The sequence below is a fragment of the Spirosoma harenae genome (assembly GCF_054776975.1).
The window spans coordinates 115,343-173,013 of sequence record NZ_BAAHBD010000011.1; the positions used below are offsets into that span (position 1 = coordinate 115,343).

General features: G+C 45.6%; 45 protein-coding genes (2 of these 45 running past the window's edge). 13 read left to right on the forward strand and 32 right to left on the reverse strand.

The genetic code is table 11. From position 1 onward, the window contains the following. Positions 1-600, forward strand: the 3' portion of a protein-coding gene (locus ACYVE4_RS17245) for a DUF5916 domain-containing protein (protein WP_461041539.1). It extends 963 nt beyond the left edge of the window; 600 of the gene's 1,563 nt are visible here — the last part of the coding sequence; its start codon lies off the left edge, out of view; it ends in the stop codon at positions 598-600. A gap of 152 nt (positions 601-752) precedes the next feature. On the opposite strand, the gene lpcA is transcribed toward ACYVE4_RS17245, so the two are convergent. Both lpcA and ACYVE4_RS17255 read right to left on the reverse strand, forming a co-directional pair. Further along, the gene (gene lpcA / locus ACYVE4_RS17250; protein WP_461041417.1) at positions 753-1,325 is read right to left on the reverse strand and encodes a D-sedoheptulose 7-phosphate isomerase; all 573 of its coding nucleotides are present in this window, start codon (positions 1,323-1,325) and stop codon (positions 753-755) included. A 144-nt stretch (positions 1,326-1,469) separates the two neighbouring features. Then, the gene (locus ACYVE4_RS17255) at positions 1,470-3,278 is read right to left on the reverse strand and encodes a hypothetical protein (protein WP_461041418.1); all 1,809 of its coding nucleotides are present in this window, start codon (positions 3,276-3,278) and stop codon (positions 1,470-1,472) included. Between the two features lie 116 nt (positions 3,279-3,394). On the opposite strand from ACYVE4_RS17255, the gene upp reads away from it, so the two are divergent. After that, complete coding sequence (upp, locus tag ACYVE4_RS17260; RefSeq protein ID WP_461041420.1) at positions 3,395-4,042, forward strand: uracil phosphoribosyltransferase; 648 nt, start codon at positions 3,395-3,397, stop codon at positions 4,040-4,042. Between the two features lie 26 nt (positions 4,043-4,068). Here the strand turns inward: upp and ACYVE4_RS17265 are convergent, their stop codons facing one another. The 4 genes from ACYVE4_RS17265 to cysM all read right to left on the reverse strand — a co-directional run bounded on the left by ACYVE4_RS17265 (position 4,069) and on the right by cysM (position 9,589). After that, the gene (locus ACYVE4_RS17265; protein WP_461041421.1) at positions 4,069-4,710 is read right to left on the reverse strand and encodes a LolA family protein; all 642 of its coding nucleotides are present in this window, start codon (positions 4,708-4,710) and stop codon (positions 4,069-4,071) included. Positions 4,711-4,870: 160 nt separating this feature from the next. Then, a complete protein-coding gene (locus ACYVE4_RS17270; protein WP_461041422.1) occupies positions 4,871-7,468 on the reverse strand; it encodes an FtsK/SpoIIIE family DNA translocase in 2,598 nt (865 codons plus the stop codon). 142 nt (positions 7,469-7,610) lie between these two features. Continuing rightward, positions 7,611-8,666 (reverse strand): quinone-dependent dihydroorotate dehydrogenase, encoded by a 1,056-nt coding sequence (locus ACYVE4_RS17275; protein WP_461041423.1) that lies wholly within the window; start codon positions 8,664-8,666, stop codon positions 7,611-7,613. Positions 8,667-8,716: 50 nt separating this feature from the next. Continuing rightward, on the reverse strand, positions 8,717-9,589 hold the full coding sequence (cysM, locus tag ACYVE4_RS17280; protein ID WP_461041424.1) for a cysteine synthase CysM: 873 nt from the start codon (positions 9,587-9,589) through the stop codon (positions 8,717-8,719). A 289-nt stretch (positions 9,590-9,878) separates the two neighbouring features. Between cysM and ACYVE4_RS17285 the strand changes: the two genes are divergently transcribed. Beyond that, positions 9,879-10,334, forward strand: coding sequence for a LytR/AlgR family response regulator transcription factor (locus ACYVE4_RS17285; RefSeq protein ID WP_461041425.1), 456 nt, complete (start codon positions 9,879-9,881; stop codon positions 10,332-10,334). Between the two features lie 69 nt (positions 10,335-10,403). On the opposite strand, the gene ACYVE4_RS17290 is transcribed toward ACYVE4_RS17285, so the two are convergent. After that, a complete protein-coding gene (locus tag ACYVE4_RS17290; RefSeq protein WP_461041426.1) occupies positions 10,404-12,107 on the reverse strand; it encodes an AMP-binding protein in 1,704 nt (567 codons plus the stop codon). Positions 12,108-12,962: 855 nt separating this feature from the next. Between ACYVE4_RS17290 and ACYVE4_RS17295 the strand changes: the two genes are divergently transcribed. Beyond that, positions 12,963-15,188 carry a gliding motility-associated C-terminal domain-containing protein gene (locus ACYVE4_RS17295; RefSeq protein WP_461041427.1) on the forward strand — a complete coding sequence of 742 codons (2,226 nt, stop codon included), beginning with the start codon at positions 12,963-12,965 and terminating at the stop codon, positions 15,186-15,188. Positions 15,189-15,321: 133 nt separating this feature from the next. Here the strand turns inward: ACYVE4_RS17295 and ACYVE4_RS17300 are convergent, their stop codons facing one another. Next, a complete protein-coding gene (locus tag ACYVE4_RS17300; RefSeq protein ID WP_461041428.1) occupies positions 15,322-15,909 on the reverse strand; it encodes a YcxB family protein in 588 nt (195 codons plus the stop codon). Between the two features lie 122 nt (positions 15,910-16,031). Continuing rightward, positions 16,032-16,436 (reverse strand): DUF4783 domain-containing protein, encoded by a 405-nt coding sequence (locus ACYVE4_RS17305; protein WP_461041429.1) that lies wholly within the window; start codon positions 16,434-16,436, stop codon positions 16,032-16,034. A 135-nt stretch (positions 16,437-16,571) separates the two neighbouring features. Between ACYVE4_RS17305 and ACYVE4_RS17310 the strand changes: the two genes are divergently transcribed. Continuing rightward, the gene (locus ACYVE4_RS17310) at positions 16,572-17,084 is read left to right on the forward strand and encodes a phosphoribosyltransferase family protein (RefSeq protein WP_461041430.1); all 513 of its coding nucleotides are present in this window, start codon (positions 16,572-16,574) and stop codon (positions 17,082-17,084) included. Between the two features lie 58 nt (positions 17,085-17,142). Here the strand turns inward: ACYVE4_RS17310 and ACYVE4_RS17315 are convergent, their stop codons facing one another. From ACYVE4_RS17315 to ACYVE4_RS17340, 6 genes are all read right to left on the reverse strand, one after another. Then, entirely contained in the window at positions 17,143-17,319 is a 177-nt protein-coding gene (locus ACYVE4_RS17315; RefSeq protein ID WP_461041431.1) for a hypothetical protein, read from the reverse strand. A 93-nt stretch (positions 17,320-17,412) separates the two neighbouring features. Next, the gene (locus ACYVE4_RS17320; RefSeq protein ID WP_461041432.1) at positions 17,413-20,415 is read right to left on the reverse strand and encodes a DEAD/DEAH box helicase; all 3,003 of its coding nucleotides are present in this window, start codon (positions 20,413-20,415) and stop codon (positions 17,413-17,415) included. 411 nt (positions 20,416-20,826) lie between these two features. After that, entirely contained in the window at positions 20,827-24,117 is a 3,291-nt protein-coding gene (locus tag ACYVE4_RS17325) for a M4 family metallopeptidase (protein ID WP_461041434.1), read from the reverse strand. Between the two features lie 25 nt (positions 24,118-24,142). Then, positions 24,143-24,637: an FAD-binding oxidoreductase gene (locus tag ACYVE4_RS17330; protein ID WP_461041435.1), complete on the reverse strand. Its 495-nt coding sequence runs from the start codon at positions 24,635-24,637 to the stop codon at positions 24,143-24,145. 133 nt (positions 24,638-24,770) lie between these two features. Beyond that, positions 24,771-25,271 (reverse strand): SixA phosphatase family protein, encoded by a 501-nt coding sequence (locus tag ACYVE4_RS17335; protein ID WP_461041436.1) that lies wholly within the window; start codon positions 25,269-25,271, stop codon positions 24,771-24,773. A gap of 89 nt (positions 25,272-25,360) precedes the next feature. Continuing rightward, positions 25,361-26,167: a 3-keto-disaccharide hydrolase gene (locus ACYVE4_RS17340; protein ID WP_461041437.1), complete on the reverse strand. Its 807-nt coding sequence runs from the start codon at positions 26,165-26,167 to the stop codon at positions 25,361-25,363. Positions 26,168-26,290: 123 nt separating this feature from the next. Here ACYVE4_RS17340 and ACYVE4_RS17345 point away from each other — a divergent pair, with 123 nt between their 5' ends. The 5 genes from ACYVE4_RS17345 (at position 26,291) to ACYVE4_RS17365 (ending at position 33,943) form a co-directional block, all read left to right on the forward strand. Further along, positions 26,291-28,177, forward strand: coding sequence for a family 16 glycoside hydrolase (locus ACYVE4_RS17345; RefSeq protein ID WP_461041438.1), 1,887 nt, complete (start codon positions 26,291-26,293; stop codon positions 28,175-28,177). Positions 28,178-28,180: 3 nt separating this feature from the next. Further along, positions 28,181-30,193 carry a c-type cytochrome gene (locus tag ACYVE4_RS17350; protein WP_461041439.1) on the forward strand — a complete coding sequence of 671 codons (2,013 nt, stop codon included), beginning with the start codon at positions 28,181-28,183 and terminating at the stop codon, positions 30,191-30,193. A gap of 781 nt (positions 30,194-30,974) precedes the next feature. Next, positions 30,975-31,517: a DUF6252 domain-containing protein gene (locus ACYVE4_RS17355; RefSeq protein WP_461041440.1), complete on the forward strand. Its 543-nt coding sequence runs from the start codon at positions 30,975-30,977 to the stop codon at positions 31,515-31,517. Between the two features lie 148 nt (positions 31,518-31,665). Beyond that, positions 31,666-32,802: a redoxin domain-containing protein gene (locus ACYVE4_RS17360; RefSeq protein WP_461041441.1), complete on the forward strand. Its 1,137-nt coding sequence runs from the start codon at positions 31,666-31,668 to the stop codon at positions 32,800-32,802. A gap of 73 nt (positions 32,803-32,875) precedes the next feature. Continuing rightward, complete coding sequence (locus tag ACYVE4_RS17365) at positions 32,876-33,943, forward strand: PLP-dependent cysteine synthase family protein (protein WP_461041442.1); 1,068 nt, start codon at positions 32,876-32,878, stop codon at positions 33,941-33,943. An 84-nt stretch (positions 33,944-34,027) separates the two neighbouring features. On the opposite strand, the gene ACYVE4_RS17370 is transcribed toward ACYVE4_RS17365, so the two are convergent. The 15 genes from ACYVE4_RS17370 to ACYVE4_RS17440 all read right to left on the reverse strand — a co-directional run bounded on the left by ACYVE4_RS17370 (position 34,028) and on the right by ACYVE4_RS17440 (position 49,386). After that, the gene (locus ACYVE4_RS17370; RefSeq protein WP_461041443.1) at positions 34,028-34,426 is read right to left on the reverse strand and encodes a T9SS type A sorting domain-containing protein; all 399 of its coding nucleotides are present in this window, start codon (positions 34,424-34,426) and stop codon (positions 34,028-34,030) included. 152 nt (positions 34,427-34,578) lie between these two features. Continuing rightward, on the reverse strand, positions 34,579-34,974 hold the full coding sequence (locus tag ACYVE4_RS17375) for a ribosomal maturation YjgA family protein (RefSeq protein WP_461041444.1): 396 nt from the start codon (positions 34,972-34,974) through the stop codon (positions 34,579-34,581). Positions 34,975-34,985: 11 nt separating this feature from the next. Beyond that, on the reverse strand, positions 34,986-36,563 hold the full coding sequence (locus tag ACYVE4_RS17380; protein ID WP_461041445.1) for a serine hydrolase: 1,578 nt from the start codon (positions 36,561-36,563) through the stop codon (positions 34,986-34,988). 30 nt (positions 36,564-36,593) lie between these two features. Then, a complete protein-coding gene (locus ACYVE4_RS17385) occupies positions 36,594-37,064 on the reverse strand; it encodes a hypothetical protein (protein WP_461041446.1) in 471 nt (156 codons plus the stop codon). A 214-nt stretch (positions 37,065-37,278) separates the two neighbouring features. After that, complete coding sequence (locus tag ACYVE4_RS17390) at positions 37,279-38,775, reverse strand: SusD/RagB family nutrient-binding outer membrane lipoprotein (RefSeq protein ID WP_461041447.1); 1,497 nt, start codon at positions 38,773-38,775, stop codon at positions 37,279-37,281. 19 nt (positions 38,776-38,794) lie between these two features. Then, on the reverse strand, positions 38,795-42,061 hold the full coding sequence (locus tag ACYVE4_RS17395) for a SusC/RagA family TonB-linked outer membrane protein (protein ID WP_461041448.1): 3,267 nt from the start codon (positions 42,059-42,061) through the stop codon (positions 38,795-38,797). A gap of 185 nt (positions 42,062-42,246) precedes the next feature. After that, positions 42,247-43,050, reverse strand: coding sequence for a mycofactocin-coupled SDR family oxidoreductase (locus ACYVE4_RS17400; RefSeq protein WP_461041449.1), 804 nt, complete (start codon positions 43,048-43,050; stop codon positions 42,247-42,249). After that, positions 43,050-43,607 (reverse strand): carboxymuconolactone decarboxylase family protein, encoded by a 558-nt coding sequence (locus tag ACYVE4_RS17405; RefSeq protein ID WP_461041450.1) that lies wholly within the window; start codon positions 43,605-43,607, stop codon positions 43,050-43,052. The genes ACYVE4_RS17400 and ACYVE4_RS17405 overlap by 1 nt, the downstream gene beginning before the upstream one ends. A gap of 94 nt (positions 43,608-43,701) precedes the next feature. Further along, the gene (locus ACYVE4_RS17410; RefSeq protein WP_461041451.1) at positions 43,702-44,187 is read right to left on the reverse strand and encodes a DUF4395 domain-containing protein; all 486 of its coding nucleotides are present in this window, start codon (positions 44,185-44,187) and stop codon (positions 43,702-43,704) included. Between the two features lie 72 nt (positions 44,188-44,259). Continuing rightward, a complete protein-coding gene (locus ACYVE4_RS17415) occupies positions 44,260-45,420 on the reverse strand; it encodes a methionine aminotransferase (protein ID WP_461041452.1) in 1,161 nt (386 codons plus the stop codon). A 45-nt stretch (positions 45,421-45,465) separates the two neighbouring features. Further along, on the reverse strand, positions 45,466-45,741 hold the full coding sequence (locus ACYVE4_RS17420) for a hypothetical protein (RefSeq protein ID WP_461041453.1): 276 nt from the start codon (positions 45,739-45,741) through the stop codon (positions 45,466-45,468). Then, positions 45,742-46,677, reverse strand: coding sequence for a DUF1684 domain-containing protein (locus tag ACYVE4_RS17425; protein WP_461041454.1), 936 nt, complete (start codon positions 46,675-46,677; stop codon positions 45,742-45,744). Continuing rightward, positions 46,664-47,296 carry a peroxiredoxin family protein gene (locus ACYVE4_RS17430; RefSeq protein WP_461041455.1) on the reverse strand — a complete coding sequence of 211 codons (633 nt, stop codon included), beginning with the start codon at positions 47,294-47,296 and terminating at the stop codon, positions 46,664-46,666. Before ACYVE4_RS17430 ends, ACYVE4_RS17425 begins: the two co-directional genes overlap by 14 nt. 45 nt (positions 47,297-47,341) lie before the next feature. Further along, positions 47,342-48,556 (reverse strand): sterol desaturase family protein, encoded by a 1,215-nt coding sequence (locus ACYVE4_RS17435; protein WP_461041456.1) that lies wholly within the window; start codon positions 48,554-48,556, stop codon positions 47,342-47,344. A 5-nt stretch (positions 48,557-48,561) separates the two neighbouring features. Continuing rightward, positions 48,562-49,386, reverse strand: coding sequence for a phytanoyl-CoA dioxygenase family protein (locus ACYVE4_RS17440; protein ID WP_461041457.1), 825 nt, complete (start codon positions 49,384-49,386; stop codon positions 48,562-48,564). A gap of 421 nt (positions 49,387-49,807) precedes the next feature. Between ACYVE4_RS17440 and ACYVE4_RS17445 the strand changes: the two genes are divergently transcribed. Both ACYVE4_RS17445 and ACYVE4_RS17450 read left to right on the forward strand, forming a co-directional pair. Next, positions 49,808-52,978, forward strand: a complete 3,171-nt coding sequence (locus ACYVE4_RS17445) for a SusC/RagA family TonB-linked outer membrane protein (RefSeq protein WP_461041458.1) — start codon at positions 49,808-49,810, stop codon at positions 52,976-52,978. Positions 52,979-53,029: 51 nt separating this feature from the next. After that, complete coding sequence (locus ACYVE4_RS17450; protein WP_461041459.1) at positions 53,030-54,562, forward strand: SusD/RagB family nutrient-binding outer membrane lipoprotein; 1,533 nt, start codon at positions 53,030-53,032, stop codon at positions 54,560-54,562. 132 nt (positions 54,563-54,694) lie between these two features. Here ACYVE4_RS17450 and ACYVE4_RS17455 read toward each other — a convergent pair whose 3' ends face one another. Beyond that, a complete protein-coding gene (locus tag ACYVE4_RS17455) occupies positions 54,695-55,390 on the reverse strand; it encodes a LuxR C-terminal-related transcriptional regulator (RefSeq protein ID WP_461041461.1) in 696 nt (231 codons plus the stop codon). Positions 55,391-55,683: 293 nt separating this feature from the next. Between ACYVE4_RS17455 and ACYVE4_RS17460 the strand changes: the two genes are divergently transcribed. Further along, positions 55,684-56,076: a hypothetical protein gene (locus ACYVE4_RS17460; protein WP_461041462.1), complete on the forward strand. Its 393-nt coding sequence runs from the start codon at positions 55,684-55,686 to the stop codon at positions 56,074-56,076. A 71-nt stretch (positions 56,077-56,147) separates the two neighbouring features. On the opposite strand, the gene dnaG is transcribed toward ACYVE4_RS17460, so the two are convergent. Continuing rightward, a protein-coding gene (gene dnaG, locus ACYVE4_RS17465; RefSeq protein ID WP_461041463.1) for a DNA primase crosses the window boundary here: on the reverse strand, positions 56,148-57,671 show its 3' portion. The gene runs 561 nt beyond the window's last position; the window shows 1,524 of its 2,085 coding nt (coding positions 562-2,085); its start codon lies off the right edge, out of view; the stop codon is at positions 56,148-56,150.

Sequence of the window (57,671 nt, forward strand, 5' to 3'; positions counted from 1 at the left end):
TATTTACAGGAAGCACAATATAACGCGAATCCAATTTGGCTCTCCTTTCAGAACGGTGGCTATCTGGGTCTATTTGCGAATACATCCTTTCAACGCCTGGATGAGGGCGATTATCGGCCATTAGGATTGCGCATTGCTTCGGGAAAATACACCTACACTCGTTTCCAAATGATGTTCAGTACCGACCCATCAAAAAAAGTATCCCTACAACTCTCAGGCGAAACAGGCCGCTATTACGATGGACGGTTGACGTATGGACGGAGTTCAATGATTCTGGCACCTATTCCTCATATGTCCTTTACGGTGAGCGGAGAATTGAATGACTTCAAAAACGTTGGGAATTACTCCGGTACGATTGGATTATATAGTGTTGAAAGTCGTATGGCTGCTAACCCTCGTTTGCAACTCATTAGCTTCTTCCAACGAAATACCTACACCGATAGAAACGTCTGGAATATCCGGCTATCCTGGGAATTCCAGCCGTTGTCATTCTTATATATAATTTATAACAACGGTACCTACGCAGGCTCTGTCCGTGCTACAGACCGCCAGCAAGAACAACACATTATTGGGAAGCTGTCGTATTTGAAGCAATTCTAAACCGGAATTTTTATGATTTAACTGATTAAGCTGATTTTGTTTTTCCGCTTTAAAGAAGCGTTCTGATCATCTACAATATCTGATTAATCCATAAACCTGTTCAATCCCGATTCAGAATCACAGTCAGTCAATCAAATCAGAAAAATCCCGGTTCAGATGACCTGTTTCTCAATCAGCAGGATAAACAAGTGAATGACTTTAATATGAATTTCCTGTATACGGTCGGCGTAACCAAAGTGGGGAACTCGAATTTCGACGTCGGCCTGTCCGGCTAGTTTTCCGCCATCTTTTCCAGTCAGCAAAATAACTTTCATGCCTTTTTCGCGGGCGACTTCTACCGCTTTAACAATATTGCCTGAATTTCCGCTCGTGCTTAAACCTAATAAGACGTCGCCCTCGTTGCCCAATCCTTCGATAAACCGCGAGAATACGTGTTCATAGCCATAATCGTTACTGACGCAGGAAAGGTGGCTTACATCCGAAATGGCAATAGCAGCTAACGAACGTCGATTATCCCGATAACGACCTGATAGCTCTTCGGCAAAGTGCATTGCGTCGCAATGGGAACCGCCGTTACCACATGAAATAATTTTCTTTCCATTTTTCAACGCATCGGCCATAAGAATAGCCGCTTGCTCGATGGCCGACAAATGCGCGGGATTACTTAAAAATGTATCTAAAACCGACTGTGCCTCTGTCAGTTCCTGGCGAATAATATCAAGCATTGGTGATGAAAACGGCCAAACCGTTAAGACGATTAATATGTACTAATTCAACAAAGGTAATGAGTCCGTTAACTAGTTGGACTCATGCTTTAGCTTAAGGTTTTATTACAAGATTCAGGTAGAAGACTCCCTGAAAATTTTGTCTTAAAATACCCAATTCCTGTAAGCAAGATTCCAGCGCAAGGCAATGCTGGCCGTTTGCTCCGTATAGCTGCTGGTGCGATTCTGGCTATCCTGAAATCGGTATAGATAGCGCCCTTCCAGAAATATATTGTGGCGAATCATATAGGAAGCCCGCAAATCGGCATAAGTAATAACTGTTTTGCGCCCCTGACCAATAAAATTGCCTTCACTCCGAACTTTGGTATTATAATCCTTTAAGATATTAGCACCATAATTTTGATCAGGATCGGGGTCTGCGCCGTACATCATGACACCAGCAATAAGATTACCAGAGAGTTTTTTCTGCTGATATCTGACAATACCCAATCCTTCCATAAAATTAGCGCCTAGCGGATGCGCTAATGGCTGACTGTAGTGTGCATAATTGGTTTGTCCTGCACTCACGGTAGCCGATTTTTCGTGCGAATATGTATAGGGTCGAGCCAGATTAAATTCAGCTTGCAAATCAAGGTTTGGTACGTTGAATGCGTCGATATATTTACCTCCGAGCTGAATAGCAAATTTGTTGGTCCAGTCGCCTTTACCATCCAGTAAAGGCCTCAGCCGAAATTCATCCAACATAACTTGGGTATAGACCATAAAATGAGACAAAAAATTGGCTTTCAGATCGATACCAATAAATGCATTGTCTCGACTTCCTAAACTCGATTCAACATATCGATACAAAATAATTGGATTCAGATAACTAAGATCCAGTCGATCGCGGCTAAAGACTTCAGCTTCGAACACCCCCAAATTGATATGATCGGTTATGTTGATACTCAGGTGATGCATAGCCGCAAACTTCGGCGGAATTAACTTCTCGTCCTTTGGCAAAGGTGCCTGCGTATTCTGTAGCGATGTAAATAAATTGGTGTACTGTATCCGTTTTCCAAGCCGAGTCGACAGCTTTAGGAATAAGTAGGGGGCGCTATTGTCCGATAGGAACATCGACCGAAACCCGTTCCCGAAGAAGTTACGATCATGCCCGAACTGAACATTGATTATTTTAAGCGTATTAAAAGTAATGTAGCCACGCGCCGACAGAAAATCGACCCCGCGTGTGCCAAAAGTCTTTATAAAGCTTTCTCCAGGAGCTGTAGGCTGTATACCTCCATTGGGATCATAAGTTTGCCCATAGGTTTGCCCATACTGCTGGATATATTCAGGAAAGATCGACTGGGTATCCGAAAAGAACGTGTAAAAGCCCAGTTTTCGACCAATTGTACCCCGCACTTCCAACCCTCGGGTATTGAAAAATAGCGATCGCGATCCACTGGGTATTTGGCTTGACTCACTGGATGTGTTATCAGCCCCTATCCCGAAGTAAAATACCGGATTAACATGCAGATCAACATCGGGTGTCTGTAAACTATAGAAGTCTGCTTTCTTTTGATAAAAATGTTTTAGGATGGGTTTACGACTATCGCCAACGGATTGGGTGGTTCTCAAATGTCGTGCAAACGGGTCTCTTCCTACTGTGTCGTACGGTGTTGCCCACTCCCAGCTATCGTTACGGAGATAATCGATATTAAAATAGTCTGTATCGGATAATTCGCGAGTGGGGTGAGCGACTATACTATCCGTTAATTGGATAATACTCTGCCGGTTATAGGGTTTTATAGTGCTGTGAAATCCGTCGGCCCAACCATTTTGACGGATTTCCAATCGGTCAACCAAATGATAATAATCTGAGTTGAGTGGCACTAATGGGCTCTGCGCCCGAACATATAACGAAAGGAGAAGAAAACAGAAAAGATAAACGTTGATGCGCATGAAACGAAAGAGCATTGGCCTTATCAGGACTATTTATGGGTTGATTAGCCTTTTAGCGGCTTAAATTAGCCAATTGGTTTGGATATACGCCAACCTTACGACTAATTTACGGCGAAAGAAGCCCACAAACTATGTTTGTATTTGCTCAGCAACCCTCTCTAGCGAATCAATTTATCGCCGAACTTCGAGATATTTCCATTCAGCAGGATCGGCTACGATTTCGCCGAAACCTGGAGCGCCTTGGCGAGTTAATGGCCTATGAAATCTCGAAAAAACTGCCTCACCATCCAATTAATGTACAAACTCCGCTGGGTACTTCGAGTACGCAAGTGCTTCGACAACAGCCAGTTCTAGCCACTATTCTACGGGCAGGACTGCCGTTTCATCAGGGATTTGCCAATTATTTTGATCAGGCAGAAAATGCATTTGCGGGAGCTTATCGAGGCTATTCATCAGCCGACAACGACGAGTTTGAAATCGCCATGGATTACATTGTTAGTCCTGATTTGAGTGGCAAGCCGTTAATTCTGTGCGATCCAATGCTGGCAACGGGCCGCTCGCTCGAAAAAGTATATCACGCCTTATTGCGCTATGGGATTCCCTCGCAAACGCACATTGCGGCAGTCATTGCCAGTCCAGAGGGCGTTCGCCATGTACAGCAACAACTCCCGCAATGCCATCTTTGGTTGGGGGCTATCGACGATCACCTGAACGAGCATTATTATATTGTTCCAGGTCTTGGCGATTCCGGCGATCTATCGTTTGGCGAGAAAGTGTAGAGGGTATGTAAGATGTATCTTACATCTTATCGCAAATCTACTACTTCAACGCCTGGGTATTTTGATTTATCAAAAACGAAGTAGGAATCAGGAACGTTTACATCTGGCGTAAATTTCGTGATATTGTATGTCGTACGTTTGCCATCCTTATTCGTTATCAGCCAGTTACGAACAGATTTATCCGTTTTATCAACCGAAATCTGTATGGTTGAAATTGGGCTTTTAGGGCGATTAGGGGTCAGTTCGATTACTTCCAGCGTTCGCCCTCCATCTTTCTGTTCTTTCAAAAACTTATAGCTGAAGCCCCGTTTGTAGATGGTGTAAATCTGTGTTGGATTCAACTCGCCAACACCACCGGCTTCATAATCCTGCACATTTACTTCGTTGGATTCTTTAACATAGGTCGACATGGTTTTGCCATCGGTAAACACTTCCTGTCCGCCCAGAATTAAATGGAATTTCTCGTTTTTAACAGTCAAATCGCCTTTGTACGATTCTTTTGAACCTCCTCCCACACTTGTGTAGGTAAATAGAGCCTGGTAGGATTTAAGAGCTTTATATCGCTTACTCATGGCATCCAAAATATCCTGAGCTCGTTTATCTTTCTGGGCTAATGCTGGTAAAACGGTCATAACAACCAAAGCCAGCATCCATGTTAGTTTTCTCATATATATAGGTATTACTCGTCTCGTAAGGGCAGTCACCCTTTATACTTCTTAGACGGGAAAGTTGACTGAAAAGTTTAAAATAGTAGGTGTTTAACCGAAAATAGGACAGACCTTGTTAGTGCCTGTCCTATTTTCGACTAGTCAAATATAGTAACGAAATCTACTCGCCTTTTAGTCGTTTCAGCAGTTCTTCCAGTACCTGTAAATCCAGAACGAGTACTTCACGGGCTTTACTACCCTCAAATGGGCCGACAATTTTAGCGGCTTCCAATTGGTCGATCAAACGACCTGCGCGGTTATAACCAAGTTTGAGCTTCCGTTGAATCAAGGAAGTACTTCCCTGCTGGTGAATGACAATTAACCGGGCAGCTTCATCAAACATGGGGTCCCGATTGCCTAAATCGACATCTTTATCGTCGTCCTGACCACCATTATCACCAACAAATTCAGGGAGATGATAAGCATCGTCGTACCCACGCTGATTGCCAACAAATTCGCAGAGATCTTCGATTTCGTTAGTATCTACAAATGGACATTGCAGACGAATGATCTCGGAATTTGATGATAGTAGCATGTCGCCCATACCTACGAGCTGATCAGCACCACCTGCGTCCAGAATGGTTCGGGAGTCGATTTTCGACGTTACTTTAAATGATAATCGAGCCGGGAAATTCGCCTTGATCAAACCGGTTATGACATTCACAGAAGGCCGCTGAGTCGCTACTACTAAGTGAATACCGATAGCACGAGCCAACTGCGCCAGTCGGGCAATTGGCTGTTCGACTTCTTTACCAGCCGTCATCATCAAATCAGCTAATTCGTCGATAATCAGGACGATATACGGCAGAAATTTATGGCCTTTTTCTGGGTTCAATCGACGTTTTACAAACTTGGCGTTGTATTCTTTGATGTTTCGGCAACCTCCATCTTTCAGCAGATTATAGCGTGCGTCCATCTCGATACAAAGCGAGTTCAGCGTATTAACAACCTTCTTGGTATCGGTAATAATCGGTTCGTCGGAATCAGGCAGTTTAGCCAGGAAATGACGTTCCAGTTTATTAAACAGCGTTAATTCAACCTTTTTAGGGTCAACCAGAACCAGCTTTAGTTGCGACGGATGCTTCTTATAAATGAGCGACGTAAGCAGCACGTTCAAGCCTACCGATTTCCCTTGCCCGGTTGCTCCAGCCATGAGTAAGTGCGGCATTTTGGCCAGATCGGCAACGTAGATTTCGTTGGATATAGTTTTACCCAATACAACCGGCAGGTCGAATTTGCTATATGAAAAAACATCGCTCGTAATCATCGACCGCATCGACACCATTTCGCGATTTTTGTTCGGTACTTCAATACCGATTGTCCCCATTCCTGGCATAGGCGCAATAATCCGGATACCAAGCGCAGCCAAACTTAAGGCGATATCATCCTCAAGACTCTTAATTTTAGAAATCCGTACACCCTTTGCCGGTATGATTTCGTAGAGTGTAACCGTTGGGCCAATTGATGCCTCAATCGAATCGATTTCGATACCGAAGTTACGCAGTGTATTCTCGATCTTCTCTTTGTTGGCCGTCAGTTCATCATCCGAAACCTGCGCTTTCCGATTGTTCTGATACTCCGTCAGAAGATCATTGGTTGGATATTGATACTGTGCCAGTTCAAGTGTTGGATCGTATAAACCGTGAATAGCTACCAGATCGTCCTCTTCAAACGGGTCAGGTTCGAACGTTGGCGATGGAGTGGCACTTAGTTCATCTTCTTCTTCAGCTGGCGGCTGTTCACTCACAGCATCTCGATTCTTGATCGTTAGAGTAACGCCAGTCGTTTTAGCGATTACGTCAGCCGGAGGATTTACAGAGTAGCTATCCTTTTCCTCATCAACAGTGTTTTTTGCTGAATAGCTGTTGAAAGTGTCTTGTGCTGGTTCGGTTTGTGGGGGATAATGCGATTGAAGGTCGGGTTCTTTGTCATCAAACTCCTCCTCTTGATCGGGCTCAAACTCGCTTTCTTCATAGGTTTGAAGCGGATTTCCCGGACGATTACGCGGTTTCGGGATAGTCGGTCGTGGAAAATCTGGCAATTTTATATTCCGAACGTCGAAGAAATAAACCACAAAGGCGAATAGCATAAAACCTATGAACGCCAGATTTCCCCACCCAAAAAGTCCATAAAGCAATACATTCAGTTCATAACCGATTCCTCCACACCAGATGCTGGATGTTTTGACGGAATCTGTTACCAGGACAATATATCCCAAAAATAGGCTGGACCAGAGCGCTACGAACAATAAAGCGGTTGTTGTGCGGCCTAAAGGCAATAATTCTTTTCGAAACGTAAGTTTAAAGCCCGCCAGAAAAACAATAATAGGCAACGCCAGTGCCCCAACACCAAACCAACGAAACACGAATGCATGTGCAATGTAAGCCCCAACTAAACCAACCCAGTTACGGGTTTCACCAATGGCTTTACGCAAAGGCTCTGAGAGCGCAGCGTTTACAACACTTTGGTCGGCGGCCCCACTAGATAGGTAAGAACTAAAAGCGACTAACAAACCTACTGCCGAAACCATCATCAAAACGCCAAGCGTCAGCACCGAACGCTGGTCTGTAAACCAATTATCAAGCGCAGCTCCCCAATTAAACGAAGAACCTCGGGAACGACTCGTTGCTTTAGGATTCGGAATACGGGGGCGCGGTTCGGGACGCTCCGGAGGGCGCCGGAGCGTGTTTTGGCGTGGAGATGTAGTTGGTTGTGCCATATACGTTGGGTTAGGGCGGTAGCAACAAGTAAATGTCCCACTTTTTGTGGAAAAAAAGTCACCGATCAGAAAATATTACCACATTCTATCGAAAGGGATATGCGGCTGTGTTAGCTGACTGCTTAGGCAACGTTGTGCTCGTCTATATAGATATAGTATTGGCTAATTTCTGATTGATGCGTTTAGCGATTGCTGGGCCCTCATAAATGAAGCTGGTGTAGATCTGCACTAAACTGGCGCCAGCATGAAGTTTTTCCTGCGCGTCTTCGGCCGAAAAAATACCGCCAACACCAATAATTGGAAATGCGGCTCCTGATTTTTCATGTAGATATCGAATCACTTCCGTGGAGCGAACCCGTAATGGACGACCGCTAACGCCCCCTGCTCCCATCTGCTCAACAACGGATGGTTCGGTTTTTAATCCGTCACGACTTATGGTTGTATTGGTGGCAATAACGCCAGCAATCCTGGTTTCAGCCACGATAGCGATAATATCATCTAATTGACCGTTCGTCAGATCAGGCGCGATTTTTAGCAGAATAGGCTTTGGCGTGGATTTCTGAAGGTTCTCCTGCTGTAAGGCCGTTAGCAGTTTGGTTAAGGGTTCCCGCTCTTGTAAATCGCGCAAACCGGGTGTGTTTGGTGAGCTAACATTGACAACGAAATAATCGACGGCATCAAATAATTCCCGAAAGCTAATCAGATAATCATCCAACGCATTCTCGTTTGGTGTGTCTTTGTTCTTACCAATGTTCCCCCCTATAATAACCTGATTTCCATTCCGATTACGAGCGAAATGACGCAATCGTTCTGCCGCCGGACCAACACCTTTATTATTAAAGCCCATCCGGTTGATAATACCTCCGTCAGCTTTCAAACGAAATAACCGAGGGCGTGGATTCCCCGATTGCGGCCGAGGGGTTACCGTTCCAATTTCAACAAAACCAAATCCCAAATTACTTAGCTCACTAACCAGTTCAGCATTTTTGTCAAACCCGGCCGCTACACCTACTGGATTGGGAAAAGTCAACCCGAATACGGTTCGGGTTAAACGACTGTCTTCCAGTACGTATAGTTTCCGGCAAAGAGCCGATATACCTGGAATCGATAAGGCTATTTTAAGAAATGTCGTTGCAAAATGGTGAATGCTCTCAGCATCGAAGCGGAATAAAATTGGCAGGATTAAGCGCTTATACATAGCCGCAAAAATACGCCTATAAACCTAAAAGGTTTCTGAAACCTTTAGGTTTACCCAAATAAATCGGAGGATAGGTACCGATCTCCGCGATCGCAGATGATACAAACGATCACACCCGATTGCAGTTCCTGGGCTAATTGAACAGCAGCATGCACCGCTCCCCCACTACTCATACCCGCAAAAACACCCTCAACACTAGCTAGCTTACGCGTCATATCGGTCGCTTCTTCGGCAGATACTTCCATCACACGATCAACCCGCTGCGGCTCAAAAATTTTGGGAAGGTATTCAATCGGCCACTTTCGAATACCTGGAATTGACGAGCCATCGGTAGGTTGGCATCCAACAATCTGAACTGCTGGGTTCTGCTCTTTCAGGAAACGTGATGTACCCATAATCGTCCCTGTCGTGCCCATCGACGAAACAAAATGCGTGATTTCTCCGGCCGTATCCCGCCAGATTTCAGGGCCAGTCGTTCGATAATGCGCCAGGTAATTATCGGGATTGGCAAACTGATTCAGCATGAGGTAATCACCTTTATGGACCTGCTCTTCAGCGTAATCGCGGGCGCTTTCCATCGTTTCGGTCAGAATAACCTTAGCACCAAACGCTTCCATAGTCAGGACACGCTCTCGAGTCGATGTTTCAGGCATTACCAGCTCAATATCAATACCATATAGCCGTGCAATCATGGCCAAAGCAATCCCTGTATTCCCACTGGTTGCTTCAATCAATTTCATGCCGGGCTTTAATTCGCCCCTGGCCAAAGCGCCCTGAATCATGCTAGACGCAGCCCGATCTTTTACACTACCGCCCGGATTATTGCCTTCAAGTTTACCGTATAGTTTAACATTGGGATTGGGATTTAGCCGGTTCAGTTCAACCAACGGCGTATTGCCGACTAAATCAAGCAAAGTTGCCATGCTGATTCGAAAGGATACTTAGTTTAGACTCTCAAGGTGAAAGCAACCCAATTAGTTCGCCAACCGTACTGTGAATTAATTTTTAGCTATTAAAATCGGAATCCGTATTTTTGAGTAATTCCTGCAATCAGTAATTTATTGTTTCAGATTTGAATATTTTTTTCAAGCAGCTAATTGATTGATAATGAATTTTGTTTGAAATTAGTACCGTATAAACGTAAGAGACTTTACTTAATTAGTTAGACTACTCAGAGTTTACTTATTCACACCCCCTTTATTTGTCCATTTCATGAGAGGAACTTTACAGACCAAACCACTTACCAATGTTCATGTCGAGCAAATTGCCGGTCAATTTGCTATGCCTGATCTGATCCTTCCGTTTTGGGGAAGTCGGAAGAAAATGCCTATGCACCGTATTGTGCGATTGGAAGGCGAGGGCAACTACACGCTGTTCCATTTTTCCGACGGCAGCCAGTTAATGGTGTCCCTGACGCTGAAAAAAATGGAGAGTCGACTGTCGCCCAAAGTGTTTGTACGGCCCCACAAAAAAAACATCATCAATCTCCTTTATCTGGAAGCTCTTCACCCCGACCGTCAGCAGTTGAGCGTTAGCCTCGTCAATGGCGACCGCATTGAAGTATCGCGCCGAAAAGCTAGTCGGTTTATTAAACAGGTACGCGGTTTTCAGCAGGAATTATTGATTCTTGACACGGCGACACCACCACCGATGCTGATGGCTTCTTAAAAAAATAAAAACATGCGGCCCCTGGAATTGATCAATTCCAGGGGCCGCATGTTTTCTAAATAAGCTTCCTTATTTTTTCAGCTTCGCTAATTCTTCCTCTCGCAAGGGGCGTCGTAAAATTTTACCCACATTCGATTTAGGCAGTTCGTTACGGAATTCGATTATACGTGGCACTTTGTAGGGCGTCAAATTTTCCCGGCAAAACGCTTTGATTGTATCGGTCGTTAGAGCAGGATCTTTTTTTACCACATAAATTTTAACTACCTCAGTCGATTTTTCGTCAGGTACGCCAATACAGGCTACTTCAGCTACGCCTGGACATTGGGCGACTACATCCTCGATTTCGTTCGGATAGACATTAAAGCCCGACACCAGAATCATATCTTTTTTACGATCCACAATTTTAAAGAAGCCGTCTTCATTCATCACGGCTATATCACCCGTTTTGAACCAGTCGCCCATCATGGATTTCGCCGTCTCTTCCGGGCGATTGTAATAGCCTTTGAATACCTGCGGCCCGCGCGCTACAATTTCGCCTGGTTCGCCAACAGGAGCATCGGAACCATCTTCCCGAATAATTTTCATCTCGGTGCTAGGCCAGGGAATTCCGATCGTTCCGACCCGCACAGAACCGTCAATAGGATTTGAACATAATACGGGCGAGGTTTCGGTAAGGCCATAGCCTTCGCAGGGCGTATTGCCGGTTAATTTAGCCCATCGTTCGGCTACGGCTGTTTGTAAGGCCATTCCTCCCGCCGAGGTAACTTTCAGATAACTAAAATCAACCTCGCCTATTCGGGGATGGTTCAAAAGCCCATTGTAGAGCGTATTAACCCCAGTGAAGCAGGTAATTTTATATTTTTTCAGATCATCAATAAACGCGTTCAGATCGCGGGGATTGGTGATCAGTAGATTCATAGCACCGCTTTTCAAAGCCGCTAATGCATTCGTAGTCAACGCATATACGTGATAAAGTGGTAGCGCAGCCACAATAATTCCTTCGCCATCAGGAACGTTGGCCGGCTTCATCCAATAGTCCTGACATTCAACATTCGAGATAATGTTGCGGTGCGTCAACATGGCTCCCTTCGAGACGCCAGTGGTGCCGCCTGTATACTGCACAAACGCCAGATCACTATTGGCGATGGCAACGGGTTTAAACGGCTGCGTACTTCCGCGACTCAGCGCATCATTGAAGGAAATCGCATCGGGCAATGAATAGGCTGGCACCAGTTTCTTTACGTACTTGACAACCGCATTTACAATCTGTTTTTTCGGAAAACCCAGTAAATCGCCGAGTTGAGTGACGACAACGTGTTTGATATCCGTTCTGTCGATGATTTTTTCCAGATTGCTGGCGAAGTTGGCCAGTATCACAATCGCTTTCGCACCAGAGTCCTTAAACTGGTGCTGCATTTCGCGGGGTGTATACAGCGGATTGGTATTGACAATAGAAAGACCTGCCCGTAAGGCGCCAAACATCACTACCGGATATTGCAACGTATTGGGCATTTGAATCGCCAAACGATCGCCTTTCTGAAGGCCCAGATCATTTTGTAGAAATGAAGCAAACTGAGTCGACAGTTTCTCTAGTTCACCAAATGTAAGCTGTTTACCCATGCAGGCATACGCCGGACGATCGGCAAAGCGACGGCAGCCTTCCTCAAAAAGAGCGGCCAACGACGGGTAGGCATCTGCGTTAATTTCATAAGGGATTCCCTTAGGGTAGAATCGTCTCCAGGGATATTGTTCTATTGCTGATTGCGTGTTCATGCAGAAATGGTTTGAAAGCAAATGTAATCTGCTTTATTGGCTTCGTTAAGGGCTAGTTTGTAATTGGCTGATTTAGTCGCATTAACGGTTGGACTGAATGCATATCCTACAAGACCAAACCAGGAGTTACGCCTATTTATCGGTTAAACTAGTAACTCGCTAAACTGGTCGGTTATTGCCAACAATCATTGATGCGTACAACAAAACTAAGGAAATTGTTCAATTTACAATGCGATTGTTCGAAACCTTTTCTACCTAAATAGAAAAACGCCAGACTAATAAAGCCCGGCGTTTTAGAGACCGTTTGTCCATCTATTTAACCACTTATAAAAGTACAGTTATCCAGATGCAACATAGATGAAGTATATGCGTCATTAATCTGACGCCCCGAAAAGCGTTTAAGTTAAGAAAAGAGTGTTGAAACGCCGGAACATCCATGAGTCCGGCGTTTTTAGTTACCTATGGCAAGGTAATTAATTATTTTTATAAATCATATCCATGTCACCAGCGATATACAAGATCGCATATGGATTTTCTAATCGAGTGCAATGTAAGGATTTAATCTCCTCTTCCACTTTATACCTTTCTCGTTATCCTTCCCAGACGCTGTCCAGCCAATGAAACTTGACTGGAAAATGTGAATGGAGCTCTGTCTACATCCATAAATAGTGATGCGCTGGCATATTAATTGCAGGATTACAGTCAGGGTAAATCAATTTCATAGCCTCACCTAGTTTCTTTTATTACCCATAAATATATCATTAACAGACATTCTATTTAACCCATACAAATAGCTGTATATAAACGCACTAACTATCTCTTAGAGACCAATTTATAGCTACTGTCAATCGTATAATGAAATTTCAGCTAGTGCTTCTATTGGTGGTACTATCAAGTCTTGTCAATGCACAAAACCTGATCGTCAATCCGGATTGTGAGTTGCCATTGGTTACTGGTAAAATACCTTCCTGGACAGAAGTATTTGGCAACCAATGGACGAATAGTTCTGGTACAACTAGTGCGCAACATGGTCAACGTTTTTTCTATGCTGGCGACGTAGCGGATGCCGAGTTGGCTCAAACCATAGCTCTCAATGATTATACCTGTACTATTGATCCAGGAAATCAAAGCTTCCAATTTAGCGCTTACGTAAAAACGTATGCAGAAACTCCTCCCGATCAGCCAATTATCATCATAGAGCTATTAAGTGCTGGCGATGTCCTGCTGAAAAGTCAACGTTTTGATCCTCCTAGATCAACCCTGGATTGGGTACTGGTTTCAGAAGTGATTACAGCGCCAGCGAACACACGAAAAATTAAGATCAGACTGTTAAGCCATCGAGTAACAGGCGTGCATAATGACGGCTATTTTGACAATTTATCATTAACAACTATTCCAACAAACCAAGATCTTAAAATAGAATCGATTAGCTCGCTATCTGCCGGTTGTAATCTAACGAATGGTGCTTTATCGCTCACGGCATCAGGAGGAAGTAACGCTAAGCAATATTCGCTGGATGGAAATACCTTTCAGCTCTTTCCATTTTTTGGGAATCTGGCTAGCGGGAATTATACCGTTACGGTAAAAGATGGCGGCTGCCTCGTTAGCCAGACGGCTACAGTGGGTAGTACCAATCCGCCTACAATCGACAATATACAAACCGCCAACGCGGCCTGCAATCAGGCAACAGGCGCTTTATCGCTCACGGCGTCAGGTGGTAGTGGCGCCAAACAATATTCCCTGGATAACAAACCCTTTCAGATCACTCCATTTTTTGGCAATCTGACCAGCGGAATCTATACTGTTACGGTCAAAGATGGTGGCTGCCTCATTAGTCAAACAGCAACCATAGGTGTTGTTAATCCTCCTAAAATTGATAATATACAAACGGCCAGTGTCGGTTGTAATCTGACAAATGGGGCTTTATCACTTACCGTATCTGGCGGCAGTGGGGCCAGGCAATACTCATTGGATGGAAACAACTTCCAAATTACCCCGTATTTTGGCAATCTGGCAAGTGGAAATTATACCGTTACGGTCAAAGATGGCAGTTGCCTGATTAGTCAGACGATAACTGTGGGAACTCAGGCACCTCCTCATATCGACCGTGTCCAGGTGGCTGATGCAAGTTGCGGGCAGCTAAATGGCTCTTTTATGGCATTCGTTTCCGGAGGAACTGGCCAATTTGTATATTCTATCGACGGACAATCATTTCAACCCAGCAAAACCTTTAACTCGCTGGCTGCCGGAGTTTATACGCTCACTGTAAAAGATGGAACCTGTACATCTATTCAAAGTGTAACGATTGCGGATGTAAATACACTGAAAATTGACCGCATAGATCCTACTGGAGCTAGCTGCGACCAGGCGAATGGGGCTATATCGGTTGGTGCATCTGGTGGAACGGGTAAGTACACTTATTCGCTCGATGGTCAATCGTTTCAAAGCAGTTACACGTTCGCGAACTTAACAGGTGGCCTCTATACGCTTACGGTAAAAGACGCTGGATGTATGACAACTCAGCGTTTTACACTAGCCACTACCAATGCGCCGATTGTCGACTATGTACCGACAAGTGATGCCAGTTGCAATCTGAGCAACGGTGCCCTGACCATTTCCGCCGAGGGTGGTGCTGGAAGGTACACTTATTCAGTGGATGGTCAATCGTTCCAAAGCAGTGCTGCGTTTACGAATTTAAGCGGAGGAACATACACCGTACTGGTGAAAGACGGAGCCGGATGTATTGGTAAAGCAGACGTAACAATTCTTGTATCAAACGATTGTCCCGTTTTTGTACCCGACGCTTTTTCGCCTAATAATGACGGAGTTAACGATTATTTCCGGTTCTATTCAAGTCAAACGACGAATTACACTATCAGACAATTAGTCATCTACAACCGCTGGGGTAACCTTATCTTTTCCAAAGAAAATTTTTCTGTAATGGAACCAGACAATGTTTGGTGGGACGGTACTTTTCAAGGCGAAAAAGTAGACGCTGGTGCGTATAGCTACTCCTTCGACTATATCGATTCAAAAAATAAGTTAACTACCAGACAGGGAATTGTTATGGTAGTACGTTAGCAAAATTTGATATTTTTTGTAATTCTGACCGCAGGGAAAAATCTCAAGCTTGCCTGCGAAGGGACTTTGACCAAGCCGCCGGAGCGGATTCTTCTCTACAGTCAGAATGACAAAAAAATGATAGTATATTCGATTACTTCACGGTTTCGGCTGGAACGCTTCCGCCTGGCAGTAGGCCTTTGCGTTTTAGCAGCGCGTCTGTAAATCGCAGGTCGTTATCGCTGGTGAAGATGCTGAATGGGAGATAAATAAATTGCGCTTTTGCCAGGCCCTTAGTTACTATTTTGGCAATCCAACTAGCTTTTACGTTGGCCATAGCATCGGCGTTATTCAGAAACAGGATGTAAGCCTCTTTGTCTTTGATCACGCTGTCAATCTGGCTCCACTTCAGAATGCCACCCTCTTTTGCATTTATACGCATCAAAATCTGGCGGCTATCAATTTCGTATACATACTTATCAAACAGCGCTTTACTCTGCTCCATCTGCGAAATACCCGTAATCTGAACGGCCCAGAAAAGAACGTATAGAACTGTCAGCAGGACAATAACAATATAAATCCAGTAATTAGGATAGACGTTTGTCAGGCTTAGAACTACATTGAGGAGGATTAACGCCAACGGCACGAAGGCCCATTTCCAATTCTCTTTTACCCATTGACGCAGGGCGATATTGACGTACGTTTTTTGATCTAACGCGTATTTTTTAGTCTTAACAATCATAGTACCTCTACATGAAAGTGCAAAGATACAGGGGATTTACGATGTATGATGTAGGATGTAAGATATATGATATAAGATCGTTGTTGCTAAATACATCACCTATCCTACATCATCCCTATTTTTCATTCTTTTCGGAAGTGCAAAGCATTAATTACGTATCCCTGATTGCTGGTTTGGCGCATCAGTACGTAAACCGAAAAACTCTTTCCATCGGTTTCGTAGGTTCCGGTACTATACCGCATTCGATCGGAGGCTCCCCGGTAGATGAACTGAAAGTCGTGAGGAGGGTATTTGCGGAAGAACGATCGTAAAATTAACTGAGCATGGGTAGCCTGAACAGCTGGAAACTCTACCTTTTCAGTATCGATAACCAGCTCGATCGTTTTGGCAAACCGAGCCGACAGCTGACTAGCATCACCCGTCCGCAGCGAAACGCCAACGGATTGCGTGATATCAGCCTCTGTAGCAAGTTTGCCAGGGAGTAGCCAGATAAGTAGACCCAATATAAAATGCCCAATCGTTTGCATTACTGGTTGAAGCAGCTATCATTTTATTGGACTAATGGCGAAAACTATGCCAACTGACATAGTTGAGTTGTTATTTCGTCGGCTAACGGCTTTTTTACCATCTTTGCGCTCTCAACTCGTTTCTCCGACACGCGCATGCATACCGCTCAATCAACACTTGTTCTGAATAATGAGCAGATCAGTCAGAAAATCAGGCGAATAGCGTTTCAGATTTATGAAAATAATTTTGAAGAGACCGCTGTATTGCTGGCAGGAATTTCGGGAGAAGGGTACGTATTGGCACAAGCATTGGCACGCGAATTGCAAACTATAGCCCCTTTTTCTGTCGATTTGATTTCATTACAATTGGATAAATCTCAGAAAGCACAGCCTACAGTATACCACGATTGTCCGGTGGCTGATTTCATTGACAAAGTAATCGTTGTCGTTGATGATGTGTTATATACAGGCCGAACACTGGCTTTCAGTTTACAGCCGTTCCTGAGCGTGCCCATTCGCAAACTCCAGGTTGCCGTATTGGTTGATCGTAATCATCCACGCTATCCGGTTGCTGCGGATTATAAAGGTTACGAATTAAGCACAACCCTGACCGAACACGTAGAAGTAGTCCTGAGCGATCAGGAGCGAGTAGGTGTTTATTTGGTATAAGCCGATAGTCAGTAAGCCGCCAACGTCAGTTACTGGCGACTACTGACTATCGACTAGTTTACGCTTTCGTTCCGCGAATCAGGCTAATACCGGCGAAGAAGAAAATGCCGCCTAGAATAAGATACACAAACGAAGCCTGAGCGACCCCGCCCTTTGTAAAATCTATTCCTCCGTAAATCAGACCGACTAGACCTATCAGGGTCAGGATGATGCCGAAAATACTTTTAACATTCATTTGTTGAGTTATTATTAGTGAACGATTGTTTTTATATCAATAACTATCGTGAACCAATAACTTCCCAAACTGGCTGATTTTATTTAAGTCGTTTTACTCCAGCAAGACCATAATATCCTCCTTCGTCAATGATTTTACGAAGTTCTCTTCGGTCGTAATCAGGCTTCCAGCTAATTGTTGTTTGGCCCGTTGTAAGGACAATATTTTCTCTTCGACCGTGTTCTTGGCGATGAATTTGTACGTGAACACCGTTTTCAGCTGGCCAATCCGGTGCGCGCGGTCAACTGCCTGCGCTTCAATGGCCGGATTCCACCAGGGGTCCAGGATGAATACGTAATCGGCGGCCGTCAGATTATGCCCCAATCCACCCGCTTTTAGAGAAATCAAAAAGAGCTTTACCGAGTCATCGGTCTGAAACAACTCAACCTGACTTTGCCGATCTGTGGTTGAGCCATCCAAATAAGCATACTTAATTTTTTTCTCTTTCAAATACTGCTGAACAACATTCAGATGCTTAATAAATTGACTGAATACCAAAACTTTATGATTCTCAGTCATAGCACTTTCCAGACGCATCAATACGTCGTCCAGTTTACCGGAATTCCCTTCGTATTCTTCATCAACCATTCTTGGGTGATTCGCAATCTGGCGAAGTTTCGTCAATCCCTGTAAAACAACCATTTGTGACCTGGCCATTCCTTCTTCTTCGATATGCTCCAGAATCAGGTTTCGGTAATATGATTTTGCTTCCTCGTATTGCGCTTCCTGATCGGCACTCATTTCGCAATACAAAACGCTCTCTACTTTTTCGGGCAAATCGGTGGCTACCTGCGCCTTATTCCGCCGAAGCATAAACGGTTTGATCAGGCTGTATAATCGACTTGTCTTCGCTTCATCATGGCGTTTTTCGATTGGAATTTGAAATTCGTTCCGAAAAAACGATTGACTTCCCAGCAAACCCGGATTGATAAACGACATCTGCGACCACAAATCCAGCGTGCTATTTTCCAGCGGAGTTCCCGTCAGGATGAGTCGATACGCCGTATTGAGCTGCATCACTGCCTTTGTAATATGCGACGACGGATTTTTAATTGCTTGTGATTCATCCAGAATCACGTAATTGAATCGATAATCACTCAGCAGATCAATGTCAATTCGCACAATTCCGTATGAAGTCAGAATCAGATCGTAATCGTTGAATTGAGCGGTATTTTTATCCCGATAAGTGCCAGTATAAACCATCACCCGCAGTTCGGGCGTGAATTTGCGGGCTTCCAGTTCCCAGTTATAGAGTAGCGACGTAGGCATTACCAGCAAACTTGGCTCCAGCGCCCCCGCTTCTTTTTGGCCCTGCAACATGGCCAGCGTCATCACGGTTTTTCCTAACCCCATATCATCGGCCAGACAGCCGCCAAACCGATATTGGCGCAGAAAATTCATCCAATCGTAACCCGCCTGTTGATAAGGGCGCAATGTACCGTTGAATTGAGACGGTAACTGAAAATGGTCGATGGCTTCAAAGTCGCGCAGTCGCTCCAGTTTGCGACTAATAACCGTTGTGGCCAAATTATCCCGCTCCAGTTCTTCCACTAAAGCAAGGTGGTGTTTTTGTAGCACCAACCGCTCCTCATCCCCATCGTCGAGGTGTTCCAGAAAGCCAAACAGCTCCGAATATTTAATAAACCAGACGCTCGGAATTACAGCGATCTCTCCATTCGGCAAGGTGAATTCGTGTTTCTTAGCCAGAATTAACTTCCTCAGTTTCAGAAATGGAATCTCAAATTCTCCAAATCGAACGTTGGCGTAGATATCGAACCAGTCGCGTCCTTCCTGAATAGATACATTAATGCTGGAATAGCCTAAAAAATAGCGTTTGGAATCCTGGGAGTTCTGCTGCAGCAAGAAACCAGTTTCGCGCAGTTGCTCACTATTTTCCGACAGCCACGCAAAAGCTTCTGCTTTCGGAAGCGATAATCGCCCATTCCGTAAATCCAGACCAGAATCGCGTAAAAAAGAAAGCTTCTGCCGTTCCAGACGCTGATCCCGGCGAATTTTATGAAAAAGGTATTCATCCCCTTTCTTTTCTAAACTCACGTTTGCCGACGAGCCAATTTTTTCAAAACGAAACGTGAAATCGCCATATTGAAATGCCAGATCGAACACTATACGCTGATCAGGCTCTTCGTCACTCACAAGCGTATCGACATCATCCGAACCGGCCTGAAATATCGGAACAGGCACTGATCGGCTCGATTGTACCATCTCCGAGACCGTTAACACTGGCGTCGGTTCCATAGCCTCATCCCGAATTTCGAACCCTTTGGCATATACGTCATACGATGAGATAAGTTGTGTTACAAATCGTTCGTAGTACTGCTGTTCGATATTTCGAGGGATGATGATGTGATTTTTTGAGAAAAAAGGTCGCAGTTTTTTACCGTCAACTTGCTTACTGAAATGATACAGTCGATTTCCCACCATCATATAAGCGGGCTCATCGCAAATCATCAGGGCATCTTTAAATTGAAATTCAACCCGTTCCGTTTCGGTATACTGCCCAGTTTCTGTAGATCGGACACCGATTGGATAGCGAATAATGGGGAAATAATGGGTCGAATCGGTGTTGCGGACGAAATGAAAATGCACTCGGGCGGGTTCAGGCATCCAGGAAATCTGCTGCCAGGCAGGATTACCGTCGTTGCCCATTATGTAGAAGGGCTTGCCGGGCATCAGCGCCATGATTTGCGCTTTAATTGTTTCCAGATAACCAGCAATTGCCTCCTGAATCAGTTTATCACCTTTTTGGGCATCATATATTTTCAGGAAGAAATCGACGGCTGGCAGTTTACGGGTATTAAACTTTTTAACGATGGTGTCCTGCTGAATACTATCGATGAGTTTAACCAGTTCGAAATCTCGTTCGTCTAACCCTTTCGAAAATTCGCCAACGTTTTGTGTCGATAGCGTCTGGTTCAATAACGTCAGTTCACCCCGGCTGTTACGCTGTACAACGAATGCCTCTATTAAGTATCCAAGAAACTCGTGATCCAGCAGTGAATACACGATTTGAAACGGTTGTAACGGCGAAACTTTCATGCAGGTTACAGTGCTCCTAACTCGTCTTTTCAGACCAGCCGAAACGCTCGTAAAAGGTGAACATCTTGTTAGAAAACCTGAGTGGATGCCAGGTATTGACAGCCTATAAAAAAATAAGCAAAAAACGCTCATTATGAGCGTTTTAGACTGAATTTACAGTTATCAACGATTTCAAATATACGAATCAAACCAAAATGTCCAAGAAGGAATTTTGTAAAAAAGAGAAACTACAGGAAGTCGCTGCCGAAAATTATTAATCGGTCTTTGATTCAGTGTATCGAGAGGTTTTCTATAGTCAATTCCGCTACTCTTCGTTTTGGCCTGCCGACGCAGGAAGGACCTCAAAGCATCCAACCTGGTTAGTTGGGAAACCTTAAGATGCTTCCTGCGTCAGCAGGCCAAAAATGGGTACTACTCCTCCTTTAAAATCTTCCGATTCGCTGTTCCGTTGGCTGTTTGTACTTGTAGAAAATAGAGTCCTTTGGGCAAATGACTTACATCAAATGTTGTAGAATGCTGACGAGCCCGAACAGTCGGCTGCGATACTACTGCACCTGATAGGGCACGGATAGACAGCGTTTCAATTGCTTCGGTTGCAGGTAATTCAACCGTTAGCGTTTTGCTGACAGGATTCGGATAGACCGATAAAGCATCAGACCATAGGGGTTCATCGCCTAAAACGGCCAGCACATTAAATGTTCGTTCTACAAGGGTGGCTGCAGCAAATTGATCATTACCATTTTGGATGGCTTGCACCGTTACACTACCTATACCATTAAATTTCAGTGTCGTCCCATTCAAGCTAGCCGGGCCGCTTTTCACCAGAAAACCAACCGCGAGATTCGACGATGACGTTGCTTTCAGTAGTAAATCACCCTGATTGATATAGCGGTCTGAGATGGCGTCAAATGTAATCGTTTGGGCTGTTTTTGCCGGCGCTGTTCGTGTACCCTGCGTGTACCAAACGGGCCATTTTCGTCCAGAATATAACAGACTGGCATTACCGGAAGGACTGATTTTATCGGCATTCAGGTTAATGACCCGTACGCTTGGATTGGCATCTGTTCCTGTCATAAACACCAGCCTATTATCCAGTCGGGAATAGCTGGGGAAGCCCAGATTATTGTTGTCATAAATAATATTCCCTTTGCCTGTGCTTAAATCGATGGCGACAACCTGATACGTATTGCTGTTTTCGTTGAGGTAATCGAAGGCCAGGACGTCCGGTGAGTTTTTCGAGAAGGCAGGATTCCCAATACTTTCGCCCTCGTCCAGATTTGAGAAAATTTTCTCGATTTCCCCCTTCGCGAAATCGCCGGTCGCATTGCTCCAGACATTCATGAATCCAACATCCCAATAGTCAATATCTGACCCATCGCTGCTTTTGAGTGCATTGTAAGCGTCGTAGACAATATTTTCGCCGGCAAAATCCCACTCGAAGGAATCGGCAAATTGTACATCGCCAGTTTGAATACCCTCTGCTGTCGTGGGATTGTAGAGTTCAAACTGCGCCCATTTCTTTTTGGCATAGCTGTATACATAAATGGAACCATCTCGATCTGCGGTGAGAGCCGCTAGTTTGGTACCGTCTCTGGAAATGGCTACGTTATCCCAAATTGTTTCATCAGAAATGACCGTTTCGGTTGGCGTACCCGTCAGGTTTACAGCGCGAATTTTCTTATCGGTCGTTACATAATAGGCGTACGTACCATCGTCGGTCACGCTCGGCCGGTGCTTTAAACCAAGCGCTGATTTCTGATCGAATCGTGCCGATGAAGCGCCTACGGTTGTAGAGTAAAGTCGGGAAGTTGTGGCATCACTCACCAGCAGAAAATCCTGCCCCGCAACAACCGGCACATCGGGTTGCTTACCTGGCGTAGTTGTTATACTTTCCGTAATTCCTACGGCATCGAAGGCGCTTTTAGCAGCCGCCACTTCCGAACCCGATGCACCATATAAATCACCAGTTGCTTTAATGACCGCCAAGCGTAAATCCAGAAACTGAGAAGTCCGCACGAGGTAGTTCGTTAGCGCTCGGTAATAGACTTTCTCAGCTTTGTCTTTGCCGACAACCGTGGCAAACTTATAGAAGGCAAAATTAGGAATACCACTATTGGCATGTACTCCGCCATTGTCTTCCGTAGTGGTTTCATACTGCGACATCGTTGCTGGCTGATACCCGCGTGGGTCTTTCGCTTTACCACCCTGATTTGGGTTCGATAGATCACGTACGGCCCCTGATGGGAATACCGAAAGGGTAGCAATGTCTTCGCCCATTTTCCAGTCGTCGCGGTCGATCATCGTGCCAAATATGTCGGCCATCGATTCATTAATAGCTCCAGACTGGCTTTTATACTGCAAATTGGCTGTGTTCTGGATAACACCATGAGTCATTTCGTGACCGGCCACATCGAGCGCACCAGCTAATGGTTTTAGTAGTTTCCCATTACCATAAGCCATCACTTTGCCGTTCCAGTAAGCATTGTCCATTGCTTTACCCTCATCGTCGGGCATATTCACAATCGACACGATGGTTTCGCCCGTGTTGCTGAGCGCGTTACGCTGGAACGTATTCAGGTAATATTCGTAGGCAATCCCGGCATTATAATGGGCCGAAACAGCCGTCGCATTCCAGTTCGTATTATTGGTTGATGTGATCTGGTAAATTTCCTGTTTATCACCAAACGTATTTCGGGCGTCAATCGTCCAGAGGGCACCAACCGGATTGTCGGGCATTTTAGACGTAGCGGCTTTAAACATCGCCCGCGATGCGTCGATCAGGTAATAGGCATTATTGCTTTGCTGATAGGTCTGAAATGAGCGTGTTACGCCGTTCAGATCTTTAGCCGTCGCTTTAATTGGCCCAACAAACGAACAGGTATGGTTATACTTATCCAGAACCTCACCCGTTTGCGCATCCAGCACATACTCCCAGCGTTCGAGCATATTCGGCCGAACCGTTAACGCATACGCCAGTTTCGACACGCCTTCCGACGTTGTAAAAATGCATAAATCGCCTTCTGAAGATTTCAATTTCAGGATATTATCGCCAAACGAACGAACAGTCGTTGTTTTCCGAATGTCTGTCAGCGCCATGTCCGATGCGGCTGAAAGCGTCAGTTTAGGGGTTGTGGCAAGACCCTCTGGAACGGGTTGATACCGCCCATTTAGCAAGGTAACTTCACCATCGGTCAGGTGGGCTACAAGCTCCGAACCCAAAACAGGAATACCCCGAAAGGTTTGCGCCATTCGAACGTGCGTCTGGCCCAGTTCGTCGGTTTCGGTACGGGAAATCGTGAAATTATCTTCGGGTTTATCGAGTTTAAGAATTCCTTTGACTTGCCCTATAAACTGAAAAATGGTCGATGCAGCCGCAGCTGCCGAAACGCGCGCACCACTCGTTTTGGCCAAAGTCGTTGCCGTTTTCGACACACTTCGTTCGATAAAAACGGGCAAATTTGTCGATGAATCCCGAACAACCCGCAATCGCAAGGGCGCTAAAGAAAGTTTCGCATTCCTTGCTCCCAACAGCGACCGGCCCGTTTTATCTGTTGGAAGTGGCATCACTACTGCTCCCAATCGTTCGGCGACCCTTGATGTGGGCGCCTGCGTTTTCATTTTGCGGCCAAATCCGGTATTGGGTTGTTGCGCCAATGCAGCCCCGGTGGTCAGGATTGCCAGGGAGAGTAGATATGCTTTCATAAGGGTGAGAATCTAGGGTTAAGCTTTATTTCAATCGTAGTGAAGCGGGAATCATAGCCATAAAAGCATTATAGACCTTCGGGTAATTAGCCGGGACTGTTTTCCCGGCAGCACCCCAGGTAACTTTATAAGCTAGCTTGCCTTTTCGCCACTGCACAAACTTGTAGGTATTACCCGGTTCGTCGAATTTGGTGGTTTTGATTTTACAGCTGGTTTCTACGCTCGAGAATACGCGCTTTGTATTTGCTGCCGTCTGCTGGCCAATAAACGTAAACGTTGTATCGCGGGATCGTCGCCCAAACAGTTTTCCATTTTCTAGTAAATAATAGGTTGTCGAAGCACCCGTAAATCCGCCCCCACTCCCGATCATAATCTGCCGACCCGCATACAAAGCTGGCGTAACAACCAAATTCTTTTTCCGTAGCTGAGGCATTTTATCACCTGCCGCCCGAACGTCCTGCGTTTGAGCAAGAAGTAAATTGGCCGAAAACAAAAAGAAGATTAGGAATAGACGGATCATAACGTCTGTACTTTTAAAAAGGTGGAAAACTAAGCGTGTAGTGGAACAAAGGTATTGTCCTCAATGAGGCTCGGCAATACTACATTTGTATGATTTGTAGAAAATTGAGGTTGAGACGGTATATTTAGGTTATCTACGGTGGAGTGGGTTGCCCGTACGTTATCTGCGAGTACTTTACTACTTTCCCGCCTTTGAGCTTTACTACTAAAAGGTTATCAAAATCGCCGGATTCAATTCTGGTCATCGTGGGTTGAGCGCCCAGCCCTTTGGCAATTTCCAGAATGGTGTTGCTATGACCGACCACCAGCACCGTTTTATTCTGGATTCGTTTCACCCGGCTTACAATCGCATCATTCGGTCTTGCCGGATAATCCACTAACTGAATGCCTAATCGCTGGGCAAGTGGCTGGGCTGTCTGGCGAGTTCGCCGGTAAGGCGTTGTAAAGATGGAATCAATGGATTTATTGCCCAACACATCAGCCAGAGCGGCCGCTCGTGCATAACCTACATCTGTCAAATTGGTCGTATCCGATTCATTTACCTTTTCGGCATGACGAACAATATATACCGTTGTAGTTGAGCATGAAGCCAACCCTAAAAAACTCATTACGAATAGAGTATACAATAGACGCATAGGTACGATACAGTTTGGGTGAGCAATGATACGAAAAAGCCCCCGGCTATACACCGGGGGCCTAAGACGACTTCGTAAGTGGTCAGGAACTACAATTCCCGAATCCAGATGTTCCGGAAGCCAACGGGATTGTTATGATCCTGCAACAGAATTGGGCCAGCACCGTGAGCCTGTACTTTCGGATAACCGATGTATTCGGTCGTTCCGCGAATAGCTACGTGATTCTGAACCAATACGCCGTTTAGCAGAACCGTTACATAAGCGTATTCGGTCATCAAACCCGCTTTGTTGAATTTTGGTGCTTGATAAATGACATCATAGGTTTGCCATTCACCAGGTTTTCGGCTGGGGTTCGCCAGTGGAATTGCCTGCTTGTAAATCGAACCAACCATACCATTTACATAAGTTGGGTTATTGTAGTTGTCAAGCACCTGCAGCTCATAACGTCCCTGAAGGAAGATCCCGCTATTACCCCGTCCCTGACTCGTACCTTCTACTTTTTCGGGCGACTTAAACTCGACATGCAACTGAAAATCAGTAAACTCCTTCTTCGAACGGGCTGAAAACCCTTTGGTCGAATACATCGCTCCATTTTCTACAGGCCATTTTAACGGACCTTCGTTGACTTTTTCCCAGTTAGCAGGAGAATACCCTTTAATAGCTACCCATTCATCGGTGTTTTTACCATCAAACAACACAATAGCATCCGATGGAGCGGAGGTACCTGTAGCATTGGCCGACGTGTTTCCGGGAGTAACTACTGGAGGAACGGGCTCCCAGATTTCGGTTGATTGAGGGTTTTGTTTGGCTGGCTCCGTTTGAGCCATAGTCTGATTTGCCACAAGGAGGCTAACTACAGCGACACAGGCAGCAAACGAAAACTGTACGTTTTTCATGGAAAATGATTCGAGTTAATGGATTCGTCCGTTAAACGGTCAAAGATAAGTCTAACTGTTAATTCGCAGTCTTTTAGCCGGAAAAAATGTAACTTTCGCCTTCCAAATTATATGGTATACCGCATGATGAATCCTCTTCTTTCAACTCGTTTCCGTGGGCTGCTGAGTATCGGCTATGCTGCTGGCATCGGTCTGTCACTGGCTCAGCCAGCTCCTGCACCGGGTATTGCGCTTCCACTCAACGACTTGAGTGCATTTGTATCGCCCACGCCAAACTGGCGTATTGTTGGCAGCGTTCGGGCCGACCTCGCCAAAGAGAACTTGCTTATTACAGATAAAGGCACTGGAATTTTAGCCAATATTCCGTTAGCCAAAGCGCCAGCCGATCCAAAAAATCCGTATAAATATGATCTGTTTACCGCCATGCAGCACGGTGATGTCGATCTGGAACTGGATTATATGATGGCTGTCAAATCGAATTCGGGCGTATACCTACAAGGTCGCTACGAAATACAATTGCGCGACAGCTGGGATATTCGTACGCCCAACGTGCACGACAATGGTGGTGTTTACGAGCGCTGGGATGAAAAACGGCCAGACGGTCAAAAAGGCTACGAAGGGCATGCCGCTCGTCAGAATGCGAGTCGGGCTCCCGGTTTGTGGCAGCACATAAAGATTTCGTTTCAGGCGCCCCGTTTTAACGCAAATGGACAGAAAACAGAAAACGCCCGCGTACTTCGGGTAGAGTTAAACGGCGTAATGATTCAGGAAAATGTTGAACTGACTGGCCCCACGCGAGGCTCTGCATTTGACGACGAAAAAGCGACGGGACCACTCCGTTTTCAGGGAGATCACGGTGCTGTCGCCATCCGCAACATTCGGTATGTTACGTTCGATAAACCTCGCCCCGAACTGGTTAATTTGACCTATGCCGTCTACAAAGGCAAGTTTCAAAAAGAGCCTGAGTATGACAAAACAGCTCCAGAATCTGAAGGCGCTACGAAAGTGGTAACGACTGCGGTGAGCCGCATTCCGAATGAGTTTTTGATTCGGTATAAAGGCACGCTACGGGTTGCTGAACCCGGCGAGTATCGCTTTAATTTGGGCGTACCCGGTGGCGGTGGTATTATGCGCATTAATAACCAGGAAGTTATTGCGCCGAGAGAATGGAATGCAAACGGAAAAGTGACCTTGCCCAAAGGCGATATGCCGTTTGAATTGATCTATGCCAAATTTGTCGATTGGGCACAACCGAATATCGGATTAGCCGTAGCAGGCCCCGGTATTCGCGAGTTTGTGATTAGTGAAGGTGCTGGCAGTACGGGCGAAGAAACCGATCCAATTATGGTAGATGCGTCGACCAATACGCTTCTGCGCAGCTTCATGGATATGCCGGGCGAAAAAAATACGCAGGGCCGTATGCTTCGGGTGACGCACGCAATTTCAGTCGGCAGTCCCGAGCAGGTTCACTATACGTATGATTTAGACAAAGGTGCTATTGTTCAGGTTTGGCGCGGACAGTTTTTGGATACGACACCCATGTGGCACGAACGGGGTGATGGTTCGTCTCGCCCGATGGGTATGGTGCAGCGATTAGGCGCTCCTATGCTGTTTTTGAGCAAATTAGCGTCTCCACAAACCAACTGGATTGCCGATACAACCGGTTCGGGCTATCGTCCAAAAGGCTACGTACTTGATGATAGTGACCGTCCGACGTTCCGCTACCAGAGTTATGGAGCCTCAGTTGAGGATAAGATTCGGGTGCTGCCTGAAGGAAAAGGCGTTCAGCGGGAAGTAACGATTACGAATCCAGCGAGCGATCTCTACGCCCGGCTCATTAGCGGTGCGAGCATCAGTGCGCTGGAAAACGGCATGTACCTGGTTGATGGTTCAGAATATGTCAAAATTGATGATGTAGCTGGTGCCAAACCAACGATTCGGGAATCGAATGGGCGGCAGGAATTAATCGTGCCTGTGAAAGGAAAAGTAGTTTACTCGATCTTATTTTAACCAATGAAACATATACTAACTACTCTCCTTTTCGGGGCCAGCGTGATGATGGCTCGGGCGCAGGAATCGCCAAAGGAGGAAGATTTCTTTAAAATATTGAAAGTGACTGCCCCAGAAGGTACGCTGCTCGAAGTGGGTGGCCTAACCACGTTACCAGATGGCAGTCTGGGTGTAGCAACCCGCCGGGGTGATGTCTGGATTGTGGAAAACCCAACCAGCCGCAAACCGTTTTTCCGGAAGTTCGCGTCGGGTCTGCACGAGATTTTGGGATTGACTTTTAAAGATGGGGCTCTCTATTGCGCGCAACGCGGTGAATTGACTAAACTAATCGATTCTAATAAAGATGGTAAGGCCGATGTATTCGAAACGGTTTATGCCTGGCCTTTATCGGGTCATTATCACGAATACAGCTTCGGACCGAAAATTGCTCCAGACGGTCAGTTTTTCGTAACGGGTAACGTTGCGTTTGGTGATGAAGAATGGTGGCGCGGAGAAAGCCGTGTCCCCTGGCGTGGCTGGACCATGAAAATCAACGAAGCGGGTACCATGCAGCCCTGGGCAACCGGCATGCGCTCTCCTTGCGGACTTGGCATTTTCGATGGTGAACTTTTCTACGCTGATAATCAGGGCGATTGGATGGGTTCGGGCGGTATCGTTCACGTCAAGAAAGGCGTATTCGTTGGTCACCCGGCCGGCTTACGCTGGACAGGCATGGCTAATTCGCCTGTGAAACTCACTACTGAGCAATTCGATGCAAAAGTTGATGAGCGCAAACGTCGGGATGAAAACGGCCGGGCTATCAAACCTGAAAACGTTGTAGCTGAAACGCCAAATCTGCTCTATCAGATGAAAGAGCAATTCCCAGGTGTCGATATTCAAACGCCCGCCGTTTGGTTGCCACACGGTATTCTGGGCATCTCGAACTCCGAAATCCTGGAAATTCCAGACGGCGCATTTGGCCCATTTTCAGGGCAATTGCTGGTTGGCGATCAGGGCATGAGCAAAATCTCGCGCGTGTTCATGGAGAAAGTCAACGGCGAATATCAGGGTGGAGCGATTGAATTCCGGAATGGCTTCCGATCGGGTGTACTGCGGATGGCGTTTGCGAAAGATGGTTCTTTGTTCGTCGGTGAAACAAACCGGGGTTGGGGCTCGGCTGGCGAAGCGAACGAAGGTTTACAACGTTTAGCCTGGAATGGTGCGATGCCATTTGAAATGCGGACCGTAAAAGCTATGCCAGACGGATTCGAAGTAGAATTCACAAAACCCGTTGATCGTAAATCAGCAGAAGATTTGGCTTCGTATCGAGTTGAAAGCTTTATCTACAAATATCATCCGGTATACGGCAGCCCGACCATCAATAAAGAAGCGCTGCCCATTAAAGGCGTGAAAGTATCAGCCGATGGCTTGAAAGCCCGACTAATTGTTGGCGACCTTCGTCGGTATTACATTCACCAATTGACGCTCGATGGCGTTCGGGGAACAGAAGGTTCATACTCGCTCGTCCATCCAATTGCGTATTACACGCTGAACAACATTCCAAACGGCGATAAGCTGGCGATGAGCGAGGTGAGCACGAAAAACTCAGCGACGGCGACAACTGCACCTGCTTCTGCTACCGCATCGACTGCCGCTCCCAAAGCTGCACCAGGTAAAGCTGGCGCTAAAGCAACTACGGGTGGAAAACCTAAATTGGTGGAAGGGCAGGCGGTAACGATGGCAAAAGCACCAACCTATGAAGAAGTAAAAGGACTGCTAACTCGTCATACCTGCGCAGCTTGCCACCAGGCTAACAAACGGCAGGTTGGACCTGCTTTCGCGGAAGTTGCTAAACGCAAATACACCAACGATCAGATTGTAGAGTTGATCTATAATCCCAAGCCACAACACTGGCCCGACTATTCGACCGAAATGCCGCCAATGCCGCAGGTTCCAAAAGCTGATGCGCTGAAAATTGCCGCCTGGATCAATTCGTTAGCTCCAGCAAATTCTACGACCAGCGAACCGAAGCCATAAATGCGTGTAGCCATTTTATTCCTCAAAAACGCCCTCCCAGATTCAACTCGGGAGGGCGTTTTTTTATAGATTTCTTTACGGTCTCTGATGGATATTTTTCATTCATTCTATGAAATAATAGACCGTTTCTACGAAAATCGACCGAAAACTAAAGTTAATATCAGATTAGATTATCCGTAATAAATTAGGCACGTAAACTTCCTCTACCGTAACAATGCAATCTACTCTCAACTCTGCCAATCAGCCGGCAAGTAACCCTCGTCCTCTTAAGGATAAAGGGTTATTATTTACCTCCAAACGCGTTTGTCCAAGTTGCCAAAATGGCCACGGTTTGGAACGTGTTCCTCGACCTTTTTGGCTTAAATACCTCCTGTTTTTTGTCCCTGCCCGTATTTATTATTGTTACCACTGCGAACGCAATTTCGTTCTTTTAGGCTAGTGCGTTCTGCCGCCGTAATTTGCTAAAAGATTCATTGCACTTTGATAGATAAACTGCCATAGCGGTCAGACTGGTCTACTCCCCAATTCGATAAAGAGTTGGGGAGTTTTTTCTTCCATTAAACAGAGTCTAAAACCACCAGTTTTGCGACCATCTCCACCGCTTTTAAAGCCAGGTCTACCTTCAATACAGTCTCTCCAATAGCCGCTTCCGGGCTGTAGTAGTTTTGATTCGTCAACGGGAAATAAGCACAGAACGACTGCTCTTCTCAACGACTCAGGCGACTGAATTACTTTCAAAACAGCATCCAACTTTCATTTACAACATATTCTCTTTTCAAACATGAAAACGTTACAAGTAGCCGCAATCCTAGCTTTTTCTTCTATCATTGGTTTAAGTTCCTGCAGCAAAAAATCGGACGATGTGATGCCTGCTCAAACTCAAACCGGCACCACAACAGGCTCTACAACGGCTCAAACTACGCCGACTCAATCGACGACACAGGCAACAACGGGCTTCTTTACAAAAATCGATGGCAAGGAGTATCGCCCTGATTTTGTCTATGCTAAAGCTGTAGTTCCTGGTAATGATGGGTATTATGGAATCTATGGCCTTGACTCAAAAACCGGCGATGTCGTGATGATTGCTCTTCCTTATTCCGCACTGGTTGGCACGCATAAATTAAGCTACGCGAACTTCGGTGCTTATTCGCTGGGCAACGGTACGAACTCTTTCTCAACTCGATATGAGCCAGGTGAAGGCACCGTTACGATAACGAATATGACCACGACCACAGTAGAAGGCACGTTCTCTTTCACGGCCTATAGCGATAAAGGAGTAAAACTTACCATCACAGAAGGGAAGTTCAGCGTACCCTTCAAATAATCCGCTTTATCCACAAAACGAACCAAACAGGTTTGAGATTTATGGATGGTCAGCTTTGCGAAGAGCTGGCCATTTTTCTATTATAAATGATCGAACCCGACGGATTATGCTTATTTTTAGGACTTTCCAACTCTAAAGGAATTACGATATGAAACGATTACTCTTCATCACCTGCCTGCTTAGCCCATTTATGAGCTGGGCTCAAGGCAATACTTACACGATAAATGGGAAACTGACTGGTACAAAAGCACCCGCCAAAGCCTATATCCGCTACCGCGTAGGAACCGATATAAAAATGGATTCTGCTCAGATTCAGGATGGCACTTTTTCGTTTAAAGGAACCATTAGCGATCCGACATCAGCCGGGCTATTCGTCGATAAAAAAGGAACGGGATTTACAAACACACGCCCCATCCCATACGTCAATTTATATCTGGAACCTGGTACGATCACCGTTACGAGCGCCGACTCAATTCAGAACGCGGTTATCGGCGGAACGCCGTTGAACGTTGATAATCAGAAGCTAACCGGGATGCTTAAGTCAACCAGCGATAAAATGGCGCTGTTGATGAAAGAATATCGGGCGGCTACTCCTGAGCAGAAAAAATCGAAAGAGTTTGAAGCTGGCTTCGACAAACGATACGAAGCCATTGCCGACGATCAGAAGAAAGTTCGGGCGCAGTTTATTAAAGAAAACCCAGCTTCGCTAGTCAGTCTGTATGCGCTTCAGCAATACGATTATACACCTAAGTATGAGGAAGTCGGACCCTTGTTTGATGGGTTATCAGCATCGCTGAAAAACAGTAAAATGGGTAAAGAATATGCTACACTGCTGGCTGGAGTGAAAGCGACTTCAATCGGTGCAATGGCTCCCGAATTCACCCAGGCCGATACACTAGGAAAAGCTGTTTCGCTCAACAGTTTCCGGGGTAAATATGTATTGATCGATTTCTGGGCGAGCTGGTGCGGTCCCTGTCGGGCTGAGAATCCAAACGTGGTGAAGAATTTTCATCAATACAAAGACAAAAATTTCACCGTTCTGGGTGTTTCGCTCGACCGTCCTAATGCAAAAGAAGCCTGGATGAAAGCCATTCACAAAGACGAGCTGACCTGGACGCACGTATCAGATCTGAAATTCTGGGATAACGAAGTCGCCAAGCAATACGCAATCCGGTCGATTCCGCAAAACTTCCTGATTGGTCCCGACGGTAAGATTGTCGCCAAAAACATTCGCGGAGAAGAACTGGGCAAAAAGCTGGAAGAAATTCTGGTAGCAAAACCCTGATGATCAATCAATTTCATTGTATTTCTAAGCCCGCAACGTTCGCAAAATGTTGCGGGTACTTTTTTTACATCCTATGACTTCACCCACCGAAACCGTTATCAGCCCTGCTATACAGGAAAAATTCGAACACCTCTGGCATCTGGTTGGCAATACGCCGATGCTGGAGCTTTTCTATACGTATAAAGGACAGCCCCGATCACTTTACGTGAAGTGCGAGCACTATAACCTGACGGGTAGCATGAAAGATCGAATGGCGCTTCACGTGCTTCATCAGGCGTATCGGCAAGGTCATATTAAACCCGGCGATCGTATTGTAGAAGCAACCAGTGGAAGCTCGGGTATTGCGTTTTCGGCGGTAGGTCGGGCGTTGGGTCATCCCGTTACGATTATTATGCCAGCGGGTATCAGCCAGGAACGTATCGACATTATCCGCAGCTTAGGTGCTGACATTATTTTGTTTACGAAAGAAGAAGGTGGTTTTTTGGGCGCTATCCGACGTTCGGAAGAAATGGCCGCGGCTGATCCCCACGTTTTTCTTCCCCGACAATTTGCCAATCAATACAACGCCGAAGCCCATCGTTTAACGACCGGCAAAGAAATCTGGCTTCAGCTTCAGGGCGTCGACATTACACCCGACGCGTTTGTGGCAGGAGTCGGTACGGGCGGCACAGTTATGGGTGTTGGCCGATATCTGAAATCCCGCAAACCGGATATTCGCATTCACCCACTCGAACCGGCCGAATCGCCTACGTTGTCGGTTGGCTACAAAACAGGTTCGCATCGGATTCAGGGATTTTTCGATGAGTTTATCCCCGACATTCTGAAACTGGATGAACTGGACCGTGTCGTACAGGCGAATGATGGTGATTCGATTCTGGTTGCGCAGAAATTAGCGGTGCAATTAGGCGTAGCTGTTGGAATTTCGTCGGGTGCCAACCTGATTGGCGCGATCAATCTTCAGACAGAAATGGGCACTGATGCCCGCGTCGTAACCATCCTTTGCGATAGCAATAAAAAGTATCTGAGTACGGATTTAGTAAAAGAAGAGCCGATCAAACCAGGCTACGTAGCACCCGATATTGACTTTACCGATTACCGCCCAATCAGTCGATTGTTGGTAGGTCGACCAGGTGTTTTCTGATCATTATCTGACATTGAGATCAATAAAAAAACCGTCTCTGATCTGCCAGAGACGGTTTTATTGACTACTAAGTTTGTGATTCAATTAGTTGATAGCAACCATACGACTTGGTGTTGTTGGTTGCTGTGTAGCGATGGTTACGGTGTGCTTGGTAACTTCAGTTCCGTTCGTAATTTCTACCTGATAAACGCCATCCGGTAATTCACTTACGTTTAACCGCTTACGGTATTCGCTTTGATTCTTCGACAGACGGTAATTGTATAAAACATCTCCATTGGCATTCACCAGCCGAACATCGACGATTCCTCCTTTTTGCTTATCAAGTGCCACACTGATTTGCCCACTTTTCGTCGTGTAAACGGCTGATTGATAAGAAGCCGCAGCGGCTGGGCGAGTAATTGGTTTGGCTTCACTGAACGAAGCAACTGATGTAATAATACCCATCGACAGGGCAAGAGCGAAAGTTTTAGCGAGCGTTTTCATTGTATGTTGTTGTTTGTTTAGTTCTAAGCAGGTCGGGCTTTCTTTCCCGTTTTGTTGTACCAAAGTTATATGCAGTAGATGGTACTATGTATTACAAACTACTGGAACGGCAAAGAGCTAGGATGAGTGGTCAGAAAGTAAGGACGACTGATTTATCTTGGCTGGAAAAACAGCATTTCAATAACTACACCTAGCCCAACACCCAGGCTGTAACAAAGCAAATCGCTCCATACGAATGTAAAACCCAGTATTAATCCGCCTAAAGTAGTAGCCCGCAAGCTGTCGATCCAGGGCGCATGGTACAACTGGCTTATCTCGATACCAACCGAAAATGCCAGAGCGATTGCCGCGACTGCCCTGGTTGACCATCGGCGAAAGATGAAAGCGAAGCCTAGGAAAATCATCAATGCCCACAGCACATCACCTACATACAGCCTACTAAATGAGTAATCACCGAAGTAGCGTCTGGAAGCAAAGCCAATTGCCAGAACACTCAGTGTCAGTGTTCCGTAAACGACTCGGTTTCTAGTCACCGATGGTTTGGACATTACACGTCTGATTAGTTAGCTGATTTATCGGGCACACGCTGTAAATCGAGGTCCTGAAAATCGAAACTGAAATCGGTTAATGGGGAGATCGGTTTCATTTTTATAGAAACCGGTTTCATTGTTTCGTCGGTCTGGAACGTGACGTAGGCATCAGCGTCAAGGCTTCGGTTCAGCCATTTTACGATGAACGTACTGTTTTTGTAGAAGAATAGTTCGCCCGTCAGCTTTGGAGAGCGTAAGGAATGAAACCACATTTTACCATTTTTTGTGCTGATCAGTACGTCACCAAACCAATTGTCGCGATACGTACCCATGTATGCCGAAAAATCCGTTTTTGCACCAGCCTTCTGCTCTTTCTCAATGCTATCCCAGATATTTTTGGTGATTTTACCCGCGTCATCCTGCCCTTTTTTCACCCGTTCGCTAAGCGTCTTTACCCAATCGGACGGAGGTATGCCCAGATAGCTATCTTTGATAGTATTTGAAATAGCGGTAAAGGCAGCGCCCATTTGCTGATTCGTGAAAACGATAATGCCCAGCTGAAGTTCGGGAAACAACATCACCTGCGTCACCATACCCGCCAGGCCACCTGTGTGCGTCACCTGTTTATAGCCTTTTACATCACTAAGTCCCCAACCCAGTCCGTAAGCCGAAAAATGCGTGTTGTAAGGCGGAATCGGTGTCGGATTTACTGGCAAGATCGTCTGTGGAGCCCACATATCGTTGTGTACTTTCTCGCTGAATAACTGCTGATTAGCACCATATTTTCCGTTATTCAACTGCATAATTACCCACTTACTCATGTCAGCCACGCTGGAGTTGATACCACCTGCCGAATTACCGAACCGAAACATATCCCGGCTGATTACCTGCACTTTACCATTAACCGGTGCGTGTGCATCGATCACATTGACTTTATCCGTAAGTCGGCTGTAGGTCCCAGCACTGCGCGTCATATCAAGCGGTTTCATGATCCGATCCTCTACGAATACTTCCCAGCTTTTTCCACTAACCCGTTCAATGACCTCGCCCGCCACCATATACAACAGATTGTCATAATCATACTTCGTGCGAAATCCCGAAACAGGTTTCAGGTAACGCAGATTATGAATCACATCTTTCATGGTAAAATTGCTCGAATCGGGCCAAAACATCAGATCGCCCGCGCCCAGACCAAGACCGCTTCGGTGGGTAAGCAAATCGCGAATGGTAAACTCTTCGGTAACGTAACCATTATACATTCGAAATTCAGGGATGTAATCAATGACTTTATCGTCCCATTTCAATTTCCCTTCATCGATCAAAATACCCAACGCAGCCGAAGTGAACGCTTTACTGTTCGAGGCAATGCCAAACAGTGTGTTTTCATCTACTTTCTCGCGGGTTCTCAGCGACCGTACGCCATAGCCTTTTGAATGAATTACTTTTCCATCCTTCACCACCGCCACAGCAATGCCCGGCACATCGAAAGTCGTAAGCGTGCGCTGAACCAGCTCATCAATTTGTGCTGACGATATTGGTTGAGCGGTAGCCCATTTAAAATTCAGGAGAAATAGCGAAGTGAGGAAAAGTAGCGTTCTGAGTTTCATAGATTGGTTGTATTTATGGAAGGTCTTACGTTATTGTTTAAGCTTGGCCCGGACTCGTTTTTCAACAAATTTGTCCAATCCCCATTCCTGAGTCACATCACGACCGCTTTTGTCGATCGCCTTCTTAAAGCCATAAAAATAGAGCGTATCCCCTTCCAATTTCCACTCCTGCCAGTCAGACGAGCCGACGTAGATCGTATCGGAATAATATAGAAACGTTTCTTTATACTGGTTTCCTTTTGTCGAATAGGTACCGGCTCCGGCATTATAAAAGCTACCGTCGGGTTTGTACATCAGGTAACTAAAAAACCCGTCGTGAAAAATCTTAAACTGTTGGGGACGCAATTTAGGCACGACGATTTTTCCTTCTACCCGGTTCTCCACTAGCTCCCAACTACCGTCCAGTGACGATGTACTGGCCTTTTCCTGCTGTGCAGATTGATCCGATTGAGAACAAGCCAAACAAAGAACAAACAAACTGATAATGAATAACTTTCCCATGATTCGTTCGTTATTTCGATCCAAGCTACAACCAACTCACCTATTTAGCAAAACCATAAAAATAGACTATGTGCTGTCACCATAAAGTGGTTCACATTCTACCAAAACCCAGTCTTAAGTGATATCCATTCCTGACCCGAAATCAACTGATAATATGTATAATGAAAAGTGGCCATTCTAACGAGTTAAAATGGCCACTTTCAACTAAAGTTGACTAGCGTTTATCCCACCATACCTTACTCAGATACGTATCACCACTGGCAAACCGCGAAACGGCGGCATCGTAATTGGGTTTGTTTAGCAGTGCTTCCTGTGTGGAATAAACCGCCCGGCGAGGAATTTGCCCGTTGGTCGATCCAGCATTCGGACCAGGAGTAAGTTTTGGATACCCCATCCGACGCCATTCAATAAAGGCTTCGTAAGAGCGCCCGAACAGTTGAATCCATTTTTGCGTACCGATTTTTTCCAGTTTCTGCTCTTTCGTCAAACCCGTAAATGACAATTCGCTATACGTAGCTGGGATGGTCGTTACGTTATATGGTGCCATCGACATAGCCGCTTTTACACCATCCTGATAGAATTTCTCGGCCTGATCGGTAGTAGCCCCCCAGCCTTCCAAGGCGGCTTCGGCTTTGTAGAAACTCACATCGGCGAAGGTCATCTGCACGCACGGAATGGGCGGATTATAGGCCTTATTGAAAAACGTAGTCTGCGAAGCCGTCGAGTAATCATCTTTGATGACATTTTTCAGCAACGCATCCGTCAACGCAACACCAATACCTTTGTAGGCTGGTTTTCCGGCTTTTACCGAATTGACAGTAGGCTGTACCAACGCTGGAAGTCGCGGGTCATTTGTGTTAACCAACTGATTCACAAACGTATCAGCCAGGTATTTCAAATCCGGACTTCCTGCCAGCCAGTGGTTTAATACTGGGTGAACGTTAGCGTTGGTCGCATCATTATAGGTTGGAATAGCTGCGTTATCGGCATTTGATTCCAGCAACGGCTGGCCCATCGCTTCGGTAACGGTTTTCTGTGCCAGCGTCGGATCGGCATAGCGAATACGCATACCTAAGCGAAGTTTCAGCGAGTTTCCGTACTTTTTCCATTTAGCAACATCTCCTTTATAATAGAAATCGGCGGTGCCATAACTAGCGTCGTTCGCATTCAATTGAGCAATAGCCGCATCGAGTGTTGTAATCAGCGATTTATAAATCGACTCCTGCGTATCGAACGCGGGTTGGTTATTTACGTTTTCGGTTCCCAGCGCCGTTTGCGAATACGGCACGTCGCCAAACAAATCGGTCAGTCGCTGCCAAAGAGCTATTTCAACGATTCGGGCGATAGCCAGTTTCGTACGCCCGCGCGGATCGCTTTCAAGCCCTTTCAGCAGCTGATTACGGATTTGCGTGATGTTTCGGATATATACGTATTGGTTGGCCCACAGGTCGGTATCTGCCTGCTGAATATACCGCGAACTCGAAATCAGGACGCCCCCAGCCCATTGCTGCACCCAGGAACCAAACTGATTGTTTGGATATTCAAATCCCTCCGAAAAAGCCGCATCACGCTGAACTTTAGACAGTACCAGACCAGGATCGATAACAGTAACAGAAGTCGGCGGGGTATTTATTTTTTCAAAATCATCGGTGCAGGCCTGCGCCATTAGCAGAACCGCAACCATATATAGAGGCTTTAGTAATTTCTTCATTGTCGATTTCTTCTTGAAATTATAATTCACAGTTGAGACTGAAACCAAAATAACGCAGTAAAGGCAACGCTGTCGATTCAAGGCCCAGCGACGAATTGTTGACGTTGAAAGCCGACGCTTCGGGAGCATATCCATCGGTCTTGCGCTGGAAATAGAATAGGTTCCGCCCATAAACGCCCGCGCGAATACCACGAAACGGCGTTTTACTTACCAATTTTGAGGGAAGGCTATAATTGAGCGTCACTTCCCGCATGATGATGTAACTGGCATCGTTCAGCATTTCTTCGGCCACTACATTGTCTTTATCCGGCGCGATTACATTCCAGTAATCCTGAGCCCGAACCTGTTTCGTATTCACTTGTCCGGTGCCAGTCCACGTACCATCGGCAGCTTTCGATCCAACAACACCATCAGCTACGTAGGTACCATCACGGCCAGGTAAGGTTTTCTTGATAGTGCCGTAAATCAATTCTTCCCGTAAACTCTGCGAATACACATTACCTCCCTGACTAATATCGACCAGACCCGAGAGTGTAATTCCTTTATATCGAAGTGCATTGTTGAACCCGCCAATCCATCGTGGCAGCGCATTCCCCATTTCATAGAGGATTTTGGCGTTCGTTTTCACGGGCAGTCCAGTAGCTGGGTCGATAATTCGGTTGCCAGCTCCGTCGCGCAGCCATTGAAAACCATTGCCCAAAATTGTCCCGAACGGTTTTCCGGGTGTCGCAATTACCTGCACACCCCGGTCGCTGCCCAGAATATACGTTGGCACACCTTCAGCCAACGATACTACTTCGTTGCGGTTTTGCGAGTAATTGAATGTAGCATCCCATGAGAAACCAGAAAGCGTTTTCACCACCGTTCCGGTCAACGACAGTTCGATACCGTGGTTGCGAATTTCACCCGCATTAATCAGTCGCGAGGTAAATGTGCTTGATGGTGGTAATGGTACGTTCAGAATCTGGTTTCTGGTGCTGGCATTATAGTAGGCGAATGTCAGACCAATACGATTCTTTAGCAGACGAGCTTCCAATCCAAATTCATTCGACGTAGTCAACTCATTTTTAAGATTCGGATCGGGAATGGTCGATGCGAATGATGCAAGCGGAATACCGCCTTGCGTGTACTGATCGAGCGAGTAGTTTCCATTCAACTGGTAGGGGCTACCTGAACTACCCGCCTGCGCCCACGACGCTCGCACTTTCAGGAAGCTCAATACCGGATTTTGCAGTCGTAAGGCATCTGTCAGAATTAAGCTTCCGCTGACAGCGGGATAAAAGAATGAATTATTCTTGGGCGAAAGCGTTGACGACCAGTCGTTTCTCGCAGAGAAATCAATGAACGCCATTTCTTTATACCCAATTGACCCCGAACCATAAACCGAGTTAATTGACGACTCGGTAAGGCCGAAAACATACGAGTTAGTTAACGTATTATTGATAACGTACAGGTTTGGTGCAATGAATTCGTTGCCCGTATTGCCCGTTGTGCGCGAAGTATAACGCTGGTGGTTGGCACCCAGATTCAGTGAGAACGAAATATCGTCCGAAATTTTAGGTGTTAGCGAGAGCAGTACGTCGCTGTTGTCTTCGCGCGTTCGTGTTACTTCTTCGTTAATATCACCGTTTTTGTTCGTCGTTACGTACGTACCTTTTTCCCGATAACGGAAACGCTGATCGGTGTAAAAATCCGTTCCTGATCTAGCCGTTAGGCGAATCCAGTCGTTGAATTGATAACTCAGTCGTAGCAAGCCAATTACCCGACGACGATCGTCGGAGTTACGTGTATGATCTCTGGTCCAATACGGGTTTGCAGTCGATGAGTTCGTTGCATAGGTTTTTTCCAGCCCTACAAAAGCTGTGGTGCCATAGCCGAGTTGTTTGGCTACGTCGTCGGCAGTCCAGGCTGAATTAGCCAGAATATCCATCGGAATACTACGAGGCTGGCTGATGAAAATATAAGCCGGGTTATCGGCCGCATCCGAAACGGTTGGGCGGTTCACACCCGCCTGGGCAATATAATTCACCTTTACATCGGCTTCCAGTTTCGATGTTACTTTAGCCATCGTTCGTAAGCTGATGTTATTACGTGTCAGCGTATTGGTCGGTACGTAGCCGTCGATTTTTGTATTGGAATAAGCCAGTCGGTAATTGACCATTTCGTTCCCACCTTCCAGGCTCAGATTATTGACCATCTGTTTTTCGGTATTGAAAAACTTCTGGAATGTGTTCGGCTGTGGCGTTAGATTCAGTACGTTACCCCATTGGTCTTCGTATTGTTGTCCATCCATATGCGGTCCCCAGCTGGCGCGCGTAAATCGATCACGGCCTCCACTCATTTTAGGAAGCCCCTGAATACCAGCAGCCTGCGCAGCCGCCCATGTATAAATCCTGCCATCGTTTCCCCGGAAATTCGTAAATGTATTGTCTAACCCCTGGCCATATTCATCCTGAAAATCAGGCAATACCAATGCATTACCCAGCGAATAATCGATACCGTATTTGACACCAATACCTTTCTTGTTTTTACCCGATTTCGTGGTAATCAGCACTACACCATTACTCCCCCGCTGACCATACAGAGCAGCTGCGTTTGGGCCTTTCAGTACCGACATCGTTTCAATATCTTCGGGATTGATATTAGAAATACCATCGCCATAATCGATTCCTCCCGTACTACCGGGCGTCTTAGGATTCTGGTTATCCATCGGAATACCGTCGATGACGTAAAGTGGCTGGCTATTTCCCACCAGTGAGTTAGATCCACGTATAATTACCCGCGACGAGCCCCCTGCCCCGTTCGCAGAACGGGTTACCTGCACACCCGCAACTTTACCAGCCAAAGCTGTAGCGAGATTGGCTTCTTTCGCGGTTGACAACTCCTGTCCATTAATTTCCTGCACCGAATAGCCCAACGAACGCTTATCGCGCTTGATACCCAGCGCCGTTACGACTACCTCGCTAAGTACGGCATTGTCTTCGGTCAACGTAACGAGCAGTTCGGTGCTGTTGCCCACGGTTACTTCCTGTCTGACAAACCCTACGCCCGAGAAAATAAGTGTAGATGATGGATCAGCGTTGAGCGAAAATTTACCCGCTACGTCTGTAACGGTACCACGGGTTGTTCCTTTTACAACCACGTTTATACCTACCAGTGGCTCCTTTTTGGCATCCAAAACCGTTCCCTGAATCAATCCCTGTGCCCACAAGAATCCTGGAATCGAAAAAGCTATTAGTGTCAGTAATAACCTTTTACATAGAAAAGACTGGAAATGTATCTGCATAATTCTTAACAATTTGTTAATGATTTATTAACATTATTTTAATATTAACCACACCAAATCTAACAAAATAATGGGCCTCAGGCAAGCAAAAATCAGTGTCTTTGCGCATATTAATTCCTAGCGTTATACAACAAAAAAGCCCTCTTTTGAGGGCTTCAAGTCATTATCAGAATTTATCTGAGGAGCTACCGTGTCAGCAACCCGGCATCGAGCACAAATTGCGAGCCAGTTATGTAGCGTGCTTTGTCAGACGCCAGATAGAGCACCATAGCAGATACATCCTCGGGTTCTACCCAGGGGACCGGCAAAAGATTCCCCGCTGACCGTTCGGCAATTTCCTGTGTGGTAGTACCTTCCAATTCGGCCAGACCATCGTTCATCGGCGTATTGACCCCTGTGGGATGAATAGAATTCACGCGAATATTATACGGCGCTAACTCTATTGCCCATGATTTCGTCAGACCTACCAGCCCCCATTTGGAAGCTGCGTAATGACTGAGCCGATTCATTCCCCGCAATCCAGCAATCGACGAATTATTAATAATGACGCCTGACTGTTGTTTCATCATTACCGGTATTATCCGACGCGCAACCAGCCAAGCCCCTTTTAGATTAATATCGAGCATGGCATCCCACTCATCTTCAGGTAGTTCGTGAGCCAGTCCATACGCGCAGATGCCTGCATTATTAAATAAAATATCAATCCGGCCAAATTTCGTCAAAGCATCGTCCACAGCCCGACTAATATCCTCATCCCGACGTACGTCACCTTGAGCCGTTAAGCACTGGCTTCCAATGGTTTCAATCGCGCGTTGCAGACCATCCAATTCACTTTCAGAACCTAATGCATAGCCCGGATAGGTAAGCGGTTTCGCTAAATCGAATGCAACAATATTCGCTCCTTCTTTCGCTAAAGCCAATGCAACAGCCCGGCCCTGCCCATGGGCGGCTCCGGTAATAAACGCTACTTTACCTTGAAAATCAGCCATTAGGATTGTGCGTGCGTTTGAGGTTGCGTTAATGGAAGATACGGGTAGAGATATTCATCAATGTTCACTTCCAGCACGTTATTGAATACGTTCGTTGCAATCATTTGACCAGCAAACGCAATCAGTATAACCAATTGATGTTCGGTGAATTGGTTGGCCATAGGCGCGTACAGATCGTCCGAAATTTCGCCTTTGTTCTGCGCGATGGCACTACCGAAATCAACCACTTTCTGTTCATGATCGGTTAATTGCAGATTTTCAGGTTGTTCGCCATTATCTATAATAATCCGGCGAAAAAAGGTTGTACACAATGGGCAATTTGACCCTTCAGAAATGGCATGTGCATACAAATAAGCCAGTCGATCACCCAACGTTTTCTTCACCTCTTCGTACAACGGATACCACTGCATATACACCTGAAAAGCCAGCAGTGAGCGGCCCAGCGTAGCTTTCATATTGGTGATACGGCTACCCGGATAATCCGTGACATGCGCATCAAAAGCAGCCTGAACATTGGGGGTTGCTTCGTCTACTAATAAAGGTTCGATTCGGGGCATATTGATCAATGGTTAATTCTGTAGCTTATTGTTTTGGCCTTCTGGCCGTAGGGAAGAAGGCCAAACATGCAACGAATTCCTCTTTAACAGATTGCTATTTAATTACCTGAATTCGTTTCAAAAACGTGTAAACATAGCAGCCCGCACAAATGCCAGCCAGAGATTCCAGTGCAGCAAATACAACGAGTATAGCCGCTACCCAAAATGAATTGATGCCAAGGTACTGTAAACTTAGAATGACAGCCGAAAATACCATGCCTACACCAGCCGCAAATCGTTTGGGAGCCTGATCGATCGGAAGAGTTGAAAAATGTAACCCCTTCACGATCGGATCACTAACTCGAGCCAACGGACTGAATTTGCTATGATCAAATGCTCGTAATCCGAAGTCAATGAGCAGCAATAGAAATAATGGCCAAAACCCCGTTAATAAATAGCCAACTGCTATCAGGAGCACCAAAAAAGCGATGGTACGCACTTTATTTTCGTTCACTTTCACCCCATCGACCGGGCAATCCAGCGTTTGTGTGCTGAATGCTGATAAAGGCGATAGTGGTGATTGGTTAATTTGCTTTTCCATAAGTTGTAGTATATTGAAGACTAACATCTTTTCAAACCTAAAAGGTCTCCAAGACCTTTTAGGTTTTTCTGTTTACAATCGGCTCAAGCGCTTGGCCGCTTCTTCCAAAATTTCGTCCTCTTTTGCGAAACAGAATCGAAGAATCTTACAATCGTTCTTCTGGTGATAAAACACCGATACGGGGATCGAAGCCACACCAATTTCCCGAGTCAATCGTATCGCTAAATCATGGTCCGATTCCTGGGTAATAGCCTCATACGAAACGGTCTGAAAAAAGCTACCTTCTGCGGGTTTGAAGGTAAAGCGAGAGTTTCGTAATCCGTCTAGAAATAAATCGCGTTTGCGCTGGTAGAAGGCGGGTAATTGCTGATACTGTTCGGGTTGTTTCAGGTAGTCAGCCAGCGCATATTGGATAGGTGTAACCGTGCTGAATGTAAGATACTGGTGTACCTTACGAAATTCAGTTGTCAGTTCTGTTGGCGCCAGACAATAGCCAATTTTCCAGCCCGTAATGTGAAACGTTTTCCCAAACGATCCAATAATAAATGTACGTTCCTTCAATTCCGGATGCGTCATCAATGAATGATGTTTCCGATTGTCGAACAGAATGTGTTCATATACTTCATCACTCATTACATAAATATCGCGTTCGCGAATAAGGCTTGCCAACTGATTTAGGTCATCTGGAGTCAGAACATGCCCGGTTGGGTTATGTGGTGTATTCACCAGAATCATTCGGGTTTTGTCCGTAATCTTCTGGCGGACAACATCCCAATCGATGCCGTAGCCAGGTGGTGACAGTGTTATGTAAATTGGTATGCCACCGTTCAATTCAATGGCTGGTACGTAACTATCATAAGCTGGCTCAAATACCAAAACTTCATCGCCGGGACGAATTACGGCGGTTATGGCGGCAAAGATGGCTTCCGTAGCGCCCGACGTTACCGTTATTTCAGTCTCAGAATTGTAGGCTACGTTATATGTATCGAGCGTTTTCTGCGCCAACGCTTCCCGAAGTGCCGGAACGCCTGTCATGGGCGCGTACTGATTGAAACCCTTCCGCATATACTGCTCAACAAGTGCGACTAATTCGGGAGAACAATCGAATCCAGGAAAGCCCTGTGATAAGTTGATGGCGCCCACATCACCCGCCAGTTTCGACATGACGGTAAAAATGGTTGTACCAACGTTCGGAAGTTTCGAGAATAGTGTAGCGCTAGTCAGCGGATTCATATATAATACGTAGTTGCCGAACGTCGCGCGGTATTTTCATTGGCTTTAGTCCGGGAAGAGTTCATTCAGTGAAATTTTGTCAATATAGGGCTCCAGTTCGTCAGTATCGTTCAATAGACGCACTAATTCAACATCATAGCGACGCTGGCAAACCCACATCTCCACAAAAAACGTGCTGATCGCATATAAATGCAACCAGAAACCCGGAATGCGTCGGGCTTCAATCAGCCTTCCCTGCTGCCAGACTAACTTGAGTTGTTCGTTATAGGGTAAGCTGTAAAAATGAGCGGCTTCCTGATTGCTTCGGCTGTTTTGCATCATTCAATGTTCGCCATACCGTTTTTCGCCTGCCGTTACAGCCAATGTCAACCTGTTTTGTTTTGGCGGCAGTGGACAAGTGGCAAAAGTTGTAAACGCGCAAGGAGGATTAACAGCCTGATTAAAATCGAGCGTTACGATTTTGTCGTCCCCTGGCTTGTCAGCGTAGAGAAACCGACCCGCTCCATAGGTATCAATCTTATTTGTGGCATCACCGAAAATGATAAATAGCTTTTCACTTTCTCCGGCTGCCTGAAGTCGGTACGTTTTACCGTCCTTTTCAAACACAAGCGTTCCGACGAGCGGATAATCCGTCGTTTGACCGAGTACATTAATAATAGGAATCGTCTGAGGTGTCGGCGGTGTTTCCAGACGAGCCTTTATTCGCCAGTTTTCGGCAACGGGAAAACGATCAATCCCCGGAAAGGATTTGACTGAGGCACTTTCCAGATCGCGTACTCGAACGCCAAACTTATCACCCCGTTTAATAATAACCCATCGTAACGAGCCATTAGCCAGCACCGTAGGTTTAGCATCCGGCGAAAAAACAACCAACGATTCCGTAATTGGTTTTCCTTCTGCCGAAACGGATGCGCCTGGATTTGGGGTAAAACGTACTTCGTCTTTTTCCAGATTCAGCAAGCCGAATTCAGCTAACTTATTGTCAGTCGTAGGAAATGGAACGTCGAAATCGGGCCCCTGTCCGATTGAATTTTTCCCATCTTTCAGCCAAAACAAGCCTATCAGATTTAGCCAGCCGTTTTCGCTCTTCAGCGAATTAACACGCTTCTGATGCCATTGATCGATTTGCTCCTTGTACGAAGGCTCATCCGACGTTCGAAATCCAATAGACGAAATAACCGCTGCCAGAAACCATAGTGCAAAAAAGCACTTTGAATACGGATTGAGTGAATTGGGGATTCTGCTAATACGTTTCATAGTAGGCATCATTCAGATTCTGAACCAGATCAGCAATGGCCTCTGGATCAATAGATTGATCGAAATTATAATCCAGAAAATGGTAAACAATTCGTCGATCCGGGCCAATCACGTAGAGTGCCGGAATAAAAGCCTCTTCCGAAATACCCGATACGCGTTCCCAAATCGGGTCATCTTCACTATACACCCCAAAACGCTGTGCCACTGCCGATTCAGCGTCGTAAGCCACCCGAAAATCCAACCCTCCTACCTGACGCGCCAATACCTTTGGTGATTCGTTAGAGAAAACAACTAACTCAGCATTCGCATCCCAATCAAGAAGTTGCTGGTTCAACCGAACGAGTGATTCGAAATACGGCCGCGCGTAACGCCCCCAGCAAGGGCAATAAAAGCTAACGATTAGTGGGCGAGCACTCGCTAAATCCAGAATAGACGTCGCTTTTTCAATCAATTTTTGGCCGAATACCGAAACGCGCCAATCATTAGAAGAACCAGCCAGACTGAAAAATGGAGCCTGATCTCCCGTTTGTAACGGTTGTTTTCGAACCGTTTTTGGGCGATCAAGCGCACTGGTAACGCTTCGAATATGTCCTAATTCATTTTCAAATTCAAGTGTCATCGTCGTTTGTGTTTATGTTGTAAGAATTATCCAATCATTGCCTGATTAATTGCCATAGACGAGTTGGAAATACCGTTTTTGAACGAGTGAAAAATAGGCCCAGAGGGATAATGCACCGATGTAGGCAAGTACAATAAGCATCGGATATCCTAAGGTGGCATACAGCCCTAACCAAAGCACAGCTACCCGACTAATTTCCAGATAGAGAACCCACTGTCGCTGTTCGAGCAAAGCACCACAGTTAATTAATGTCAGTAGAATAAACAGCACGATGAGCAAACTAAGGTGTAGCGGTAGGTATGCGTCAACGAGCAGAAACGAAAACAGTATGATGAGCACACCCGCTAATTGACCCGCTACATAGCCCCGAAACCGTCGACTTTTTGTATGGTTATCGGATCGGCTAGAGGATAAGAATTGCGCTTCCAATTCTGTTCGGATCGTTGGATCGACCGAATCCGGGCGTCCGAATAATAACTGAAATTTAGCTGTCCAACCGTCCGCCTGATATGCAGCAACGAACACTTCCAGTAGACCATGGAAATGCTGCCACAAAAAACTATGACTGTTGAGCGGTTTCGTTAAACCATACGTTGGCTCATCCTTTTCTTCTGCAAACGTTCCGAAAAGTTTGTCCCAGATAATAAATACATCACCATAATTTTTATCCAGATATTCCGGATTGCTGGCGTGGTGAACACGATGGTGTGAAGGTGTCACGAGTATATATTCGAGCCAGCCTAATTTGTCAACAGTACGTGTATGAATAAAAAATGGGTATAGACCATGTACTAAAAGGATGGTCGTAATCATCTCGGCGGGAAATCCGATAATGGGCAAAATAGACCAGAAACCGGTTCGTACTGCAGCCTGGAGAACCGTAATTCGGGCAGAAACGGTGTAATTGAAATCTTCGCTCTGGTGATGTACGACATGAACCGCCCAGAATACGTTGATTTCGTGCGCTAATCGATGATACCAATACCAGACAAAATCTGTCGCGATTAACAACCCGATCCAGGTCCAAGCATTCGCTTTAATGTCGAACAAAGCAAAATGGCGATGCAGATAGTCATAGACAAAATAGAATAGACCAACTGTAAAACTGTCTAGCAGTCGCTCAGCGATTCCGACGTTCAAATTCGCTACCGACGTATTGAATCGGAAATAGGATTTTTTCTGTCGTTTGGCAACCAGGTATTCCAGCCCGATGAAGAGCAGAAACAGCGGAACCGCAAATGCCAGCCAGTTAAAATTCATAAGCGCTAACGAAGGATTTTTTTGCCAAGAATGTGATAAAATGGCGTTTTGCTCGATGCGTTTTTGGGCTGATAGTCGCCCGTAATAATTGGAATGTACATAACCCGGCGACGACTTTCAGCACCTAGTTTGGGCGACTGCTCCACCCGATGCCACAAACTGCCATTGTGAATCGTCAAATCACCCGCTTCAATATCGAACCCCACTTCACGTTTGTCTGGGCGGTGGTCAATGAATTGTCGTTTGCGGAACAGGGTCATCAGCGTATTTTGCCGATGGGTGCCCGGCAATACGCGCAGGCCGCCATTACTTATTGGGCAATCATCCAAATGCAATCCTACATTGAGCATTGGTCGGATTCGATGCCCTAGAAATAAATCCCGCGGACTATCGGTATGCCAACCCATCCGCGAAAAATTACTATCGGGCGTACGCACATAGTGGTTGACGACTAAGCCGTCTTTTTCTTCTTCACTAATACGTCCCTCATACGGTTGTAAAAGAGCGGTTAATGCCTGCAGTCGATCATCGTGCAGAAACTCCTGCAATGCCGGACTAAAAAGAGATGAAAAAGCAAAGCGTTGCACAATCGTCTGTCCATTCTCATCCCGACCGTATTTAATCGGAGTTCCGTTGATTTTATCAACTTTTTCAGCAATCCAATTTGCTTCGACACGCTGAAGTTCCTTTAGAAAAAGCTGTACAGTATCTCGGCTTACAAAGTTTTTGATATGGAGAAACCCATTTTTATGAAAAAATGCTGATTGTTCGTCAGTTAATCCGATAATCGATTGCGTTGAAACTGATGGTTCAAGAGTTGATACAAGCATTGGTTAATTTGTTTTTATACTATATAATCTATATAATTAGTATAGTATTTTTGTTAATGAAAAGCAAACTGAACGTTTGCTGAAAACTGACAAAGACTATGCCGTAGTAAGTAGTAAATCGATTCTAAAACCGGTTAAGCTAATCCATTAACTACCTCTGAAGCAATTAAGTAAAATTATGTTTATTCATAATCTGGTAACCAATTAAACAAGGATTAGATTTCTTACAGCCAGTTGTGCCTTGCCGCAAATAACCCCCCTATATTGATAGACAAAGGTGAATAGTACATTTTAAAATTCCAAATTTTTTTAATCTGATATTGGAATAGCGAATAAAAAGTGTCAAATTCACACTTTATTAAATAATAATATAAAAAGATTATTTTGTCTTTTTTGACCTACAATAAAAACCTATCCTTCAATGAAACACAATCTACGAGTGAAAGTCAGCCTGTATTACTTGTTACTATGGGCTGTATTTCTAACTACACAGGTTGCTCAGGCGCAGGATCGCCGAGTAACAGGACGTGTGCTCTCCAGTAAAGATCAGCAACCGATTCCGGGAGTTAATATTCTGGTGAAAGACACACAGCTAGGTACTACGACCGATGGAAGCGGAAACTTTACGCTCAATGTTGGGCCCAATGCCACACTTGTTTTTAGTGCCATCGGATTTACTGGGCAAACCCAATCGATTGGCAATCAAACGCAATTGACCATTACGCTTCAGGAAGCGGAACAGAATCTAGGAGAAGTTGTCGTAACGGCACTTGGTATTAAAAAAGAATCGAAACGGCTAGGCTACGCTACTGCAACTGTTGCTGCCGAGCAGATTACGACCAACCGGACTGTCAACTTTATGAATGCTCTGCAAGGTAAAATTGCTGGGGTAAACATCTCGAGCTTGGGCACAGGAGCTGCCGGAACTAGTAAAATCCGGATTCGCGGCCAGTCCTCTTTCTCCGGTCAGAACAATCCCTTGATTGTTGTCAACGGCGTTCCAATTGATAACACCAATTTTGGTCAAAACAATGGAAACGTGGGTGGAGATAACTCGGTTGCGGGTCGCGACCGAAACTATTCAGATGGTGGTGATGGCCTTTCGTCGATCAATCCCGACGATATCGAAGGCATGACCGTTTTAAAAGGTGGCACGGCTGCTGCTCTGTATGGTTCCCGCGCTAAAGACGGAGCTATTCTGATTACCACGAAAACCAAAGGCGTTAGTCCTGGCATTGGGGTAAGCTATAACACAAACTTTACAACCGATCGTCCATTAGACTTTACAGATTATCAGTATGAATATGGCCAGGGAGAATATGGCGTTCGGCCAACGGCGCCCAATCCAACGTCAGGTGTCTGGAGCTTTGGGGAGAAGTTTGCTGGGCAGACCCAGGTATTGTTTGGTGGCGTAAGTGTGCCATATGAACCCGTTCGTAACCGAATTAATAAATTTTATCGGGATGGCTCAACCTGGACAAATTCGATAGCCGTATCGTCCAACAGCGAAAAAGGAGGCTTCAATCTTTCGCTGTCGAACACCGACAATAAAGGTATTACGCCGAATAATACCTTCAACCGTAAAACGCTTAACCTGGGTTTTAGCTACAATCTATCCTCTCGATTGACAGTTACGGGCACTATCAATTACTCGAATGAGTATAACAAAAACCCGCCCCAGATCGCCCAACAGGATAATAGTACGCCAACGGTGATTTATACACTGGCGAACTCAATGCCGCTGGACGTCCTGGAAGCGAATCAGATTAATCCGTCTACAGGCAATGAATTCGTTTACTCGCGCTTCATGAACCGTACGAATCCTTACTTTGTCCTGAACTATAAGTTTGAGAATATCCGTCGGGATCGTTTGTTTGGCAACGTATCGGCACGCTATAACGTAACGGACTGGCTGTATGTTCAGGGACGGGTTGGCCAGGACTACTGGTCACGGGATCAGGACTATAACTTCCCTACTGGTCAGGCTTCTCTGGCAGCTGCTCCGGCTGGTTATGTGAATGGTGCTTACGTACAGGAAGTTCGTCGCTTCCGCGAACTCAACACCGATTTCCTGATCGGCGCAAACCGGAAATTTGGCTCTATTGGTGTAGACATAACACTTGGTGGAAACCAGCTCTACAGACGTAGTGATGCAAACAGCACCATGGTTACGGATTTCGTTATTCGTGGATTGTATGTTCCACAAAATGGTCGTTTGAAAGATCCAACTTATAGTTTGAGCGAACGAAAAGTAAATTCTTTGTATGCAGCGGCAGAACTCTCGTACAAAGACTTCCTCTACCTGAACGGAACGATTCGTGATGACTGGTTCTCAACTCTAGCAGCTGCTAACCGCAGCATTTTGTACCCATCGGTTACGGGTAGCTTTGTTTTCTCACAAGCGTTTGAAGCTTTACCTGGTTGGTTGAACTTTGGTAAAATACGAGCTGCTTATGCAGAAGTAGGTAGTGATGGCGATGTAGCGCCTTATTCAAATAACCTGTTCTATTCGGTTAGCTCAGCTACATTTGCCGGACAACCCGTTGGCAATATTACATCCAGCACAGTTCCAAGCGCTACGCTTCGACCAAGCCGGACCGCTGAAACCGAATTTGGTCTGGAGTTAAAAATGCTGAATAACCGAATCGCATTAGATCTGGCCTATTATAACAAGGTTACCAGCGACCAGATCGTATCTGTACAATCGTCCGACGCATCCGGATACACGACCACTTTGATTAACAGCGGAGAAAGTCGTAACCGTGGTGTCGAGGCTTTATTAACGATATCGCCGGTTCGCACGAAAAATTTCTTCTGGGATGTTATTCTGAACGGTTCCTACAATGAAACCAAACTGCTGCGACTACTGACAGACACGCCAGGAGAAAGCATTGTTGTTGGTAACGGAATTTATGTTGGTGAGCTTCGGCAGGTAGTGGGTCAACCGCTTGGTCAGTTGTACACATACGGATACGCACGGGATGCCCAGGGTCGCATCATACACGGTGGTGATGGTCAACCAAACCGTTCAGCTACCCCAATTTCGTTTGGCTCAGCGATTCCAAAATATATTGGTGGAATCACGAACACCTTTAATTATAAAGGAATTAACCTCTCTTTCCTGATCGATTTCAAACTAGGGGCTAACATGATTTCAGGTACGAATCTGAATGCATTCCGTCATGGACTGCAAAAAGAAACGTTAGTTGGTCGTGGCGATGCTGATAATAAAATGGTGGGTGTCGGCGTCAATGAAAAAGGAGAAACCAATGCCGTTCGTGCATTTGTACAGGATTACTACTCGGTTGGCCGCACGAAGAGTCTGGGTGAGCAGGTATTGTATGATGCCGGTTTCTGGAAACTTCGCCAGATCAGCATTGGGTATGATTTCACCAGCTTCTTGCCAAAAAGCCTGTTTATTAAAGGCATTCGTGTAAGTGCAATTGCAAATAACGTAGCTGTCATTAAGAAATGGGTGCCAAATATTGATCCTGAACAGTTCGGATTCAGTTCCGATAACCTGATTGGCTTAGAATCAACCGGTTTGCCAATCACACGTAGCATTGGCTTTAACCTGAACGTTAAATTTTAAAAGGAATATGGTTTTCGGCAGCTATCGAAAACCCAGAACCGATAAGTTTTTATGAAAAAGAAACTCCTGTATATACCATTGATTGCCGTGCTGACTGGCCTAAGCAGCTGTGATAAAGGCTTCGATGGACTCAACATCAATCCAACGGCAGCAACTTCGCTAAATCCCGTCTTCACCTTCAATAATGCGGTTATCAATACCGCGTTTCCTGGTTCGACCCTGATTTTTGAGGAAGGGATTGTTCAGCAAATTTTCACCCCTAACTCAGGGATCAATTCGGGTGGCAACTTCAATATTGATAATCGTGGGCCCACGGGTAACAACGGAGGTCTGTGGCGTCAATATTACCAAAACAACATCCGGTACCTGGTCGATATCCTGAATCAAACCAAGTCAGATGCTAACCGGACGAATCTGTACAATATGATTCGTATTTGGAAAGCGTATTCGTTTATGGTGCTTACCGATACCTACGGCGACATTCCTTACACGGATGCAGGCCTTGGCTACTTAAAAGGAAATACGACACCAAAATATGATACGCAGGAGAGCATTTATAACGACCTGATTAAAGAGTTGACCGAAGCTACAGCATCGCTTGATGCAGCGAAGACTATCGAAACGGGTGAGGTTGTTTATAAAGGCAACATTTCTCAGTGGAAACGATTTGGCTATTCGACGTTGCTGCGTGCTGGCATGCGTTTATCGAAAGTGAATCCGACACTCGCCCAGTCGACCGTACAGAAAGCCGTGGCAGGAGGTTTGATGCAATCCAATGCTGATAACGCCGTTGTTCGGAACGACGCCAATTATAAAAATGGTGTGGGGAATACGCTGACCTCAACAGAAGCTGCTAATTTTTATTTAACCAAGAACTTTGTCGATTACCTAAAATCGACATCCGATCCTCGGTTAACGTCTATTGCAGTGCGCTACGTAGGTGCTAAAAGTGGACCCGAGCAAACGGCGGCCAAAGCAAATCGTGAGCCTTCTGCCCAGCTTGGTATGCCCATGGGTTACGATAATGGTACGATTCCAGCACGCGCAACTGCTGATGGCTTAGCCAGTTTTTACGACTATTCGCAATTAGATCGCACTCGAATGGGCAAATTTGATGCGCCTTGCTATTTAGTTACCTACGCTCAAACGCAATTACTATTGGCTGAAGCTGCACAGCGCGGCTGGACAACCGGAAATCCAGCTGATTTTTACAGCGCAGGGATAACGGCTCATATGCAACAGTTAGGTGATTATGATGCAACATCGCTCGTTCCAGCGGCTGCTATTACGGCTTATTTACAAGCAAATCCATACGTAGCTGCTAAAGGCCTAGAGATGATCAATACGCAATATTGGATAGCTTCTCTATTGAATGGCCCTGAAGCCTTTGCAAACTTCCGTCGGAGTGGCTACCCAGCTCTAGCTCCCAATCCTTATCCAGGTAAGGAAATAAAAGGGAACTTCATTAATCGCCTAACCTATCCCGATCAGGAAGCATCCGTAAATCTGGCTCAGCTTAATGAAGCCACCAAGCGACAAGGTCCCGACAATCTTGATACGCGCGTGTGGTGGGATAAACAATAAGCCTGTTTCAAAAACTTTAAGGGCCTGGTTGCTATAACCAGGCCCTTAAAGTTTTTATATAAGTAAAGAATAATAAACTATTCAAAGACAAGCCTTTTGCCCTACAATAGCTAGTAGGAAATGTAACAAAATCTAAAGGTAATTTTTGACGGTGATACTATATCGGGGGAGATCCCGGCAGCTTTTTAAATTCAGTTTTCGTGCAATATGTGCTTTGTGATTCACAGCTGTCCGGTAACTAATATTTAATCGATCAGCAATATCATCGGATGTATGTCCACTGGCAATCATCCGAAGCACCTCGCGTTCACGCTCGGTTAGCCGGTTTAGTTCATTCCGAGTAGTATCAGAAATTACGTCAACGCCGAAATTTTTCAGCAAATCCATAAATCCGTTACTATAATAGCAGCCTCCATTACTAACCGTCTGAAAGCATCGATAAAGCTCTTCCAGACCGTCTGAGGCATATATAAAGCCAAAAAAGCCTTTCTGCATGGCACTAGCTACCATACGCAGATCAGGCTTACGAGTATACAGAATAAATTTGGTTTGCTGATTGGCATGCTGAATCTGCTCAACTATATCGAAGCTACGCTGACCCGATATTTCTGATTCCAGAATAACACACTTTGGGCGTTTTACGCGAATCTGCTGAAGTGTGTCTTCCATTTCAACTGCTCGGCCAACCACGTTATAACCTTGTTCGGTTAACAACTGGCTTAATACCTCACAATTAAAAAGTTCGGATTGCGCCACGAGAATAGAAAAGTCCCTCCTGCGAATAGTAAAATTTTTGGTGCCCTCCTGGACACCGATAGAATGGTTCATGATCTTTTACATATATGGGTGCTTGAAGTTACTACCATTTCTTTGATTTCGGTAACACTAGTTAGATGAAATTCCAAATTTTCTGGATGAACGGTTTCCTAAACTTAAAATTACCAAGGTGATTTGAGCCTGAAATACGTGTGATTTTGCACTCAAATTAGGGTGATTTCACACAAAAAAGGTGATTTCACGCGTAAAATGGGTGATTTCACGCGTGCGCGTTTGCGTACACATAGGAGCAGGGCTAGTTTTGAATCATCAAACAAAAACAACACGGCAGTTAAGCAAAAGCGATGAATCAGGAAGAATCAGCAAAGTTTTCCAGCTACGAAGCGTCAGCTGAGGAAATTCAGAAAGTGGTTATGGAGTGGGCAAGAGCAACGGATGCCTTCCATCATCGTTATGCCAAGTTGACCCAGGCTATTAACTCATTACAGAAAACAGCCCGTCAGCAGCCTGCAGCCAATAAAGCTCGTTTACGGAAGCTTATCGAGCTTCGTGAGCACATGAGTGATGTGTTAATGACATTGATGCTTGACATGTCGAAGCAAAAAACAGGTCGGTCGGCTCAGCCTTCGAAACCTGGTCAATTGCATTCACATGCAAGCCTGTTGGATGAGCTAAATCGAAAAATTGATGCCGAATTAATTAGCGTATTTAGCGCTGTGACGGTAGCTCAAGCATAGTGTTCACCCTTTCCTATTGATAAAGGTTAGCCCCAGTTATTAAGCATAACTGGGGCATTTTCAATATTCGTTCATCGTTGCCCTGAAATCACAGTACCCAGCAAGCTTGAAATTTCGTTATTGATTCGCTTGTAGTGCATATATTCAATTAACAGTTGGTCTGATTCATCAGGTAACATACCTGGTTTCCGCATGGATTGTATCAGAATTTCCATTCGCTGTTCGGCTAGCATTTTTTTGATCCGAAGGATATTTCTGTAGGCAGAATGAGCCAGAATGCCGATTTCCTCTTCCAAAGGCACCAGAATTTCATGCTTTTTCCATCCATCACTTAGTTCATAGCGAGAGGTCGTCAAATGGATGGCCTGATTCTGTATTTCTCGATCATCTGATAGTTGATGATTTAGAAAATCGTTCACCGTTAAAATTTCCCCTCGACTATACGCTTCCCGATAAAGGCTTAAGATCAAATTATACGGCTCCGTTTGAAAATCAATTTCGTTTAGTTCACTCAGTACGTATTGGCAGAGAGTGATGTCGGGCTCTAACTCACGCGCACCGTAGTTCATCAATAATCGGATACATTCCTCCTCTTCATCGGCTAAAGGCGTTCTAATGGGCTTTGTGCGCTCAACTGGAGCAAGCGCTGGCGTTGGCATGATTGAGCCGTAATTAGCGATATCAGGTTCTTCAATACTAAATCCATCCAAAAGCGCATTTATATCATCCAGTGAAGGCTCGCTCGCGGGTAAAGTCGTATTTGAAGCAGGCTGGTTATTTCGAGGAGTTTCCGGTCGTCGCTGACGTTCGGAATCTTTTTTAGTCTGATCCTGCTGCTTGCGAAGCAATCTATTAATTTCTGAAATAACCGATTGCTCACTTACATGAAATACCTGAGCAACCCGTTGTGAAAGCGTTTGCCGTTTGAGTGGATCAGGTATTTTGGTTATGCTAGCGCAAACGTCTGAGATTCCCTCAGCCCGTTTTAGCGGATTGTCTCCCGCTTCGGTTAACCACCGACTTGCTTTGAAGTCGATAAAATCCTGGGAGTTGTTTTGGATATACGTTTTGAAAGCATCTGCCCCAACCTTATGAACGTAGCTATCCGGATCTTCTCCATCAGGTAATAAGAGAAGTCTTAGGTTTAGACCTTCCTCCAGCACCATATCAAGACCGCGTAGAGCAGCTTTGATCCCAGCCGCATCGCCATCGTACAGAATAGTCACGTTGGGCGTAAAGCGACTAATCAGTCGAATCTGTTCGGTTGTAAGCGACGTACCTGACGAAGCGACTACGTTTTTAATTCCGGCCTGATGAAGGGAGATAACATCCGTATAACCTTCCGTCAAATAGCAAACGTCTTCTTGCCGAATCGTCTGTTTAGCCTGAAAGATTCCGTATAAGACCTGGCTTTTATGATAGACCGCTGTTTCGGGTGAATTCAGGTACTTCGGTTGGTTTTTGTCTGTTTTCAGAATCCGGGCTCCAAACGCAATCACCCGACCCGATACATTATGAATCGGGAACATTACTCGGCCCCGGAATCGATCGAATAAACGTTTATCCTGCCCAGAATTACCCTCCTTACTTAAAAT

What these genes read in the sequence shown, in the direction of transcription:
- ACYVE4_RS17305 (WP_461041429.1), bottom strand. Translation starts at nt 16,436, where the DNA reads ATGCAAACGATTGGGCATTTTATATTGGGTCTACTTATCTGGCTACTC.
- ACYVE4_RS17285 (WP_461041425.1), top strand. Translation starts at nt 9,879, where the DNA reads ATGAGAGGAACTTTACAGACCAAACCACTTACCAATGTTCATGTCGAG.
- ACYVE4_RS17455 (WP_461041461.1), bottom strand. Translation starts at nt 55,390, where the DNA reads ATGAACCATTCTATCGGTGTCCAGGAGGGCACCAAAAATTTTACTATT.
- ACYVE4_RS17445 (WP_461041458.1), top strand. Translation starts at nt 49,808, where the DNA reads ATGAAACACAATCTACGAGTGAAAGTCAGCCTGTATTACTTGTTACTA.
- ACYVE4_RS17365 (WP_461041442.1), top strand. Translation starts at nt 32,876, where the DNA reads ATGACTTCACCCACCGAAACCGTTATCAGCCCTGCTATACAGGAAAAA.
- ACYVE4_RS17400 (WP_461041449.1), bottom strand. Translation starts at nt 43,050, where the DNA reads ATGGCTGATTTTCAAGGTAAAGTAGCGTTTATTACCGGAGCCGCCCAT.
- ACYVE4_RS17410 (WP_461041451.1), bottom strand. Translation starts at nt 44,187, where the DNA reads ATGGAAAAGCAAATTAACCAATCACCACTATCGCCTTTATCAGCATTC.
- ACYVE4_RS17315 (WP_461041431.1), bottom strand. Translation starts at nt 17,319, where the DNA reads ATGAATGTTAAAAGTATTTTCGGCATCATCCTGACCCTGATAGGTCTA.
- ACYVE4_RS17275 (WP_461041423.1), bottom strand. Translation starts at nt 8,666, where the DNA reads ATGTATAAGCGCTTAATCCTGCCAATTTTATTCCGCTTCGATGCTGAG.
- ACYVE4_RS17325 (WP_461041434.1), bottom strand. Translation starts at nt 24,117, where the DNA reads ATGAAAGCATATCTACTCTCCCTGGCAATCCTGACCACCGGGGCTGCA.
- ACYVE4_RS17425 (WP_461041454.1), bottom strand. Translation starts at nt 46,677, where the DNA reads ATGAAACGTATTAGCAGAATCCCCAATTCACTCAATCCGTATTCAAAG.
- ACYVE4_RS17310 (WP_461041430.1), top strand. Translation starts at nt 16,572, where the DNA reads ATGCATACCGCTCAATCAACACTTGTTCTGAATAATGAGCAGATCAGT.
- ACYVE4_RS17420 (WP_461041453.1), bottom strand. Translation starts at nt 45,741, where the DNA reads ATGATGCAAAACAGCCGAAGCAATCAGGAAGCCGCTCATTTTTACAGC.
- ACYVE4_RS17440 (WP_461041457.1), bottom strand. Translation starts at nt 49,386, where the DNA reads ATGCTTGTATCAACTCTTGAACCATCAGTTTCAACGCAATCGATTATC.
- ACYVE4_RS17270 (WP_461041422.1), bottom strand. Translation starts at nt 7,468, where the DNA reads ATGGCACAACCAACTACATCTCCACGCCAAAACACGCTCCGGCGCCCT.
- ACYVE4_RS17355 (WP_461041440.1), top strand. Translation starts at nt 30,975, where the DNA reads ATGAAAACGTTACAAGTAGCCGCAATCCTAGCTTTTTCTTCTATCATT.
- ACYVE4_RS17370 (WP_461041443.1), bottom strand. Translation starts at nt 34,426, where the DNA reads ATGAAAACGCTCGCTAAAACTTTCGCTCTTGCCCTGTCGATGGGTATT.
- ACYVE4_RS17415 (WP_461041452.1), bottom strand. Translation starts at nt 45,420, where the DNA reads ATGAATCCGCTGACTAGCGCTACACTATTCTCGAAACTTCCGAACGTT.
- ACYVE4_RS17335 (WP_461041436.1), bottom strand. Translation starts at nt 25,271, where the DNA reads ATGCGTCTATTGTATACTCTATTCGTAATGAGTTTTTTAGGGTTGGCT.
- ACYVE4_RS17395 (WP_461041448.1), bottom strand. Translation starts at nt 42,061, where the DNA reads ATGCAGATACATTTCCAGTCTTTTCTATGTAAAAGGTTATTACTGACA.
- ACYVE4_RS17390 (WP_461041447.1), bottom strand. Translation starts at nt 38,775, where the DNA reads ATGAAGAAATTACTAAAGCCTCTATATATGGTTGCGGTTCTGCTAATG.
- ACYVE4_RS17320 (WP_461041432.1), bottom strand. Translation starts at nt 20,415, where the DNA reads ATGAAAGTTTCGCCGTTACAACCGTTTCAAATCGTGTATTCACTGCTG.
- upp (WP_461041420.1), top strand. Translation starts at nt 3,395, where the DNA reads ATGTTTGTATTTGCTCAGCAACCCTCTCTAGCGAATCAATTTATCGCC.
- ACYVE4_RS17430 (WP_461041455.1), bottom strand. Translation starts at nt 47,296, where the DNA reads ATGACACTTGAATTTGAAAATGAATTAGGACATATTCGAAGCGTTACC.
- ACYVE4_RS17255 (WP_461041418.1), bottom strand. Translation starts at nt 3,278, where the DNA reads ATGCTCTTTCGTTTCATGCGCATCAACGTTTATCTTTTCTGTTTTCTT.
- ACYVE4_RS17340 (WP_461041437.1), bottom strand. Translation starts at nt 26,167, where the DNA reads ATGAAAAACGTACAGTTTTCGTTTGCTGCCTGTGTCGCTGTAGTTAGC.
- ACYVE4_RS17375 (WP_461041444.1), bottom strand. Translation starts at nt 34,974, where the DNA reads ATGTCCAAACCATCGGTGACTAGAAACCGAGTCGTTTACGGAACACTG.
- cysM (WP_461041424.1), bottom strand. Translation starts at nt 9,589, where the DNA reads ATGGCAACTTTGCTTGATTTAGTCGGCAATACGCCGTTGGTTGAACTG.
- ACYVE4_RS17435 (WP_461041456.1), bottom strand. Translation starts at nt 48,556, where the DNA reads ATGAATTTTAACTGGCTGGCATTTGCGGTTCCGCTGTTTCTGCTCTTC.
- lpcA (WP_461041417.1), bottom strand. Translation starts at nt 1,325, where the DNA reads ATGCTTGATATTATTCGCCAGGAACTGACAGAGGCACAGTCGGTTTTA.
- ACYVE4_RS17460 (WP_461041462.1), top strand. Translation starts at nt 55,684, where the DNA reads ATGAATCAGGAAGAATCAGCAAAGTTTTCCAGCTACGAAGCGTCAGCT.
- ACYVE4_RS17385 (WP_461041446.1), bottom strand. Translation starts at nt 37,064, where the DNA reads ATGGGAAAGTTATTCATTATCAGTTTGTTTGTTCTTTGTTTGGCTTGT.
- ACYVE4_RS17350 (WP_461041439.1), top strand. Translation starts at nt 28,181, where the DNA reads ATGAAACATATACTAACTACTCTCCTTTTCGGGGCCAGCGTGATGATG.
- ACYVE4_RS17330 (WP_461041435.1), bottom strand. Translation starts at nt 24,637, where the DNA reads ATGATCCGTCTATTCCTAATCTTCTTTTTGTTTTCGGCCAATTTACTT.
- ACYVE4_RS17450 (WP_461041459.1), top strand. Translation starts at nt 53,030, where the DNA reads ATGAAAAAGAAACTCCTGTATATACCATTGATTGCCGTGCTGACTGGC.
- ACYVE4_RS17265 (WP_461041421.1), bottom strand. Translation starts at nt 4,710, where the DNA reads ATGAGAAAACTAACATGGATGCTGGCTTTGGTTGTTATGACCGTTTTA.
- ACYVE4_RS17300 (WP_461041428.1), bottom strand. Translation starts at nt 15,909, where the DNA reads ATGATTGTTAAGACTAAAAAATACGCGTTAGATCAAAAAACGTACGTC.
- ACYVE4_RS17405 (WP_461041450.1), bottom strand. Translation starts at nt 43,607, where the DNA reads ATGCCCCGAATCGAACCTTTATTAGTAGACGAAGCAACCCCCAATGTT.
- ACYVE4_RS17345 (WP_461041438.1), top strand. Translation starts at nt 26,291, where the DNA reads ATGATGAATCCTCTTCTTTCAACTCGTTTCCGTGGGCTGCTGAGTATC.
- ACYVE4_RS17295 (WP_461041427.1), top strand. Translation starts at nt 12,963, where the DNA reads ATGAAATTTCAGCTAGTGCTTCTATTGGTGGTACTATCAAGTCTTGTC.
- ACYVE4_RS17290 (WP_461041426.1), bottom strand. Translation starts at nt 12,107, where the DNA reads ATGAACACGCAATCAGCAATAGAACAATATCCCTGGAGACGATTCTAC.
- ACYVE4_RS17360 (WP_461041441.1), top strand. Translation starts at nt 31,666, where the DNA reads ATGAAACGATTACTCTTCATCACCTGCCTGCTTAGCCCATTTATGAGC.
- ACYVE4_RS17380 (WP_461041445.1), bottom strand. Translation starts at nt 36,563, where the DNA reads ATGAAACTCAGAACGCTACTTTTCCTCACTTCGCTATTTCTCCTGAAT.